Consider the following 57,671-nt stretch of genomic DNA (forward strand, 5'->3'; position numbering starts at 1 on the left):
AACTCTTTCAGCAGCACGGTATTGTTTTTGAACTGGCCGCCTTTCAGGGTTTCCTGATAGAACAGCTCTTTGCTGTCTTCGATGCCTTTCAGACGCTGATAGCGGGTTTCGGCGGCGTTCATGCCCACCGAGGCTTTGATGGTGTTGCCGCCAATGGTCGACATTTTCTCAACGATCAGCACTTTCGCGCCTTCGTCACACGCCTGGATCGCTGCGGCCAGACCGGCACCGCCGCTGCCGACTACCACGACATCATAAGTTTGCGGCCCCGACACATCGCCGCCCTCTTCCAGCAGCTGTGCTTTGCAGGATTTAGCGATCGCTTTGGAAACCGCTTTTTTCACCGCTTCGCTCTGCTCGGTCGCCCCCGTGACGGCATCCACATGCGGGCTGTTGGCATCGAGAATACGGGTACGGATGATTTCAAAGCTGGTGGTAAATTCCACATCCGGGTCGGTGCCTGCTTCCAGCAAGATATCAGCAATACGATCAGTTTCCAGACTGACACTGACCGCCAGTTCATGAGCCGGATCCTGTACCTTTTCACGGAACACACCGGCTTTGAATTTCTTAGAGGACATGCTCATGTCGCGGATCATCGCGTCTACCAGAGAGAAACGCCATAACGGTTCCGGAATGGTGAGTGCTTCGCGTTGTGTGCTGTCGATGAACAAGTCCATTTTCTGATCGGCGGTAATACGGTCGGTCCAGTCCGGATACGCAATGCACGCTTTACCGATAGCGATCATGTCATAGCCATGTGCCAGCGCCAGATCAGCGTCGGATTTGTTGACGATCCCGCCGACACCCATCACCGGAATTTGTGCAAGCCGGTCTGAGCGCATCGCGATATATTTGTCGATCAATGGCGTCGCATCAGTGGTATCCACAATAGAAGGACGTAGCGAGTAACCGAGTGAGAAATGCAGGTAATCCAGCCCACGCGCGGCCAGCTGTTCCAGCAGATACAGGGTATCAGCAAAACGGATCCCTGGTTCTTCCAGCTCTTCTGGTGAGAAACGGTAGCCGATGATAAATGAAGAACTGGCGTATTTCTTCGCCATCGCATGAGTGATATCCAGCACCGCCAGCGGGAAGCGGGCGCGGTTTTCGCGGCTGCCACCCCATTTGTCGTCACGCTGGTTGGAGTTCGGCGAGAAGAATTGCTGGATCAGGTAAGTGTTCGCCCCGTGAATTTCCACACCATCAAAACCGGCTTCTATCGCACGACGCACACCTTCACCGAATTTGGTGATCATGTCGTCTACTTCATCTGCCGTCAGTGCCACCGGCGTGGCAGCGCCGTCACGCGGTGCCGCCAGCGCACTTGGCGCGACCGGTTGCTGACCACCAATCAGTTTGGGCTCGCTCATGCGTCCACCATGATAGATCTGCAAAAGCGCTTTCGAGCCCTGAGATTTCACCGCTGCGGCAATTTTTGCCAGGCCGTCAATCTTGCTGTCATTGTCTATACCAATAGCACCGGGGAATGCCAGGCCCTTATCATCGATAAAACAGCATTCGACAATCACAGTGCCAATACTGCCGGCGCGGGCCCGGTAGTATTCAACCAGTTCGCTGGTAACGGTGCCGTCATAAAAACCTGTGCAGGTGGTCATGGGAGCCATCAGAATACGGTTTTTCAACTCAGTACCATTGGGCAGGGTGAACGGGCTCAATAACAGATCGTTGGTGCTCATAATAATTACTCCAAACTTTAAGGTTTTAAATTCTGAATGGGTTGTCGGCGCGCTATTTGGGTTAAGCACAATGAAGTATCGATTTATTATTGATTGTTTTTCTTCAATGCCGGAGTCATCGCTTTAATATAAGTTTATTTTTACTTTCAAAACTTATTACATTAGTTAATTAACTATTTATGCATTAAGTTAATACCCGTTATATTAAAAATATGTTAACTGCTAAATTAAATAATTACATTAATGCAAACTATGATCTTATTTGTATTTAACTGCAGGGATTAATATTACATCTGCCGGGCTTTTTCTCTGCCACAGTAAAGCATTCGCCCGCAGCCAGGCGGCTGATGGTCGCACATTGAGGAGTATCCCGCTGTGAATGACTCTCATTTTGCTCTACCCCTTTTTTGCTTATCGCCCCCGCAAAAGATACTCCCGTCACACATTGTCCTGTAATTCATCAGGCAACGTCTGCACATTTGTTTTATGTCATTTAAAAAAGAATTCAGCACCGTATTTTGTTGATCAAGATCAACAGTTAAAAATAGGGAAAACGCATTATATAAACACTCCCTCCCTCTTAGGGGGAATATGAAACACCCGACAACAATAACAATAACAGGGCAATTAACACGCCAACTTTTAATAACTAGAAAAAATATTAAGTAAGTAAAAAAACCAGACAGAATCTTACCTATGCATCATCACAATATTCCTAACTACCTAAGATAAATATTATGAGCGAAATATCAAAAACTGCGGTGAAAGAGCCAGCGAAAAAAGCCGGGTCAGGCAAAAAAAATCGCTGGATCTTCTTGGCACTTCCCGTGCTGGTGTCCGTGCTCTTGCTGCTGGTTCCGGTGCCTGCCGGGCTTGAACCGTATGCGTGGCATTTCTTCGCCATCTTCGTGGGTGTCATTGTTGGTCTGATTTTCGAGCCATTACCGGGCGCCGTCATCGGTCTGACCGGTGTGGTGGTCATTGCCCTCTTCAGCCAGTGGTTACTTTTCAGCCCGGCTGAGCTGGCGGATCCTAAATTCAAAACCGCAGCACAGTCCTTCAAATGGGCAGTCAGTGGTTTTGGTAACTCCACCGTATGGTTAATCTTTGGCGCGTTCATGTTTGCCGCCGGTTACGATAAGACCCAGTTCGGCCGCCGTCTGGCGCTGATTCTGGTAAAATATCTTGGCCGCCGGAGCCTGACGCTGGGTTATGCCATCACGTTTGCTGACCTGTTACTGGCACCGTTTACACCCTCCAATACCGCGCGCAGCGGCGGCACGATCTACCCGATCATTGCTAACCTGCCGCCGTTGTATGGCTCGAAACCGAATGACCCGAGTGCGCGAAAAATCGGTTCTTATCTGATGTGGGTGGCGATCACCGCCGCGTGTATCACCAGTTCGATGTTCCTCTCCGCACTGGCACCTAACTTGCTGGCGCTGGGTATTGTGAATAGCGTGACCGGTATCAACATTTCCTGGGGCACCTGGTTCATTGCTTTCCTGCCGGTCGGTTTGCTGCTGCTGCTGACCATGCCGCTGCTGGCATACTGGTTCTACCCACCGGAAGTGAAAATCAATGATGAAGTGCCGCGCTGGGCAACCGCTGAGCTGGCAAAACTGGGCAGAATGTCCCGCCATGAAATTCTGTTGCTGGTGTTCGTCTGCTGCGCGCTGGCGATGTGGATTTTCGCGGCGAGCTTTATCGAACCCGCCATGGCTGCGCTGCTGGTCGTGGTACTGATGCTGTGGACCGGCGTGCTGAACTGGAACGACATTACCAGCAACAAACCCGCCTGGAATACCTTCGCCTGGTTCGCCACGTTGGTTGCACTGGCTGACGGTTTATCCCGCACCGGTTTTATCGCCTGGCTGGGCAAAGAAGGCGCGGCGCTGATGGGGGGGATTTCCCCGGGCGCAGCAACCATCGCCTTGTTGCTGGCGTTCTATCTGCTGCATTACCTTTTCGCCAGCACCACCGCGCACACCACCGCACTGTTACCCGCCATGCTGACCATCGGCGCGGCAATCCCTGGCATTAACATGCAGGTGTTCTGTTTGCTGATGGTGACATCTTTGGGCGTTATGGGGATCATCACGCCATACGGTACGGGTCCAAGCCCTATTTATTACGGCAGCGGTTATCTGCCAACCAAAGATTACTGGCGCCTCGGGACTATCTTTGGTGCCATCTTCCTGATCGCTTTACTGGTAATCGGCTATCCGTGGATGGTGATGATGTTCTGATTGTGGCGATAAAATCACCCACAAAGCATTAACAGAGCATTTACTGAAAGAAAACATATAAACCTCGTTGCCAGCCTGTGTATTTGGCTGGCAACATACAGAACGAATATAAACGTCGCCCGGAACACCTCTGCTATACCGCGTCAACAGTCCCACCCCTGGCGGCAAAAACGGAAAAAGTGAGAAAACAATGTCGAACAAACCGTTCTATTATCAAAATCCCTTCCCCGTTTCCAAAGATGACACCGAATACTATCTGCTGACCAAAGACCATGTCTCTGTCAGCAACTTCGATGGTGAAGAAGTGCTTAAAGTCGAACCACAGGCGCTCACGCTGCTGGCTCAGCAGGCGTTCCATGACGCCTCATTTATGCTCAGACCTGCGCATCAGCAACAAGTGGCTTCCATTCTTCATGACCCGGAATCCAGCGAAAACGACAAATACGTGGCGCTGCAATTCCTGAGAAACTCTGAAATCGCTGCCAAAGGCATTTTGCCGACCTGCCAGGACACCGGCACGGCGATCATCATGGGTAAAAAGGGTCAGCGCGTCTGGACCGGCGGCGGTGATGAAGCCAGCCTGTCTCAGGGGGTGTATAACACTTTTATCGAAGATAACCTGCGCTATTCACAAAATGCGGCGCTGGATATGTACAAAGAAGTGAACACCGGTACTAACCTGCCCGCGCAAATCGACCTTTACAGTGTTGACGGTGACGAATACAAATTCCTCTGCATCGCCAAAGGCGGCGGTTCTGCGAATAAAACTTATCTGTACCAGGAAACCAAAGCGCTGATCACCCCGGCTAAGCTGAAAAATTATCTGGTGGATAAAATGCGCACCCTCGGTACCGCAGCCTGCCCGCCGTACCACATCGCGTTTGTCATTGGTGGTACTTCTGCAGAAGCGACGCTGAAAACCGTCAAGCTGGCCTCAACGCATTATTACGATGGTCTGCCGACGGAAGGTAATGAACACGGTCAGGCATTCCGCGACGTGAACCTCGAACAGGAACTGCTGGCCGAAGCCAACAACCTGGGCCTCGGAGCACAGTTCGGTGGCAAATACTTTGCCCACGACATCCGCGTTGTGCGTCTGCCACGTCATGGCGCATCCTGCCCGGTCGGAATGGGCGTGTCTTGTTCCGCAGACCGTAATATCAAAGCCAAAATCAACCGCGACGGTATCTGGATCGAAAAACTGGAAGACAATCCGGGTCAGTACATTCCTGAAGCATTGCGTGAGCAAGGCGAAGCCGGTGTGGTGAAAGTCGATCTGAATCGTCCGATGCCTGAAATCCTGGCGCAGCTTTCTGAATATCCGGTGTCTACCCGTTTGTCCCTGAGCGGTACGATTATCGTCGGTCGTGATATTGCACATGCCAAACTGAAAGAACGTCTGGATAATGGCGAAGGTTTGCCGCAATACATCAAAGATCATCCGATCTACTACGCCGGCCCGGCGAAAACCCCGGAAGGTTATGCCTCCGGTTCCCTCGGCCCGACCACCGCTGGCCGCATGGATTCTTACGTGGATCTTCTGCAATCCCATGGCGGCAGCATGATCATGCTGGCAAAAGGCAACCGCAGCCAGCAGGTGACCGATGCGTGCCATAAACATGGCGGCTTCTATCTGGGCAGCATCGGCGGCCCGGCAGCGGTTCTGGCGCAGCAAAGCATCAAAAGCCTGGAGTGCGTTGAATATCCTGAACTGGGTATGGAAGCTATCTGGAAAATCGAAGTCGAAAACTTCCCGGCGTTCATTCTGGTGGATGACAAAGGCAACGATTTCTTCCAGCAAATCCATGCAAGTACGTGTGCGAAATGTGTGAAGTAACTGCCTCCTGAAAGACACAAGGCCCGCCAGCAATGGCGGGCCTTTTTTATGGATAACGCTTCGGGCCATCAGCGTATTACGACATCATGTAAATTATTATCCCTTCCGTCACAATCCCCAGCGCGGTGCCGGCAAGTATTGAGGAGGACGCAGATTCCACATACGTATCGCTGCGCACAGCGAACATACCGGCGGCAATAGCAGACGGCGTTGCGCCGATGATCACCACCTGCTGCATCAGCGTATGGCTCAACCCAAATGCCAGGCCGGCAACCGCCATAATCGCCGGCTGGATCAGGTTTTTCAGGCCGACATTGGTGAACGTATGAATATTCAGCTTCGGACGCTCGCCGAAGAAGAGTAATCCCAGCGCAAACAGCGAAATTCCGCCAGCGGTTTTCCCCATCATTTCAACGGAGGAAGACAGTAACTCCGGGAGTTTAATGCCCGCCAGACTCATCACGACACCCAACACGGGGATCCAGACAATCGGATTGCGCAATGCCTTGAATAAATTATTGAGAATCATTTTGCCGAGGCTGCCCTGTTCGGCCAGATCACTGTTTTTGTCCCCCATGCGGATCAGCACAATCGTCAGCGGGATCATCAGTACGCTGGTGATCAGATTCCCGACCAGTACCCCCAGAAAACCTTCCGGCCCGATAAGTACAGCCAGCACAGGCGCGCCAAAGTAAGCCATATCCGGGAATGCGCATACCAGCGACTGAATGGCGCTGGTTTTGATGTCATGACGGAAAAACCAGTGCGAGATGCACAGCGTCAGAAGATAGGATCCCATCAGGCCGATGACTAATACTGCCATAAACGACAAATTCTGTATTTTGGCAGGATCCGTATGTAATGCACCGATAAAAAGATGTAATGGCAGTGCAAAACGGATCACGACCGTGGCTAATACTGTAGCATCGTCACGTTTCATATAACCCAGCTTGCCGCTGAGCCAGCCTAATACCATAACAAACACTAAAGGAAATAATGAGGATAAGAGTAACGTCGGCATAATATGACCTTTTTTCTTTATTATTGTTGATGTGATAACTTCATGATGAAAATAGCGCTTAGTTATATTATTTACAGCCAGTCACTATTGTGACCCGCATCACACCCGTCTCGCGATCGGCAATAACAATAATTAATTAACCATAAAAGCATTAAAATACAAATGGTTAACTAAAAATAAATAATTTAACTTAAATAATAAAAAGATATTCAGGCATTTAGAACCATCCGGAAATATTTAAAAACATTATGCAGGAATTAATAAATAAGAAAGTATTAAAACACTTTTGTAAATTAAGTAACCGGAATCAAAATCCTTGTCATGTTATAAAAAATAAAACAATAATTATTTATCCGCATCAGGCAGCTATGGCCATTACCTTTTTAATATTTATGCTGGTTTTGCTGGTTATAAGATTTTACTGTGAGGGGATCCGGCAACAGAAAATAACATGCCGGGAATTAACTGAGTTCAAATGTTCTAAGGCTTAAAAATGTTAAAAAAACGCCCGCTCTACACCCACTACACAGGTTCATTGTTACTCGAAAATCCGCTGCTCAACAAAGGTTCCGCCTTCAGCCGTGATGAACGTCTGGCACTTAATCTCAACGGGCTGTTGCCCAATCAGGTCGAAACCATCAGCGAACAGACCGACCGGGCATATTCCCAGTTTTGTGATTTTAAACGCGATATTTCCAGGCACGTTTATCTGCGTAATATCCAGGATACTAATGAAACATTGTTCTATAACCTGGTGAATTCACATCTGGAAGAAATGCTGCCGATTATCTACACCCCGACGGTCGGCGAAGCCTGTGAGCACTTTTCAGATATCTACCGCCGCGCGCGGGGTCTGTTCATCTCTTACCCTGACCGCGCTCATATCGACGAAATGCTGCAAAATTTCTCCAAAAACGACATCCGGGTGATCGTCGTCACTGACGGTGAGCGTATCCTTGGACTGGGCGATCAGGGGATTGGCGGTATGGGGATCCCTATCGGCAAGCTTTCGCTTTACACTTCCTGTGGGGGCATCAACCCGGCAAATACACTGCCAATCATGCTTGATGTCGGGACCAATAACGCCCGGCGACTCGATGACCCGCTGTACATGGGCTGGCGCCATCCGCGTATTACCGACGGCGAATATAATGAATTTATAGATATGTTCATTCAGGCGATAAAGACCCGTTGGCCGGATGTGCTCCTCCAGTTCGAAGACTTCGCACAGACCAATGCCATGCCACTTCTGGAGCGCTACCGTGAGGAGTTGTGCTGTTTCAATGATGATATTCAAGGCACCGCCGCGGTCACGCTGGGCTGTCTGATTGCTGCCAGTCATGCCGCAGGCACCCAACTGCGTGATCACCGTGTGACCTTCCTTGGCGCAGGCTCTGCCGGTTGCGGTATCGCTGAGAAAATCATCGCACAGATGGTGGCAGAGGGGGCGACAGAAGACGAAGCGCGTAGCCAGGTTTTCATGGTGGATCGCTTTGGCCTGCTGACAGATGACATGCCGAATTTGCTCGATTTTCAGCGCAAACTGGTGACAGATAAAGATAAAATCACTCACTGGAATGTGGATAGCCAGAATATCTCGTTGCAGGACGTGGTGCACCATTCCAAACCGACCATTCTGATTGGCGTGTCCGGGCAACCGGGATTATTTACCGAAGAGATTATCCGTGAGATGCACCACAACTGCCCTCACCCTATCATCATGCCGCTCTCGAACCCGACTTCCCGCGCAGAAGCACGGCCACAGGATGTCATCGCCTGGACTGAAGGTGCCGCGCTGATGGCGACAGGCAGTCCGTTCGCACCGGTACATTATCAGGATCACACTTACCCGATCCCGCAATGCAACAACGCTTACATTTTCCCGGGGCTGGGATTAGGCATTCTGGCTTGTGGAGCACGCCGTGTGACCGATGGCATGTTGCTGGCCGCCAGTCAGGCTCTGGCCAGCCTTTCTCCGCTGGCGACGACAGGCAAAGGCTCATTATTACCGGCTATTGCCGATATTCAGCATGTGTCTAAAGTCATTGCCGCAGAAGTTGCCCGCGTCGCACAACAGGAAGGCGTGGCGGCGAACGTTACAGAGGAGGAATTACAAAGCCGTCTTAATGCCGAGTTCTGGAAACCGGAATACCGGTCTTATAAGCATTCGTCATTCTGATGTATGTGTGGCCGGTATCTCCATGCCGGCCTGTTTCGTAATGACACCGTTAAAGTTCCGCTTTTCCCGGATTATCGAAACCTACACGCCCGACAAACGGCAAACGCAGTGCCGGATCCTTCACATCAATACCTAAATTCAATCCTAACACATTGATTTCAAGTCCCTCTTCCACACCGAGCGTCACGCCCAATACCCCCAGTAAAGAGACCTGCACGCCGCGCCCCGATGGCGGTAAACCGATCGGATTCGTGATCCCGCGGTAATCTTTGCCGATCGCATTGGAAGGAAGATCAAGCGCCAGCTCCGGCACTACGCGCCCGATGTGCGCCATAAAGGTATTGCTGTTTGGGCCCGGCCACGCATGATAGGTATGCGGATACGGATAGCTTTTGATTGCCGCTTCTATTTTTGGGATCATCATTTGCGCCTGCGCACCACGGTGATCAACCAGTATGCGTGGCTGCGAGCCAAACCAATATCCGTCTGCAATCGCGTAATTTCGGCGCACTACGTCAGTGCTGCCCCAGCTGATTACGTCATAGCGGGTAAATTCCGTCTCCCCTTCACGTTTATAAATTATCCACGGATGAACCGCCACCAGCCCGCGCCAGCCATAGGTCGGTGCGGCATAAACCTGGATAATGGCGATGTTTTTGAGTCTGGCGGGATCCGGTGCAATACCGGCCGAAGTGCGTCGTGCCGTTGACCAGCTCTGTCCGGCGGGTTCTGCCCGGGTTTGTGTCGCTTTGGCGTAGCTGTATCCGAAAGATAGCAATAAAACCAAGACAAACCCGAAACTTACCCATTTTATGGCGATCATACTTTTATTCACCTTTGACATGAGTTCGGAAGTTCACAACTACACAACTGATTTACAGGACAACTTATATGTCCGAAGACACGCCGTAGCTGAAAGAATTATTTGTACCTCATTAATTCCCCCCTGTCGTGCTGTCATTCGTTGTAAAGGCATCGGTTTAAGCCAGACTCCGGCAAGGCGTGACAAATTTATCCATTAAGCCACGTTATGTAATCCGGGCAAAATCAGACTCCAGCCCATTGTTGCACCCGTTATGCTGGCTCATACTGCCTGCAATACCGAAGAGATTTCGCGCATTAAATGGAAACAATAAATTCACATTAACGCATTGATTATTAAAGGATGAATATGACTGACTCTAAGAAGGCATTAATCATCGGCGCATCACGCGGTATCGGTCTGGGTGTGGTCGAGGTCCTCGCAAAACGCGGCTGGCAGGTGACCGCCACCACGCGTGATGCCGTTCCGGCCAAAACCCCGGCGTCTGTTGAATGGGTAAAACTGGATATTAATAAATCCGAAGCACGACAGGCGGTGAAAGACGCACTTTCAGACAGCCATTTTGATTTGATTTTTGTGAATGCAGGCATCTTTGGTCCGGATCATCAGCATATTCATCAGGCCAGCGATGAAGAAATTATTCAGCTGTTTTTGACTAATGCTATTTCCCCGGTCCGTTGCGCCGGTGAATTACTGCCTTTCCTGAACCACCGCACCGGTGTTCTGGCGCTGATGACCTCTGAACTGTCGAGCCTCAATGAAAATGAAGCGGCGACTTATCCGCTTTATTCCGCCAGTAAAGCCGCACTGAATATGCTGACCCGCGGGTTGTATCAACAGATCGAAAAACAAGAACTGACTCTGCTTTCCGTGCATCCGGGCTGGGTACAGACCGATATGGGCGGTGAAAATGCCACACTGACCATCACTGAAAGTGCCACCGGCATTGTCGATCAGTTCGAAGCCTGGCGCGGCAAAGGCGGCCATCATTTTGTTGAGTATTCAGGCCGTGAATTGCGCTGGTAAAAAGGGTTTGAGCTGACAAACGGCTTGATCGGTTTTTGTGTTAATGCCACCATTAGGAAATAAACGCTTCCTAATGGTGGTTTTTTTATGACATCTTCCTGCCCGAAGGATCGCGGTCGTCCACGTGAATTCGACACTGAACTTGCACTGGATAACGCCATGACGGTGTTTCGTGAAAAAGGCTTTCATGCGGCATCCATCAGTGATCTGAGTCAGGCCATGAATCTCACTGCAGGCAGCATTTACAAAGCCTTCAGCGATAAGCGCACCCTGTTTCTCACTGTATTTGAACGCTACACCTCGCTGCGCAATACACAGTTACGCCAGCAAATTGAGCGTGTCGCCACCGGCCGTGAATGCATTGCCGAGGTGCTGCGCTTTTACCTGCGTTCTTCCCATGAAATTGAAGGCCGTCGCGGATGTCTGGTTGTCGGCAGTACCGTCGGATTACTCACGCTGGATGAAGAACTCGCCACACTGGTGCGTCAGGCCATTATGCGCAACAAATTGTTCCTGGCCTCCCTCATTGAACGGGGCCAGCAGGACGGTTCTGTCCCGCCGGGCATTGATGCGCAGGCCGCCTCGTCCCTGATGTTATGGATCGTTTTAGGCATGCGTGTCGCCGGTAAAGTTGAAAACAATGAAGCCAGCGAAGCTACGCTGAAACTGGCACTAAAAATCCTCGATTAAAAATTTTTTCCCATTTAGGAATCAATCATTTCCTAATTATATTTTTAATCCACTGACGTTAAGGAAACTTATTATGACTGATATCGTCCCGTCCGCGGTGATAACTGCCGCGCCTTTTGCTGCCGCTGACCCTGCCCTTTCCGGTTTTACGCATCGTTACGCCACCGTCGACGGTGTACGGCTGCATTATGTCAGCGGCGGAAATCCGGAAGGCAAAGTATTGTTGCTCCTGGCGGGTTTTCCACAAACCTGGTACGCGTGGCGCAATGTGATGAAATCGCTCGCAAAAGATTACTGGCTGGTGGCACCGGACCTGCCCGGACAGGGCGATTCGGACCGGCCGCAGACCGGTTACGACACACGCAGCCTGGCGCAGAAAACCCACGGATTAATGCAGCTTCTCGGTCACAAGCATTATTCGCTGGCAGCACATGATGTCGGTGCGTGGGTGGCGTATCCCTATGCCGCGATGTATGGCGGGGAAGTACAGCGGCTTGCACTGCTGGACGCAGGGATCCCCGGGATCACGTTGCCGGACGCGCTGCCCGTCACACCTGAAAAATCGTGGAAAACCTGGCATTTTGCTTTCCACACATTGCCTGATCTGCCTGAAGCGCTGATCGCCGGTAATGAACGGGTGTATCTCGACTGGTTTTTACGCCGTAAAACTGCCGCGCCGGATGCTTTTACTGACGACGATATCAGCGAATATCTGCGCACGTTCCTGAAAAGTGGCGGCCTGCGTGCCGGACTGGCGTATTACCGGTCAGTCACAGAATCGGCTGAACAGAACCGCGAACTGAACCGTCACGGAAAATTAAAAATGCCGGTACTGACGGTCAGCGCCGACCAGGGGTCAATCCCGGACATGGCGATTCCCCTGCGCGCTTTCGCCGAAAATGTAACCGGCATCATCATCCCTCACAGCGGCCATTTCATTGCAGAAGAACAGCCGGGAGTTTTAGCGCGCGAATTGCATAGTTTCTTCACAATGTGAGATGAAGATTTGCTGAATTTTTTGTGATAAATATACAACTCAGATTGTTTGTTAATTATTTGTTCATAAAATAATTGCCGGGCTAACGAGTCGTTACCGACCGCAGACACGGCATCTTTCATATTCAGGGATTTGTCATGTCTGCTTCTTCCGTTAATTCGGATTCGCTGTTACAGCACCGTTCATTTGTGGCTTTCTGGATTGCCCGTGCCGCATCCAGCTTTGGTTTTCAGATGCTCTCCATTGTGGTGAGCTGGCAGATTTACTCGATCACCGGCCGCGCATTTGATCTCGGGCTGATCGGACTGGTGCAATTTTTACCCTCCGTTGCGCTGGCGCTGGTCGCCGGTCACGTGGCTGATCAGTTTGACCGCCGCCGCGTGGTGCTGCTCGGGCAAATCGCCGAATGGGTAGCGATTGGTGCACTGGCCTATCTGACACTGACGCATCATGTCAATGAAGTGATCGTGCTCAGCCTGATTTTTGTGATTTCCACCGCTAAAGCCATGGAAGCTCCGTCCTTGCAGTCGATGTTACCCGCACTGGTGCCACCGAATTTGCTGGCCCGCGCCATGGCCGCCACCAGCGTTTCCGGACAAGCTGCGTCGATGGTCGGCCCGGCACTCGGCGGCTTTTTGTATGTTGCGGGAGCGGGCGTGGCCTATAGCGTATGCGCCTGCCTGTACCTGTTATCTATCATGATGGTCAGCCGTTTACGCTATGAACAGGCTCCGCCGCGCCGTGTTCCGGCAACCTTCAAAACGTTGTTTGCGGGCATTGGCTTTATCCGCGCCCGACCGGATGTGCTGGGTGTGATTTCGCTCGATCTGTTCGCCGTTTTACTCGGTGGCGCAACAGCCCTGCTGCCAATTTTCGCTCACGACATTCTGCATACCGGTCCGTGGGGATTAGGCCTATTGCGCGGCGCACCGGCGGTCGGCGGTTTGATCGTCGGGTTCTGGCTAAGCCACCGCGCACTCAACCGTAATGTCGGGAAGATTATGTTCGCTGCGGTTGCAGGGTTTGGTGCCGCCACGCTGATCTTTGCGTTTTCCACCTCGCTCTGGTTATCAATGCTTGCACTGTTCGCTCTCGGCGGTTTCGACATGATCAGCATGGTGATCCGCGGCGCCCTGGTGCAGCTCGACACACCGGACGACATGCGCGGGCGCGTCAGTGCGGTGAATTCCATCTTCATCAATACCTCAAATCAACTCGGTGAATTTGAATCCGGTCTGCTGGCTGCCTGGGCAGGCGCGGTTCCCGCCGCAGCCATTGGCGGTATCGGCACGCTGATCGTGGTCGGATTGTGGATGACGTGGTTCCCGGGCCTGCGTCAACGGCAGAAACTGGAAAATGAGGTGCTCACACCGTAAACGCGGTGCGGGATTGTCAAAACTGGAATAATTCGATAATTCTCAATATAATCAGCTTATTCATTCATCAACGTTATATAAGGAGGATTGCCATGCTGACCCGTGAAGTTTTTTTAATTTCACTCGTTCTTAGCGATCGTCATTGCTCAGGCATTTCCGGCACCTTGCTGCGATAACCGGCTTGAGCGAAGCTAACTGACACCCTGAGTACTTCCCTCCGGCTTACCGGTTATCGTCCGCTTTTTTGACGATAGGCACTTTTGTGCCTGAAAACCTGAGTAAGCATCATGACAACTTTATTATCTGCACAATCTTTATCTTTTGATAATGCCTTTGGCCCGTTGCTGGCTGACATTTCCTTTGGCCTGAAAAAAGGCGACCGCATAGGTCTCATCGGCCATAACGGCTGCGGTAAAAGCACCCTACTGAAAATTCTCAGCGGCGAACTGGCGGCCTCCTCCGGCACTTCGACGCTGGCGAATCATTGCCTGATGGCGCGCGTCGAACAACAACTTCCTGCCGGACTCAATGACTGCACCCTGCTGGAATCGGTGCTTGATCATCTCCCCGGCGGCTTGCATCAGCCTGAAGTCTGGCAGGCGCAGGTGCTGCTTTCGAATCTTGGTTTTGACGAGAATGCCTGGGAACTGACGGCGGGCACGCTCAGCGGCGGCCAGCATACCCGACTGTTGCTGGCGAGGGCACTGATCCGCCAGCCAGATTTACTGCTGCTTGATGAACCGAGTAATCATCTGGATTTGCCGACATTACTGTGGCTGGAACAGTTTCTGAAAAACTGGACGGGCAGCTTCGTTCTGGTATCCCATGACCGCAGCCTGCTGGACAGCGTAACCAACGCCACCTGGATCCTGCGCGATAAAACGCTGCAATTTATCCGCCTGCCCTGTACTAAGGCACGACAGGCGCTGGAAGAAAAAGACATGGCAGACGCGCTGCGCCGCAAGGCCGAACAAAAGGAAATTGACCGTGTGACGCTCAGCGCCAAACGTCTGGCTATATGGGGCAGCGTTTACGACAACGAAGGGCTGGCGCGTAAAGCCAAGCAAATGGAAAAACATGTGGTGCGCATGAAGGAAGATCAGACCGATGTCACCGCAGGCAGTCAGTGGAAACTGCGACTGACCGGAGAGGTGCTGGCGGCGGATCGCGTGCTGGCACTTTCTGACTTGCTGGTGCGGCCGGCAGCTGATGCACCCGCGCTGTTTACTCTTGACGAAATGCGGGTAAAAAGTGGCGACCGCATCGCGCTGGTCGGGCGTAACGGCTGCGGTAAATCATCCCTTCTGCACAGCGTATGGCAGGCTTTTATTCACCCGGAAACCGCAGCCAGTGGTGTGGTTTTCCACCCGCGTGTACGGATAGGGTATTACGATCAAAACCAGCATCAGTTGCAGGATAACGATTCGCTTTCTGCTGCACTGGCACGTTTCGCGCCGCTGACCGAAGAACAGCGAAAAATGGCGCTGATCGGGGCGGGATTTCCGTATATCCGTCATCAGCAAAAAGTGAGCACACTTAGCGGTGGCGAACGGTCACGTCTGCTATTTATCGGCCTGACGCTGGCAAACTATTCCCTTTTGTTACTTGATGAGCCGACCAATCATCTCGATCTGGAAGGCAAAGAGGAACTGGCAGAAACGCTGAAAACCTTCAGCGGTGCAGTGCTGATGGTTTCCCATGACAGGACGTTGATCGAGCAAAGTTGTAACCGCTTCTGGCTGATAGATCAGCAGCGTCTGGAAGAATGGCATTCACCCGCACCGGTGTATGCCATCCTGGCGGGCAGCGCTCCGCCTGCCCACACGCCGGTGTCTGAGGTTATGCGGGCAGACGTGGCGATTCAGGATGCAGAAGAGGAACAACTGCTGACGCGACTGACGGATCTGGAAAATAAACTGGAAAATGACCTGGCGCGAAAGCCAAAGCACCAGAAACCGGAACTGCAACGCCAGTGGCAACAACAGATTGCTGAACTGAATGCGTTGCTGGATCTGCTTTAAAGACCTATGTTAAGCAACAGAATATTTATTTTTACTGACACAATGCATACCTGTTCCTGCCGGAGATATTATGTTTAACGTTTTACGTGCTGAACCTAAAACCACTTTCGAATACGGTCCGTTCCGCATCCGCCGTATGCGTCCCGGGAAAATAGTGCCAGAAAATAGCGATGAGGCGTTCGGGCCGCTAAGTGTTATCGATCATGCCAATCTGGAACTGGGTACGCTGGTGAAAATGCATGAGCATACCAACGATGAAATTTTCAGCTATATGTGGCGCGGGTCGATGGTACATGAAGATTCTGCCGGTCATCGTGTCTCGCTTTCGCCGAAAAAACTGATGATGATGAATGCCGGAGAAAGCTTCTGGCATGAGGAATCCACGCCGCTGGTACCGGCTGAAATGTTGCAGATTTTTATTCGTCCGCGCAAGGCAGACCTCGAAGGCCGCGTGCAGTTTATGGAGCGCCCGGACGGCGTTAAGCAAAACGAATGGACGCTGCTGGCCGCGCCGGAAGGGATTGAATCTCCGCTTGAAATCCGACAGGCGGTCTATATTTATGATATCCGTATGGATGAGAACAGTACCACGGAGATTCCGGCACATGCGGGATTTGCACAATGGTTGTATGTCATGGATGGCGAAATCAGCATTGCGGACGTCAGTCTGTCAAAAGGTGATGCGATCAGCGATGAGGAAAGTGCGTTGCCTGCCGCCTCGGCAAAACGAGAGACTACCCTGGTCTGTTTCCTCGTTTGTCTGGGTGCGGAAGCCATTCTGGAAGGGGCAATCAGCGGGAAGTAAAGAAATCTGATACTTAAAATGTAAAAGCCCCAGTCGTTAAACCGGGGCTTTTAAGGTACTACCAAATTAATATTTAACATTCATCAACTTAATTGCATATTACAACTTCTAAAGATGCACATATTTTCACAGGATATATTTTGAAGCCAGGTAACGCTATCCTCCTATAATTTTGTGGAATAACATCGATATCCTGTTCATTTCATCCATACCGGTTTTCAGTCGGGATAAATGAGTACATCACCCTCGCGATATATACTCTTTGATGCGTGACCTTACTTTCGTCGCGACATTCTCGATTTCAGACTTAATGTACCCAAATCGCGAACATTACTCTGACTAACAAGGCGTTACATCATCGCGTTTTCTTCCACATCATGCGATCGTACAGCTGTACTGCGTGGCCTTAAAGCATCATCTCACGGATTTTAATTAAATCCGGTATTGAATCACCCAAACTAAAATACTTCGTGGCCTTTATCGCATCTCGTTACTGGCAAGTTTATCAACTTGCTAAATGCACCGCGAAATAAAATTTTCATTCCATTTCTCTCTGGTGCTGAGTTCTAATTTACTCGCTAAAAATCGTCTGTCAACCCTGTATTTACGAACAGGTTTTTTAAGACGTGCCATATAAGAAAACATAATGCAATCTGTGACCTATACCAAAGATTTTGATGAGGCATGCAACCAAAAAGTCGAATTTAAATAATCTCGTGTAAACATCTACCGCCCTCCCCGGCATGCTGACCGCCATATCATCCACCTTGTATCAGTAAACTAGTTCAACAGTGTACTTCTCCCTGTAAATCCACTATATTGCTGCGCTCAGGGCCTTAATCGCAGCACAAATGCGCGATATTCGGTCACTTTTCATACCACATCTTTTACAGCAATTCATTTGACGAATCGTGATAAAAGCCACGCGAGGATACGCACTATGGCGACGCTTTCCGTGACCACCCCGCAACATTCTGTATGGGGCGGCGCAATGATTATCGGTGGAACTATCATCGGTGCAGGGATGTTTTCTTTGCCGGTGGTGATGTCCGGGGCCTGGTTTTTCTGGTCAGTGGCTGCACTGATTGTTACCTGGTTCTGTATGCTGCACTCCGGCCTGATGATCCTCGAAGCGAATCTTAACTATCCGACAGGTTCGAGTTTTCATACTGTCACCGGCGATTTGCTGGGGAAAAACTGGAACCGGCTGAATGGCATCACTATCGCTTTCGTGCTGTATATTCTGACTTACGCGTATATTTCTGCCAGCGGCTCAGTGATTCAGCATACGTTGCGGGAGATGTCAGTGAGCTTTTCGCCCCGTCTTGGCGGACTGCTGACCGCGCTGGCGGTTGCCTTCATTGTCTGGATCAGCACCCGTGCGGTGAGCCGCATGACCGCCATTGTGCTGGGCGCCAAAATCATTGCTTTCTTCCTGACATTTGGCAGCCTGCTGTGGCACATCAAACCGGTAAATTTGCTAAACAGCGTTGAGCTGAACCCAAGTTACGCGCCATATTTGCTGGCGACGCTGCCGTTTTGCCTGGCCTCGTTTGGCTATCACGGCAACGTACCGAGTCTGATGAAGTATTACGGTAAAAACCCGCATATCATCAAAAAATGCCTGTTGCTGGGCACGCTGATGGCGCTTGGGTTATATGTCATCTGGATGCTGGGCACGATGGGTAACATTCCGCGCCCGGCATTTACTGATATAACCGAACGTGGTGGCAATATTGATTTACTGGTGCAATCGCTGAGTCAGATCCTCAACAGCGCAGGGCTGGATTTGCTGCTGACGATTTTTTCCAACTTCGCCGTAGCCTGTTCATTCCTGGGCGTTACACTGGGATTATTTGACTATCTGGCTGACCTTTTCAAATTCGACGACAGCCGTACCGGCCGTTTTAAAACCGCGCTGGTCACCTTTGTGCCGCCGGTCATTGGCGGCGTGATCTACCCGGATGGTTTCATTTACGCGATTGGTTTTGCCGGTCTCGCCGCCACAGTCTGGGCAGTGATTGTTCCGGCCCTGATGGCGCGGGCATCACGGCAGCGTTTCGGCAGCCCGCTCTACCGCGTGTGGGGCGGCAATAAAATGATTGTGCTCGTGCTGCTGTTCGGCATGATAAATGCGGTGGTGCATATATTATCGAGTGTAAATATGCTGCCGGTGTATCGTTAAGGCGGTCTGAATTTGCGGACTTACCGGCCCCTGAACAGCACGCTAACCGCTAAAGTAATCAGGATTCCGCAGTGAAATGGTGGTGACAAATAACGTCTGTCAGGCTGAATACGGGTGTGCTGACGGCATTTTGACTGCGAATTGCAAATAAAAATGGCGCTCCCCGAAGGTGGCGCCATTCACTAAAGCAATCCTTCTGCTATTTCAGGTCAGGCCAGTAGTCTTTATTGGCTGCGATCAGATCATCGAGAATGGCTTTGGCTACGGACGCACTTGGCACGGTTTTCGACAGCGTGATCGCCTGCCACAGTTTCAGGTAGGATTTTTCAACCCACGCTTCAACCACCAGTTTTTCGACAGCCACCTGCTGGCTCATCAGACCCTGCTGGAACAACGGGATTTTACCGACCGTCAGCGGTTCCGGACCGTTGCTGCCGACCAGGCACGGAATTTCCACCATCGCTTCCGGGTCAATATTGTTGATAGCTCCCTGATTCGGCACAATCAGCAACATTCTTTCCTGCGTATTGAAGGCGATGGCCGTCGCCAGATCAACGATGTAAGAAGCATGTTCGTCAATTTCAAGTTCACCAGCGGAGGACTCACCCGCTTTGGTAATGGCGGCACAAGAGCTGAACACGTGTTTTTCACGATGCTCCATCACCTCATTAGCACGGGTGTGTTCAGGATTGGAATGTGCTACCACGTAATCAGGGAACAGGTAATATTTCAGGTACGTATTCGGGAAAGTGGAAGGATCCAGCGCCCAGACATCTTTGGCTTTGGCAAAAGTATCATTCCAGCTGGCTTCTACGCCCGGTTCATCGGCAGAGGGCACATAGCCGTATTTTGCCACATGTTCGCGGATTTTAGGCATCAGATCGTTGCCATGTGCGTCTTCAACCAATGTCCACCAGCCGAAGTGATTCAGACCGTAATAACGTACACGCATCTCTTTGCGGGATTTAAGCCCTGCAATCTGCGCCATGCGCCCTTCAATGCCGATTGGCATATCGCAAATGTTAAGGATCTTAGCGTGCGGACGTAATCTGCGCGTCGCTTCCGCCACGATGGCCGCCGGATTCGAATAATTGAGCATCCACGCGTCCGGCGAGTATTTCTCCATATAATCGACGATTTCCAGCACACCGCCGATAGAGCGCATACCATAGGCAATCCCGCCCGGCCCGCAGGTTTCCTGCCCCACAACACCATGGCGAAGGGGGATTTTTTCGTCCTTTTCACGCATCGGATATTTACCGACCCGGATATGTGCCATGACGAAATCCACATCGGTAAATGCCGTTTTCGGGTCAGTGGTATAGCTGAATTCTATCTCCGGAGCCTGCTCCCTGAGGATCACTTTGCACGCTTCGGCGATAGTCTCCTGACGTGCGCCGTCGTTGTCATAAAACTTGATGGCCCGCAGCGGGAAGCGTTCCTGATGCTGCAATAACATCAACACAATACCCGGCGTAAATGTGCTGCCACCGCCTGCCACAACCACTGAAAATTTCTTCATCATACTGCCTCCGTAATGGATGTTTCTGTCGGGGAACGCGCCCCGGATAAGGATGATTTTGCGAGAGCCTCCTGGCTCATCAGCGTTTCTATCTGGTCCCGCACCTGCGGAACGTGCAGACCCACGATGATCTGAATGGCGTTGCCGCGCCGCACTACACCGTGTGCACCGAGGGCTTTGAAGATGTCATCACTTTGCGTCAGCGCCATATCTTCGAGAGTGATACGCAACCGTGTCGCGCAATTGTTGAGGTCAAGAATGTTGCTGTTGCCGCCGAGGGCCTGCAGATAACCTGCAGCCTGGCCTTGTAGGGAAGACGGCACCGGCGGCTCGCCTGCCGGATTTTTCTTTGCCTGATAATCGGCTTTGCTGTAGAGCTTGATTTCGCTGTCTTCACGTCCCGGCGTTTTCAGGTTTAAACGCAGGATCAGCGTGCGGAACACCAGGAACCAGACACCGGTGAACACCAGACCGATACCGATCTGGGTGAACATCATCGAGGCATGATTGTGATACATCGGGATCCAGTTTTGCGGCAGGAACTGATCCAGCAGACCACCGCCCATATTGCCGACAACGCCCGCCATGAACATCAGCGTGGCAACGGTGGCGGCAAGGAGCGCGTGAACGGCAAACAGCAGCGGTGAGATAAACAGAAAGGTGAATTCCAGTGGCTCGGTAATACCGACCAGCACTGCGGTCAGCGCCGCCGGGATCAGCAGCCCCGCGACCTTGACGCGATTTTCCGGCGCGGCTGTGGCATAGATCGCCATCGCAATACCCACCGAGCCAAAAACTTTAGAGTTACCATGCAGCGCAAAACCGCCTTGCGGGAATAACGTTTTCAGCGGCTCAGTGCTCTGGCTGAATGCCTGCAGATGCTCTGCCCAGTAAACCTGGATCCCACCCTCGACCGCTGCCGGACCGAAAACAAACGGACCGTAGACGAAGTGATGCAAGCCGGTCGGGATCAGAATACGTTCAAGGAAGGTATAAACCCATACGCCGAGCGAACCGGACACCAGCATAAAATGTTGCATCGAGAGAATACCTGTCTGCACTTTTGGCCATACCAGCAGGGTCAGCCATGCGCAGGGTATCATTAGCAGAAAGCCGACAATGACCACGAATGAACTGCCCTGAAAAATACCGAGAAAGACAGGAAGTTGTTTATCAAAAAAATGATTGTGCAGCGAAGTGACAATCCCGGAAATAACTATCGCCCCAATAATACTGGTATCAAGGGTTTTAATTCCGGCAATCATCGCCAGACCACTTTGCCCCCCGGGCTCAAGATTAAAATTAACACCGAAATAATTTCCCCAGGTTAATCCCATAGCATTAATTAAATAATTCCAGGTCATAAAACTGACCAGTGCCGCCAGGCAGGCGCGGCCTTGTGCATGTTTCGCCAGCCCGATAGGCAGACCGGCTGCGAAGATCAGCGGCATGTTGCGGAATACTGTCCATCCTCCTTCTTCAATAATATGAATAATTTGTGCAAAGAGATTATCCGGTGCGGTGAGCGTTTCGCCGACGAACATCGGATTCTGAAGCATAATCGCGATACCCACGACCATTCCTGCGAATGGAAACAATAAGACAGGTGTAAACATCGCACCGCCAAAACGTTGAATTTGACTGAGCATATATATTCCTTATATTACTTCCGGATCAGAGTTTATTATTGGAACACTTTCAGACATGTTTTTATTTTCTGATCAGAGAGTAGGAATAATGAAAAATAACTTCGCAGAGTGATTAATCATTTCGTGATCGCATTCATGCTTTTTCTGCCGATCAAGTGGTCTACTTTTGAGGCAATTTCCAGACACGCCAAATGACGGGGCAAGGACAATCTGAGCCCGGGGCATAAGAAACCGAGAATTTACAGGGCAGTAACCGGTTTTACGGACGCAGTTATAAGGATTCACTCATCGATAAAGAGGTCTGCCAGTGATCTACAAAATGCTCGCTGAACGTCTGAGAATTCGCATCAATTCTGTCGATTTTAATATCGGCGACGCATTACCCAGTGAAAAAAAGCTGGCCGCCGAATTGGGTGTCTCGCGAATGACACTGCGAAAAGCGGTGGATTTGCTGATCGAATGGAAACTGGTACGTCGTTGTCATGGCAGCGGAACCTTCGTCGCACAGAAAGATGTCCAGCATGAAACCCGTGGGCTGATGGGTTTCTCAGAGCTGATGAAACAACTGGGTCGTCCGACGGTGAGTGAGGTATTGGAGTTTAAGATCATGGGCGCGCCACCGGCCATCGCCAGCCAGCTGCGGATGAAAACTGACGAACGTATTTATTATTCACGCCGCCTGCGCTCGGTCGGGGGAAAACCGCTGGTACTCGAAGACAGCTACATGCCAGGCCGGTTATTTAGCAATCTTTCAGTGGCACATCTGGAAGGCTCAAAATTTTCGTATATTGAAGATGAATGCCATATCTGTATCGCGGGGAATTACGAAAGCTTCAGCCCGGTTCTTGCGGACAGCACTGTCGCCACCTTATTACACGTCGCCGAAGGCACGCCGTTGCTGCGCCTGACATCGCTGTCCTACAGCGACACCGGTGATTACATCAACTACTCTGTGATGATCAGAAACGCCAACGAATACCATGTGGATTACCATTTGCAGCGTAATAAATAGCGCTCAGAACGGGCACGGCTGGCATAAAACATCGCCACATTTTTCGGCTCAGAACCAAAAATATCTGCCGGCCCGTTCAGTTCGAAATCTCCGGCTTCGCCGTGTCCATCCTTAAGTTTTTAACTTTTACTTCAAATCAGTCTTCGCGTTCAGCGGTTCACCGGTGGCGTAGAACTGACCACCGGCAATGTAATGCAGGCTGCGCAGGGAAGACCCGGCATCTTCGAAATGCCAGTGGCCGTCTTTGAAGACCCGGGTATCGGCCCATGCACCGACAATCTCGCCGATGAATAAATCATGTGCCTGCTGGTTGTGCGGTTCAGGGATTACCCGGCAGGCCAGCCACGCGGTGCACCCCGCGACAAACGGTAAATCGCCGTGATCTTCCATGCGGAATAACCGGGTACCGCAATGTTGCAGTTTATCCGGATCAGTTCTCAATGTGCGATTACCCAGATCGTAAGTCATCTGCAACTGCGCGACGGTCGGTACCTGAATCACAAAATAGCCGCTTTCTTCGATAAGCTCGCGTGTGCGCGCAATTTTGTCGATCACCACCATCAGTTTCGCCGGTTTGAAATCCAGCCCGCATACCCAGGAGGCAGACATGACGTTATCCACACCCTCATGATGGGCAGAAACCAGCGCGGTCGCGCCGTGGTTGATCAGGCGGTAAGCTTTTTCCAGTTCGACAGGGGCAAATTGAGGTGTCATCAGAATCTCTCAAAAAAGTAATGTGGCGTGCAGCATGGCAAACCTGCCGGAACGCGACTATGCATTCGGTGCGCCCTGATGCGGTTTTATCGATTTATGCAATAAATTCACCGACAGCGCCAGCAGAAAAATCATCGCCTGCGCCAGCACGATCGTCGGGCCGGTCGCTGCATCAATATAGAAACTGATAAAGGTGCCTGAGATCGCTGCCATAAGTGACGCTGTCACAGAAACCATCAGCATTTTTGATAACGTCTTACACAGCATAAACGCCGTAATACCTGGGGTGATCAGCATCGCCACCACCAGCACGACGCCGACGGCCTGCAACGCCGCAACGATGGTCAGTGCCAGCATACACAACAGCGCGTAATGATAAACACGCACCGGTAACCCGATGACTTTCGCCTGAACGGGATCAAAGCAAAACAGCATCAGATCTTTAAATTTGAGAATAATCGCCAGCGTGACGACAGCGGCGATGATCAGGGTTTGCAGCATTTCACTGTCGGTTACACCCAGCACATTGCCGAACAAAATATGGCTGAGATGCTGTTCAGTATTCACCCGTGAGAACAGCACCAGACCGGCAGCAAACATGCCGGAAAAGACAATCCCCATGACTGAATCTTCTTTTACCCGACAATGTTCTTTAATAAAACCCGTCGCTACGGCGCAAAACAGACCGGAACCGAATGCGCCGAACACCAGCGGAATTCCTGCAAGATACGCCAGCACCACACCGGGAAGCACTGCATGAGAAATGGCATCCCCCATCAGAGACCAACCTTTGAGCACCAGAAAACAGGAAAATATCGCGCAGACGATACTGGTGGCCGCAGCCGTCAGCAGCGCGCGTTGCACAAAATCAAAGCTCAGCGGTTCCATCAACACATCAAACCAGGACATCATGCGCGGCTCCGGTTTTTAATACGAAAATGGTTAATCAGCCAGCCGTGTTTCGGCGCAAACAAGAACGCCAGCAAAAAAACAGTCGTTTGCAGGCAGACAATTACCCCGCCGGTGGCACCATCGAGGAAATAACTCAGCCATGCCCCGGCGGCACTGGTCACCGCACCGATAAATACAGAAATAATCAGCAGATGTGAGAAACGATCCGACAGCAGATAGGCCGTTGCGCCTGGCGTGATCACCATGGCGATCACTAAAATCGCACCGACGGTTTGCAACGCTGCCACGCTGCACGCACTGAATAGGGTGAAGAAAATCACTTTCAGCCACAGCGGTGAAAGGCCGATAGAAACAGCATGCGCCTCATCGAAAAACACCGCCAGCAAGTCGCGCCAGATAACACACAGCACCAGCAGCGAAACGCCAACAATAATCTGTACCTGCAAAATATCGGTGTCATCAATCCCTAAGATATTGCCGAACAGAATCGACTGCACGTTGACGGCTGTCGGGTTAAGCGAGACCAGTAACAGGCCGAGGGCAAAAAACGTGGAGAACACGAAACCGATGATGGCGTCTTCCCGCAGTTTGGTGAAATGGCGCAGCAGAGTCATGGAAAGCGCGGCCAGAATGCCGGTGCCGAACGCGCCGATGGCATAGGGAAAGCCCAGCGCATAAGCACCCGCGACACCGGGTACCACCGAATGTGATAGTGCATCGCCCATCAGCGACCAACCTTTGAGCATCAGATATGCCGATAAAAATGCGCATACCGCGCCGACACCTGCACTCACCCAGATAGCTTTTACCATGTAGTTATACTGAAACGGCTCAAGCAGCAGTTCGGTCATACCACCCGCCTCACCGGTTCCTGCGGCACTAAATAGCCAATATTGCGCAATGCGCCGCCAAAGGTATTTTCGAGATTCTGATGAGTAAAGGTGGTTTCCAGAGGACCGGAAGCCATTACCGTGCGGTTAATGAGTACCACACGGTCGCAGAAATCCGGCACGCTGGCGATATTATGCGTCGACACCAGGATCAGATGCCCTTCCTCACGCAGTTGTCGCAGTAATTCGATGATGACGTTTTCAGTTTTGATATCCACGCCGGTAAACGGCTCATCAAGCAACATCACCCGCCCCTGTTGCGCCAGTGCACGCGCCAGAAAAACGCGTTTTTTCTGGCCGCCGGAAAGTTCGCCAATCTGGCGATGCGCAAGTTCCGTCAGCCCGACACGCGCCAGTGCGGAAGCGGCCTGTTTTTTATCTTCCTGTGAGGGAATACGCAAAAATGACATTTTGCCATAGCGTCCCATCATCACCACATCCCGCACCAGCACCGGAAAATTCCAGTCCACGTCTTCGGACTGCGGCACATACGCGATCAGGTTTTGTTTCAGCGCTGTAGCCACACTGAGACCATCAAGCGTTACCCGTCCGTGCGTGGGGCGGATAATCCCCATGATGGTTTTAAACAGCGTGGATTTACCGCTACCATTCACGCCCAGCAGCGCACAAACAGATCCGCCGCGCAGCGTGAACGAGGCATTTTCAATCGCGGTATGCCCGTTATTGTAGGTCACCGAAATATCATCAACATGGAGATGCAGCGCGTCGTCAGTCATTGTCCGAACCCTTTTGCGATGGTGCCTGCCGTGACTTTCAGCAAATCAATGTAGGTCGGCACCGGGCCCCCAGCGGCAGACAGGGAATCGACATACAACACACCGCCATATTTGGCTCCCGTTTCTTTGCTGACCTGCCGGGCCGGTTTGTCCGAGATGGTACTTTCACTGAAGACCACCGGAATATTTTGCTGACGCACCAGATCGATGATTTTTTTCACCTGCTGCGGCGTACCCTGCTCATCGGCGTTAATCGGCCACAGATAAGCCTCGTTCAATCCATAATCTTTTGCCAGATAACTGAACGCGCCTTCACTGGTCACCAGCCAGCGCTGACCGGCCGGGATTTTCGCCAGACGTTCGCGCAGCGGTGAATCGAGCAGGCTGATTTTTTCGGCGTAATTTTTGGCATTGCGGTTATAAACGGCGGCGTTATCCGGGTCATATTTCACCAGTGCTGCGCGGATATTTTCGATATAAATCAGTGCATTTTTCGCGGACATCCAGGCATGAGGGTTTGGATTTCCGACATACGGCCCTTCCTGAATAGGCAGCGGTGCGATACCGTCCGTGACAGTCACCGAAGGTACATTTTTGATATTCGCGAAGAAACGACCGAACCAGCGTTCGAGATTAAAGCCGTTCCACAGAATCAGATCCGCAGACTGTGTTTTCACAATGTCGCGTGGCGTTGGCTGATAGTCATGGATTTCCGCACCAGGTTTGGTGATTGATTCTACCGTGGCGGCATCACCGGCAACATTCTGTGCAATATCCTGAATCACCGTGAAGGTGGTAACGACGGTAAACTTCTTTTTATCTTTTCCGGCCGCCTGCACATTCCCGGTAATCAGCGCCACAATCATACCAACCAGCATGAGCCGCAAACGAAACGGTGAATAGCTGAATAATTTTAAGATGCGTCGTCCTTTTTCCATGAAATTTCCCCTGTCGCTCTGCGCATTAATCGCCGGTTTATTATTCAGGTATAGCACAGGCTATACTCCATAGCCAAGGCAAAGTTTTCAGAAATTGGTAGATGTGTGCACTTGGTTTACAATGCGGGAGTTGTCGTGATGTCCGCGGCGGCGGTAAAAACCGTTGAGCAAGAAAGAGGCAGGCGTAGTGAAAGAAAAAAAAATAAATCCATTACTGGATGTGGAAGAACACGCTCAGGGTTTTTTACAGGTGCGCGAGGCGCATCGCCGGGAATTAATGGACGATTACGTTGAGCTGATTTCAGACTTAATTCGTGAATTTGGCGAAGCACGTCAGGTCGATTTGGCCGCGCGTCTGGGGGTTTCACAGCCCACCGTTGCAAAAACGCTCAAACGACTGGCCAATGCCGGACTGGTCCATCAGTTGCCCTATCGCGGTACCTTCCTGACGCCTGAAGGTGAGCGGCTGGCAGCAGAAAACCGTGAGCGTCATAACGTCGTAGAGGCATTTTTTATCGCACTTGGAATCAGCCACGAAACCGCCCGCCTCGATGCAGAAGGCGTTGAGCATCACGTCAGCGATGAAACGCTTGAAGCGTTCAGACGTTTTACTGCCGGAAAAAAAATCTGATCTCACCGTACATCCTATCCGCCGCCAGGTTCGTTTTTTGACCGGATCTGGTGGTTTTCCCCCGTATTCCCGCGCCTCCTGGTTTAATCGTAAAGCAATCTTTCCATAGGAATTTTTTGTACACAATTGCTGGCGTTACCTTGTCAGAATCCCCCTGATCTCCCGCCAACCTTTTCCCTCAGCTCAGCGTACCTTTATCCTCAGGAGTGATGGCATTTATGCCCCTCCCTGCATCCGGTCATTGCGCTTCGAGGTTTTTATGAAAAGGCTCTTATTGCTGATGTTGACTGCCGGCACCCTGATGTCTGCCAGTTTCGCATCGTTTGCCTACGGCTACTACGGGCATGGGTATTATCACGGTGGGTATGGAGGCCCGCGTATTATTGTCGGTATCCCCTGGGGACCGCCCCCTCCGGTGTATTACGGGCCGCCGCCGGTGGTCTACGTCACGCCTGCACAACCGCAGACGTATGTTGAGAAAACCCCTGACTATGCCTATTACTGCCAGAATCCTGCGGGCTACTATCCGCACGTGCAGCGCTGCCCGCGCGGCTGGATGAAAGTCGTTGTAGGTGATTCCGCACCGCGTTAACAGGTGATAATTTCATGAACAGGTTCACTCCGCTGGCGGTTATTACCCTGGCTGCAGCGCTTTCAGGCTGCGTATCTTCTCCCACCCGGCCCGATGTGATGGTGTTACCCGGCACCGGCAAAGATTATCAACAGTTCCGTATGGATGAAATGGCTTGCCGGAGTGACGCCTACAGCAGTGTTAACGGCGGCGCGCAAACGGCTAATAATAACGCGGTCAATACGGCCGCAGCGGGCACCGTTGTGGGTGCGGCGGCAGGGGCTCTGTTAGGCGCAGCGTCTCATCAGGCCGGAGCGGGCGTGCTGGTTGGCGCAGGCAGCGGTTTACTGCTCGGCAGTGCCATGGGCAGTAACGGCGCAGGCGTCAGCAGTGGCAATTTGCAGGACCAGTACGATACGGTGTACACCCAATGTATGTACGCCAAAGGCAATAAAGTGCCGGTCGATGCCCGCTATGATTATGGTTTGCAATCTCACACGCAGCCAGAGGTGCCACCGGACTACTATCCGGCACAGACAGGCAGCAACGACGTTCCGCCGGATTATGTACCTTAAGTTTTTGCCTAATCAGAAAAGCTGCCCGCTGCATGGCAGCCTTTTATTCCCTTTCCAGCCGTTCAGGCAAACGGCGCACGGTCATTGAGTACATCATCGATAACTTTCAGCACACCTTCTTCGCTGTTTGATGGTGCCGTGTATTTTGCGGCCGCTTTGGCCGGTGCAGAGGCGTTTTCCATTGCAAAACCAAATCCGCAATAGCTGAGCATTTCGAGATCATTACCGCTGTCGCCGAAAGCCAGCACTTCCTCATCGCGGATGCCATAGATTCTCTGGATTTTTTGCAGGCCGCAGGCTTTGTGATTGCCGCTGATGATAAGATCCACCGAGCCATGTCCGCTGGTGACCGGTGCGACAATATTACCCAGATGGCGGGTAATTTCGCCCATCAGCGGATAAACGTCATCCTCCCTATAGCTCAGCGCGAATTTGAAAATTGTGTCGCTGATTTCGGCATAATCGCTCACATTGCTCAGACGGTGATAGTAACGACGCATCCGGCGGATAAAGGCTTCGTCGGTGCCGTTCAGCACATACGCGCCATTTCTGCCACAGACGATAGTGTTAATGCCGGGTGTCCGGCTGATCCAGTGTAAAACGTCAGCGACCTGTTCAGGTTCGAGTTTGCCGCAGTAAATTTCTTCTTTTTTGTCGACGACATACCCCCCGCCTTCCGCCACGTAGGCAATCTGTTCATCGATATCATCGAAGAAAGATTTCAGCTGGTAATACTGATTGCCGCTGGCTACCACAAACTTGATTTCGCGTGCCAGCAGTTGCTGATATTGCTCGCGAAAACGGGTTTTATTATATTCGTGTTGCGGGTTCAGAAAGGTGCCATCCATATCTACGGCAATAAGTTTTACGGGCATTGCAGTTCCTTACAAGGTCGGATGTTTATCAGTCAAAATAAAAGATGGCTGGCGGGGTTCAGACGCCAGCTGGCAAATTTGCCACTCAGTTCTAAATCTTCAGTCTTAAAAAATAATCAATATTTCAGTTTGTATGCGCCGAACGTAATGATAAGGAACGCAGCCGCCACGGCTGAAAATGCCACATACAGACTGGATAAATGCGCGATAAAACCAATCAGCGCCGGCCCGCCCAGCACGCCGAGATACCCGAGCGTCGCGACCATCGCCACAGACATATTTACCGGCATCACTTTCTCCTGACCGGCGAGCGTAATCAGCACCGGAACGATATTTGCCGCCCCGATACCGACCAGCGCAAAACCGCATAATGGCAGGATCCAGCCCGGTAACAGTACCACCATCAGGTAACCTGCGATCCCCAGAATACCGCCTGCCACCAGTATACGTTTACGCCCCAATGCGCTGACAATCACATCGCCGGTCAGGCGCATCAGCGACATCGCGACAGCAAACACCGCAAAACCCCAGCCCGCATGTTCCAGCGCCAGCCCGCGTTCACGGGTCAGAAACACGCCGCCCCAGTCGAGCACCGCGCCTTCGGCCATAAAGCAAATCATCGCCATCACGGCCATCAGCACGAGACGAAAATTCGGCCTCGCTTTGGGTTTGCCCTCAGCCCCTTCTTCCTCATGCGCGCCAAACGGTAACATGCCGCGAAAAGACCAGGCGGTCACGATGACAACCAGCGCCACGGCAAAAAACGTGCTGCCGAGCGGCGTGATGCCCGCACTGAGCAATAACGCGCCGCCACCGGCTCCGGCGATCCCGCCGACGCTCCACAGGCAGTGAAAGCCGGACATCAGCGGTTTATCCGCGGCCTGTTCGACCAGCGTTCCCTGCACATTGACCGCGACATCCGCCAGGCCAATACCCATACCGAAAATAAACAGGCTCAGCGCCAGCAGCCAGATATCACTAAAAACCGCCAGCACCGGTAACATCAGGCAATACAACACCACAGCGGCTACAATGACCGCACGGCAGCCGAACCGGCCAATAATCCGCCCGGAACCGAGCATCGACAACAGTGATCCGGCGCCCAGGCACAGCAGCAGTAAGCCGAGATCACCCGCTTCGGAATGCGTACGCAGTTGCGCATAAGGCACCAGCGCTGCCCACAACCCCATCGCCATACCGGTAACAAAAAAAATCGCCCGTGTAGCGATGCGTCGGGCAGGGCTTCCGGCATGCGAGTTCAGACTTTCTATTTCAGATGACAGTGACATCAGATTCTCCCGGCAAGAAATTAGTTATTAAAAGTCTTTTAATAACTACTCAGTATAGAGATGCCTGCAAAACAAAGTCAATGCGGATCACTCGCCGAAAGCGACGTGCAAATTATAATTATGCAAGGTCAGTTCAGTGATGCCTCGCAGATAATCCTGACGCATGGAAGGCCGGTAAATCAGCTCAGGCATATGTTGAACAGGAATATACTGCCGGCAAAGTTCAGCCAGCTGCGGCATCAGCGCGGCGCTGATTTTAGGGCCGGATAGCGCAATGGTAGCCGGGTTGATAATTGCCGTCAGTGACACAATCACTTTGGCCATTTCCTCCGCGACCGGCAGCGTGTTCATGTGTTCAAACGGCAGATTGGAGACCTCACCGGCAAACTGGCTCGCGCCCTGCAACACCTGGCCATTAATCACCATTCCACATCCGAGACACGGGACATCCGGTTTAAAAACGTAGGCCACCGGCGCGGTAACGCCCGCACAACTGCTGCGGTAAAATCCCCAGGCGGTGTAGTTCATGTCATTATCGACCTGCACGTACAGACCAAGCCGCTCACGCAACTGTTGCTCAATGGCAACGCCAGCAAACGCAGTGATATCACAGGTTGCAACGGTGCCTTTCACCACTACACCCGGCAATCCTACGCCCAACGCTTTGATATTCGGGTAATCTGCCAGCAGGGATTCGATCTGCTGATAAAACCTTGCCAGCGTCAGCGGCAAAAAGCGTACCTCGCCCTGAGCCAGGCTTTCACCTGTGGCTGAATTTACCGACCAGATAATCTGCGCCGCCGCATCACTGCCCTGCGCGTACAGGCTCAGTACGGAAAAGAAATCCGGGTTATATGCATAGCGCTGCGCCGGACGCCCGCCACGTGAAACCTCCATTTCCAGCGCCATGACTTCATGACGCAGACTCAGTTCATTAAGCACCGCGCCACATGTCGCAATACTCAGTCCGGTGGCAACCGCCAAATCCGCTTTTGTCGCCGAGCCCAGTGATTTCAATGCATTAGTGACCATCACCACATTATTGATCTTCATTTCACGGGTAGTACGGTTGAGCGGAGTAAACATATTGCCTCGGGGATACGGGTAAGAATGAAGGGTAATTTAGCACAAAGTGGAGGCGGCCTTACTGGCAACGTCACGTCAGGCTGTAGACCGGATCTATGCATACGCGATTGCCCATGGCGCAACGGACGAAGGGGCACCGGGTTTACGCCCGCATTACCATGCGGATTATTATGGCGCGTATTTCCGCGATGCCGACGGCAATAAACTGTGTATTTACAGTCATGAACCCCTGGTCTGAATACCCTCCCCACTTTATCTGACGTTTTGCACAAGTCTGACGAGTTCTGTCTCGGCTTCCCCTTCGTCATGTCCGTCAGTAAAGCAGGCGCCGCTCACCGGTTCGCTGAGATCGGGGAAATGATAGACCGCGTTAACACACGACGGGCCGCCGCCGGAGTGACCGGCTGAGCGCCCGGCCTTTCCCATAGCGCCCTTCATCAATCCGAGCGCGTAGCCGCATGCCGTCCACGGCCGGCCCTCAAGAGCGCCCCCGAGCGGATATGTCACCCGCATTTCGGCAAGCCATGCGGCGCTAAGGAGTTTTCCGGTGAATAAGCCGTGCAATAGTCGGGCGGCGTCCCGCACATTCCCTGCCAGACAGCCATGATACACCCAGCCCGGATGGTACTTTCCGGCAGCCTCACAGTGTAGTTGGGCAAATTGTTCGCGTGTGGTGACAAGAGAAATGCTGTTAAGCCCGAGTGGTGTTGAGATAATCTCTGCGACAAGTTGCGCAAGATCCAGGCCAGACGCGGCTTCAATCTGCTCACGTACCAGCATGTAACCTACATTGGAATAGGACCAGCCTTCGCCGGGTGCAAACAGCATACCCTGAGCCAGGGCGGCACTGAGCAATGTTTGACGATCCCAGGGTTGCTCACCGGCGGCGACGGCGTCGTGATAGGCTTTCAGCGTGCCGTAATCCGGCAATCCGGCTGTGTGGTTAAGCAGTTGCCGCAGCGTATACGCTGCACCGTCGACAGGGCTGTCAGGTTGCAAGATACCGCGTTCACAAAGCTTCAGTGCGCAAATCGCTATCGCGGTTTTGGTGAAACTCCAGTAAGGGAAGCGGGCGTCAAAATTTCCTTCCCCCCTTTCTTCCCCCGAGGCTGAAATACAATAAGAATGGAATTTATGCATGACTAACCTCATCACAAGAAAGAAAGCAGGCAGGCACCCGGTGAAAATTAATGCCTTCGGCGTAACTGTTATTTTATGCTCTTGATTTACATGAAAATACCCAATTCAACGAAGCGCTTCAACCGAAAGTTCTCCTTCAGGTGACCTCTGTAAGGTCTTTTCCAATGGCTTTTACTGTCTGGCGGGGCAAAATTCAGCATACCGGTTATGATGAGGGCGGGCGAAGTTAACCGCGTTGGGCGGAGATGATCAGTGATTTCGTCAGTAAAACGGATAACGGACTCCTCTGAGTTCCCGGCATGCACATTCATCTCTGACCGCAGATCGGGTATATTGATACGCAGATCACAAAAATCCCTTAAAGGAAGACGTCGCATTATGAGTTATCGTTTCACCCTGGTTGCCGTGGCAGCTGTTTTAACCCTGACAGGATGTGCAAAATCGAAAACCGCCGATCAGGCACCGGCTTTCGATTTTGGCTCCACACGGGTGACCGTAACGCACATCCCGACGAAAACCGATGATGGTACCAAACTGTATGTGACCATTGATGGTAAAGATGCCGGTGCTCTTGGAATTGGTGAGAGCATGGAAGTACAACTTCCTGAGGGTAAACATAAAGTTGGCGGTTATGCGCGTTCACTGATTGGCCGCGTGACCATTTCACCTGTCGACGTTGCAACATCCCGGGATGCGATAAGCCACGTGACCTATTCTGTTGCAAACCTTAAACCCACCTTCCTCGTCCGTGCCTCAACACCGGTTCCTAAGCCTAAATCAGAATCGATTCCGGCAGAACCCGTTCCGAGCATGCCGAAACAAATTGAAGATCCTGTCACAGCAGAACAGACGCAAGCCGCAACGCCTGCTGCGCCGGTAACCCCTCAGCAAACGCAAGCCGCAACACCTGCTGCACCGGTAACAACTCAGCAAACGCAAGCGGCAACGCCTGCCGCGCCGGTGACAACTCAGCAAACGCAAGCCGCAACGCCTGCCGCGCCGGTGACAACTCAGCAAACGCAAGCCGCAACGCCTGCTGCGCCGGTGACAACTCAGCAAACCCAAACGCCGCAAGTTACCGAACTGACACCGACCACTCAGTCGCAGACATCACAAGCGACGCAGGGTTCTGCAACGCCTGTCATCACTGATCTTACTTCTACTCCTCAAGCTTAACCCGGTTTCTGCTGCCGGTGCCTGATGCACCGGTGGTGACTTTCCTCAGAATTTCACTACCGCACCCAGTTCAATCACCCGGTTTGGCGGAATATGATAATGTTCCGGCGCGCGTAGTGAGTTTCGCTGCAATACCTGGAACAGTTTTCCGCGCGCCTTCAGGTACCACGGACGCGGTTCACCAAGAATAAACGTGTCACGCGACATGAAAAATGAGGTTTCATTCATGTTGCTTTTAAGCCCTTCCAGTCCGCAGCGATAAAGGATATCTGTCACATTCGGCTTCTCCCTCCAGCCATAACGGGCAATAACCCGCCAGAATGCCGGTGAAAGTTGCTCGATAATGACCCGCTGGACGTTATGCACATAGGGTACATCTTCCGTTACGATGGTCAGCAGCACCACGCGCTCATGCAGAATCTTGTTGTGTTTGAGGTTGTGCAGCAACACCAGCGGCACTTCATATTGCCCGCGCGACATGACTACAGCCGTTCCCGGCACCCGTTGTGGCGGCGATTTTTCAAGTGAGGTAATCAGCGCCTCCAGCGCTTCCGGATCCTGGCGCAGGCGGCGCAACAACCGCGAACGTTCCGTTTTCCAGGTCAGCATAATCACCAGAATAGCCACACCAATTGTTACCGGCAGCCAGCCCCCCGAGAAAAGTTTGCTCAGGTTGGCAGCAAACAACGGCACATCAATCAGCAGCATCGCCATAATCACCAGGCCACCTGCCCAACGTTTCCATCCCCAATTTTTGATCATCACAATGCCGATCAACACAGACGTGATCACCATCGTACCGGTGACTACAATGCCATACGCCGAGGCGAGGTTGCTGGAATGCCGGAAGCTGACGATCGCAATCAGTACGGCGAAATACAGCAGCCAGTTGACAACCGGAATGTAGATCTGACCGGACTCCACATCCGAGGTGTAAATAATGCGCATAGGAGGCAAATAGCCCATGCGCACAGCCTGACGCGTCAGGGAGAACACCCCCGAAATCACCGCCTGTGAGGCAATAACGGTCGCCAGCGTGGCCAGCACTAACAGCGGAACGAGCGCCCAGTCAGGTGCCAGCAGGAAAAACGGATTCTTAATGGTCTCAGGTTCGCTGAGTAATAACGCACCCTGCCCGAAATAATTCATCACCAGCGAGGGCCCGACCAGTATAAACCAGGCGATGCGGATGGGTTTCTTACCAAAATGCCCCATATCTGCATAAAGCGCTTCGCCGCCGGTAACTGAAAGCACCACCATACCGAGCGCGAAAAAAGAGACTGTTTTAAATTCCACAAAGAAATGCATCGCCCAGTAAGGATTGAGCGCCTGCAATACTTGCGGATTATGCACGATCCCGCTGATACCCAGCGCCCCGAGGGTGAGAAACCATATAACCATCACCGGAGCGAAAATTTTCCCTACGCTGCCGGTACCATTTTTCTGAATAAAAAACAGCAGCGTCAGGACGGCAATGGAAAATGGAATGATAAAGCGGTCTAATGACGGCTCAATAATTTCCAGCCCTTCAATAGCCGAAAGCACCGAGATGGCGGGCGTGATAACACCATCACCATAGAAAAAGCTGCCGCCAACCAGCCCGATAAACATAATGAAGGGGATCCAACGCGGATTGAGATTGCGGATCGCCAGTGCCATCAGGGTCAGGATCCCGCCCTCACCGCCATTGTCGGCGCGCATCACAAAACTGATGTATTTGACGGAAACCACCAGCATCAGCAGCCAGAAAATTAAGGACAAAAAACCGAAGAGAGAGCTTTGTGTCATGGTAATGCCCGCCTGTCCGGTCAGGCATTCACGTAGGGTATACAACGGGCTGGTACCAATATCGCCATACACGACACCGATACAAGCCACTGTTACAGTCAGCAGCGATGATTTATTTTTTGTTTGCTTCATGAGTGGCTTCACAATTTCCGGGGACGACGTTGGTCGTCCCACCAAAAGAGTATAGCTGCTTCGCGGGAGGATCTCAGGCCCAATATGAAACGGTTACATTCATTATTGTCTTATATATCAGGTATTCACTTACAAACATGGCCTACATGTCTACAGACTACCAGGACTCTATCTGCGTGCGGGGTTTTGGATAATATCTCGGTATAAACCTTTCACAGGTTCAGTTAATAACTTATTGATTGATGAGGTCCCCAGAGCGGCTTCTTTTTTCATAAGGGATGCATAAGCGCGCAGATCAGCGTTCGAAGCAAGATCCCGTCTCATACATTTGAGAATAATGGTGTTGGATTGCCGGGTCATTTCATAGCTGAAACTGAGCAACCCTAATATTTCTCTGGCTGTTACGATATGGTAAGCGCATTCATAATTCCACAAATTCCCGGGCGATAGATAAGACATAAGATGAAAATCAGCATATCTGTGTATTCCCCCCAACACCCAGGCATCATTAACAGTGGCGGCCCACTTATCCATGACCAAAACATTTCCCCGGGTATGTTTAGCCCATAAAGTATCACCTTTAGCTATACAATACTTTGCCAAAATCTCAGGTTTCCATAAATCACTGGCTCTGCCAATACGTATTGGACCGTAGATGAATTTTGATTTTTTATATACCTGCCAGCAGCACCCGGCTAATTTATTAAAGTTGTTATCCTTACCCATCCCATAAGGATAACATGCTTTCAGATGCGGATGCACTTCAGCATTTTCCTCCCATGAAAACATATTCTCCTTGGTTTTAAGACCAGGACTTTCAAGGTCCCGCATAATCGTTACCTGATTAAATATTTTCAATAAACTTAACCTTATCTCATTAATAATATTCGTAACGTAGATGATATAATCATTCCCTAACAGATAAGCAGCATTCAGCAAATCTATCGTCCGGGGTATTAATACCCCGTCCAGATCAGCAGGGAAAACATCAGAAATATTCCAACTTTTTATTTTTAACCAAACTACAGATCAAATCACTATATGCCCACCAATAATACGTAAAGCATGAGATTTTCCTGGGGGTTCAGGGCTGTAGCTTTAACGTACCCGATCGTATCTTCTCCGGACTCATACAACTCTTCTGCAAGATCAAAGTGTTCTGGTGATAAATTCGCCATCTTTCTTTTAATCTTATCCACCGAACGGATCAGTTTTTTCACTGTGGCAGAACTATCTTCATTCAATAATTCTTTTAAGATTTTTTTGGTGTCATCTGATAATTTACTTCTTCCCAGTGCCTTGAGAGCAATATAAATCTGCTGTTTAGCATTGTTAATAATAAAGGGTAAAAGTGTTTTCAATCTTTCTTCAGCTGGATGCATCATCATATCCTTATTGATAGCATTGTAAGACAAACTTCTGGTTTAACTGGCGTAGTGGCATGGCATTGCTTATAAAGTTACCCTTGGAAAAAATAACCTGTTACCTGTTTTCCGTGAAAAATAATGCGCAGGGAAGTAAATAAAAAAATGTCAATACTCAGGCCATTATTTAACTCCGAAACGGTACGCATTCAATGCATCAACTCTTTGTGTAAATTGTTTTAACAAGGCCGGATTCACTTCCCGATGATTTTCCTTATCCTGCCCGATCGTCCACAATAGTGTTTCCGCGCTGGTACCATTGCGTTGCAAATCCTGACGAATTTGATATACCGCCGTTTTCAACTCCGACACAGTCATATATTGACTGTGCTTCTTTTCAGCATTCAGCAGCCGGGCTTCAAGTTCATCAAGATGTTTGTTAGCCAGCACATAACCATCGAGCGCCGGAATATCACCTGCTTTTTCCTGTAAAGTACGACGCCATTGCGCGCTGTATTCATTATCCGGATACACCTTTTCCAGATGGTCGGATAATATCTCGCCCTGACGCAGCAGCATATCTGCGGGTTGCTCACTGATCCACGACAGAACCGGTGCGGCATGGGCTAACACCGCCTCTTTTTGTGCATTCAGGTCAGATGCAGGAGCATTCTCCCAGGCATCATTCAACTGACGTTCACTATGTTGTAACGCCATTAAGGGCAAACTCAGCTTTTCACTCAAGCTTAGTGTTTGTGATGAAGACCAGAGCGCTACTGCCACGACACAAACCGCTATACCCGCCGCCATTCCCCCCGATGCCCACAATAACGGACGCGGACGCGGTTCAGGAGCCAGTTGTATTTCTGGTGGTTCGGCAGCGGATATCATGTCGGCCACCGCCTGCGTTGCTTTCTTCTCATTGACGGGTTGCGGTGTATTTTCCTCCGCAACCGGCAAGATTTTCGCCACTTTGGGTGGAACAGGATACGGCACGGAACGGCAGCGGACTTGCAGGAAATAATGCAGATTATTGAGTGAATCATGGCTGCGTGACTGCAGGTTTTTTGACTGACTGCACAAAACACCAATGCTTCTCTCTACCTGACGCATCTCACCACTGTTTTCCGGCCCGTACTCCAGCGTATAGATATGTGTCGCCACATTGGCATTGAACCAGTCGATCAGTTGCTGACGCTGTTGAACGGCAGTCACCGGCGGCCAGCAACGCTGGCTGTTGTGAGTAAACGCCGTTGACAGCAGTTCGAGCGCCAGCGCCAGTCCTTTCCAGCTTTTAAGCCGCAGACTGATGAGACAAAACCACATGCCGCTTTGCAGATCATAACCATATTCATGAAAAAGCTGAAAACAACGCTCTTCCAGCAGATGCCAGTCCAGTTTTGCCGGCAGATTTCCGCTCAGATGGCTCAGCTCACTGCTCAGCAACAGAAACGATTTGCTGAGGCGCGGATCATGGCCGTTAATTTTTAACGCGCGTAAATTCACCCTGTTTTTCATGATTATCCTCTTCCTGCCGTTCAGACAGGTTGTTTAGCCACTGAATTTTTCGCGGCAGGCTGTCTGGACAATGTGAGCTGACCTTTACTGACGCCGAGTTGCAGGCGGATATCGGCTTTACTCTCAACCGCCAGTAAACGGTCGGTGAGGAGTGGCAGCAACTCCCGGTTCAGCACGGCATCAATTTCGCGGGCCCCGCTTTGCTCGACCTGGCAACGGCTGGCGATGAAATCCACCACTTTTTCGCTGTAGCTCAGGGAGGAGTTACCTTCACCCGCACGGCTGAAACGTTTACACACTTTATCGATTTTGAGACGGATGATTTTTGCCAGTGTTTCACCCACGACAGGCAGATAAGGGATCAGTTGCAGGCGTCCCATCAGTGCAGGACGGAAATATTGATCGAATTCAGGCCGCAGGAGTGCCGTCAGTGCTTTCTGATCGTTGTTTCCGGCAGCGCAGGCAGCCATCACCCGATCGCTTGCCAGGTTACTGGTCAGAATAATCAAGGTATTACGGAAATTGATCAGTTGGCCTTCGGCGTCTTCCATCACACCTTTATCAAATACCTGATAGAAAATTTCCATCACATCCGGATGGGCTTTCTCCACCTCATCGAGCAGGACTACACTGTACGGCCGACGACGTACCGCCTCGGTCAGCACTCCGCCCTGTCCATAACCCACATACCCGGGCGGGGAACCTTTCAGGCCAGACACTGAATGAGCTTCCTGATATTCAGACATATTGATGGTAATTAAACTTTGTTCACCGCCGAAAAGCAGTTCCGACAAGGCCAGCGCCGTTTCTGTTTTGCCGACGCCGGAAGGCCCGGCCAGCATAAAGACGCCGGTGGGCTTAACCGGATCCGCAAGATTGGCGCGACCGATGCGGATTTGCTGCGCAATGTCCGCTAATGCATGGGATTGCCCGATCACCCGGCTCTCCAGACGTGCGACCAGATCGCCGAGTTGTTGCTGTTCTTTTTCCATCATCCGGCCCAGCGGGATGCCGGTCCATCCGGCAATCACATCTGCGACACAGGTCGCATCCACACAGTCATACACCAGCGCCTGATCTTTATGCATCTCAGCGAGTTGTGCGCGCAATGCGGCAATCTGCGTCACATCCTCAATACGATTAATCTGCGCCACGATGTGTTGTTGCTGATGCCAGACCGGCAGCAATGCCTCCAGATTTTGCGTCAGTTCGCTTTCCCGCTGATCCAGCCATTTTATCCGCGGGTGGTTATCGCCCTCTTTCAGCAGACTTTCCCGTTCAGTGTGAATGTTGCTGATCATCGCATTGAGATCTTCGATCTCTTTGGGCTCATGGCACTGAGAAATCGCCACACGGGCGCAGGCAGTATCCAGCAGGCTTATGGATTTGTCCGGCAACTGGCGGCCAGAAATATAACGGCTGGAGAGACGAACAGCAGCCACCAGCGCGCTTTCGAGGATCTGTACGCCATGATGTTTGCTGAGTGCCGGTTTCAGCGACCGCAGCATAGCGGTGGCGGTCTCTTCATCAGGTTCCGCCACTTTGATCACCTGAAAACGACGCGCCAGCGCGGCATCCTTCTCAAAGTATTTTTTGTATTCAGCCCAGGTGGTAGCTGCCACCACGCGCATTTCCCCGCGCGCCAGCGCCGGTTTAAGCAGGTTTGCGGCATCATTTTGCCCTGCCTGACCGCCAGCGCCAATCAGCGTATGCGCCTCATCAATAAACAGAATAACCGCAGACGGGTACTCTTTTACTTCACGCAGCAAGGTTTGCAGACGGTTTTCAAATTCGCCTTTTACGCTGGCACCGGCCTGCAGCAATCCCATATCCAGCGACAAAATTTCCATTTCCCTCAACGCTTGCGGTACGGTGCCGTCCACAATCCGTTGCGCCAGTCCTTCAACCAGAGCTGTTTTTCCCACGCCCGGTTCACCCGTCAGCACAGGATTGTTCTGACGGCGGCGTAACAGCACGTCGATCAATTGACGAATTTCCTGCTCTCGCCCCAGCGCAGGGTCCAGCGCCGAATGACGCGCCTCTTCAGTCAGGTTTCGGGTGAATTTCATCACCGCTGAATCAGCGGTGTGACGGGGTGCAGCAGGATGATTCGTGGCCTGTTCCGGTCTGCAGGCATCATGCAACAACCGGTCAGCACGTTCAGCCTGACACAGTAGTGCCTGTTGTAAGGCGGGTGACAGGGGGTTCTGATTGTCTTTTTCACTGGTAATCAGGCTACCCAGTAAGGCCTGTACCGGCAGTTCTGTTTGCTGCCAACAGGCACTGGCATGCAGCCAGGACTTCTCCAGATGTTCGACCAGCAATTCTGACAATACCGGGCTACGGGTATTGCCGCTACGCAGATGATTGAGGCTGATTTTCAGCGCATCAATCAGCGTATCGCCACGCAAGCCCGCATCCAGGCAGAGTTGCTCAATCAGCGCAGGATTACGGGTCACCAGTGCAAGCAGTAAATGCTCAATGTCTACCTCGTGATGCGTACGGCTGACGGCAAGGCTGATCGCAGCGTCAAGGCACTCACGGGCTTCGACATTCATTTTCTCAACAATCTTCTTCAGGTAATTACCCATAAATAATCCCGTTTATTTTTTACAATCGTGCCCTGAATCAGGCATTCAGTGACATTCGGTGATACGGACAGGCAGTTGTGAGAACGCGCTCTTCAATGCCGTTGGTCGTTTTTTTTCCGCTTTTCTGCTGCTGGCCTCCTGCTGAGCCTGGGCATTAACATTCAGCGCCTGACTGAGTGCCTGCCACTGTTGCCAGCGTTCCTGGAGGGCGTTCTGTGGACCGGACTGATAACGCACCATGACTTCCCTGATGCCCAGAACTGCCAGTTGCGCGGATTCATCAGGAAAATCCTCTGCTTTAAAGCGGCGTTGCCCGTCTGAAATATCGTGCAGAAAATCCGGCCAGGCGGCGTCTCCGAAATATTCATAAGTCAGGTCAAAACCGGGGAAATTGATCATCAGTGTGGCGCGGCTACAGTGACCAGGACGCCAGCGGAATGTCGCCTGCTCGCTGAAGTTCATGCTGTTTAGCTTCCACTGCTGCTCATCACAAAACAGCGTCAGGCGGGTGCCCACCGGCATCAGTCGTGCTCCGCCCGGAATGGTGGCTGGCAGGCTTTTGAGGGTCAGTTCCAGCGGTTTAGCTTCCAGTTCCGCCATTTGTGACTCCAGATCGGTTTGTTCATCTTTCAGCGAGGCCAGTGCATCGTCATTGCGGGTATTTTCACGTTCAGGCATCGCCAGCACATCATCCGGACGCAGAACATGATTGACCATTCGCAGAAATTCCGGCGTCAGTCCCGGCGTCTGTCCGTTGAACTCGCCTGCTTTTGGCCCGTTGTCTTCAACCACCAGCACACTTTTTGCCGGCCCGCGAATAAAATCAGACAGGTATTGCCATGCCAAATCCTGTTGCTCCTCATATTCCAGACGGCTGGCGTTATTTTCCATCGGCCATAGCACCCGGCTTTTCCACTGTTGCTCAAGCCAGCAGGCAGAACGCTGCATAGCATGTGCAACCAGCCAGTGTGCATCGTTCTGATAGAGCGTCCAGACCGCGTTGGTGGCAAAATCGTCCCGTTCCGCAGATAAGCTTTTACGCAGCACGTTGAAACGGCTGTCCAGCAGTTGTAAAGGATTGCTGTCTCCCGCCGCACCGGTCTGGAACAACCCGCGGGTCAGGCGATCGCTGCTTTTCGGAGTGGCAAATACATCCGAAACCGCCGCATTCAGGCTGGTTTTCCAGGCACTCCAGTTTTTCACATTGAGATCGGAAAGCACCGGTGTCAGCGTTTTGCTGTCGGTTTTCAGCAACACTGAAATTTTCTTCTGAATGAATTGCTGGATTTTGCTGATATGTGGAACCCGCGCGCCCTGTGCCGACATGGTTTGTAACTGATTCAACCGGCGTAGCTCGCGCAACCACTGCGCGGCATCCTGAGTGCTGATATCCCCGAGTTGTTCATTCACATAACGGGCAAATTTCATCGACGGGCTGTTACCCTGGTCGATTGCAATCAACGCGGTTTGCCACTGTTCACTGGTCAGCACAGGGGCGGCTTGCCGGTTCATCGCCAGCATCAACGTCATCCATTGCGTCTGACGCAGGTCAGGCCAGCGCTGTTCAAAGGCTGCCAGTTCAGGCATCGGAACCTGCTCACCCCCTGCACGGCGGATATCCTCCAGCCAGCCCTGAATTTGCGCAGTGCCCTGCAGGGTCCACAGACCGCTGACCTGCGTTATGTCCTCAGAGGAGGGCAGGAAATCCGTCACACTCACCGGCATCAGATCGTCTGAAGGGGCTATCAGCCATGCCATCTGTGGATCACTGTTGACCAGACGGCCCAGCAATTCACGCAATACCGTCAGTTGCTGGCCCCCTTCCGGCAGCTGTAGCAGCGCCCGTTGCAGCACCACGTCCTGCTGATGTGATAAAGGCACCGTCGCCCCCGTCATGCTGAGCGCCGCCGGAACCGGTGCCTGTTTCATCAGCTCACTGACGGGCTGTTTTTCCCACATGGCCTGTTTGGTGATAAGCGTCCTTGCCAGGTCCAGAATCATTACGCGTTTTTGCTGTGGAACGGCATCTGTAAACTGCCGCTGGTAATTATCGGCTATCTCATTCAGATTCACTTTATCGCGTACAGATGCAGCAAGAATGCTGGCCTCAAGCTGCTCATGACGATGGTTGAGAACGGGGACAAAAGGAAAATATTTCAGCGGATGCGTATGCCAGTTTTCGATGTTCTCAAGCTGCTGAACCTGCGCCGCGACATCCATTTGTGCCGGCGTACCCTCAGTAAGGCAACGGGTGAAATAACCACCAATCAGCAGATAAGTGATCGCCAGCGCACTGAATGTCATCGCGCCCCATTTGTGCAGATAACGACGGCCAAAACCGACAGGTTCAATTTCACGCTGACGGCTGAGTGCTGGCAATAACCGCGTCATCAGGTCATGGATAAAGAAAGCCTGACGTGAAGCACTGTTTTTGCTGACGGGTTCGGTGGCAGTAAACCAGATGCCACCCAGCGCCGCGGGTTGAAAATAAACGTCCGGCTCACACAAGGCGGCCAGGTAACGTTGCAGTGCGGGTTGCAATTGGGGCAGTTGCTCCGGAAAGTCCATCAGCGCCAACGTGTCGCCATCCGGTTCACCGCCGGAAAGCATGCTGACACGGACTTTATCCAGTCCGTCTTTCACACAGGTAAACAGCGGGTCCAGCAAGGCCGGATCTTTCCCATCGACGATAGGGGAATAGCGCCAGTAGTAACCGAGCGGTTGCTCCCGCTGTGCGGCGGAAAGTTTATGGGCCCAGTTGCTGAAACCCGGTACCCGATCACAGCAGGTGATAAACAGGTATACCGGCAGGCGGCGTCTGACTTTACTGACCAGAGGTTCAATCTGCGTACGGATATGCCGCGCATGCAGATGCAGTTCGGCGTCATCTTTTTCGAGCAACTCACTGACCGACACACACACCACGATGCCAGCTGGCGCCGGCAGGCGGGCACACCAGTTCACCAGACGTAACCAGCCTCGCTCGAAGGCTGGCGTTTTACTCAGAAAATGGCTGGAGAGATCGAGAAAACCCACAGAGCGAAAAAACCACCAGCGTAAGGTCCGTGTCGGTACCACCAGGGAGCTTTCAGGCTCATTGGAAAACAGCGGCAATCCTGCACCGGCCATCAGCGTCGTTTTACCGCTTCGTCCACCAGTCAGTACAAACCAGGGGAGCGGTTGTTTGCGTCTTCTGATGCGCTTAATGACTGCGGCACCGGTTTTCCAGTGTTCGAATAAAACATATTCCAGCCGGGTGAGTTTAAATTTTGACTTCAGGGAGGAGATATATTTTACCTGGGCAATACCGGAAACCGAACCCCAGATAAACCGGGAAAATAAAACGACGAGAATCAATATCAGCCAGAGTAGTAATGCATGCAAAAGAGTCTGTCCCAAAGCAACAGACATTACGACGCAAACAATAAATAACAGGCACAGAAATAGTGTCCATGCGACAAAGGAAAGTAATTTTTTAAACATAGTGGTTTACCTGGAAAATATTCCTAAGCCGGTGGACAAAATCACTAAATAGGTGATCACAGGCAGTGTGAGCAACAATCCTTTACGCTGGCGGAGCTTTTTCACTATCGTTTTATTTTTATCATCGCCGCCAGCCTCCTGTTCAACCAGCAAGGCATCGTTCGGCCACTGTCGCCAGGCTTGCGGCAAGCACTGCCGCTCATCTTCGATGCGTTGCTGCAAAAGCTGTGCATCCTGCGCGGTATATTTTCCGTGGAAGCCCATCAGCAGACAAAACAGATACACCATTCTCAGTGGAATATTGTTTTTATCCGTTCCATCCAGCCTTTCGAAAAATGCTTCGCCCCCCACAGAAATATCAAAATAATATTTCTGCAGCAGATTACTTCGCCATTCTTTCACCCAGTCCGCGCGGGATCTTAGTACCCGCTCATCCACCCAAAGCACCACCGCGAAATAAGCATCCTGACATTCTCCGGATTCATGATGACGTTCTGACTCAAGCAGCGCCTGTTGTAATAAGGAAATGCTTTTTTCGCGAAATGCACTGTAATCCGGATATTCCTGCGGATGAATAAAAAATGCCGTCACATAACGAAACAACGGTAAATAACAATTCAGCAAACTCATCATGAGGGCACCACAAATATAATCTGTACCTGAAGATCTTCCGGCATATCAGGCCAGTAGAAGGAAATTTTGCTGTGCTGGCGGGCTTTATTCCACAATTCACTGTCCTGCTCGACCAGGAAATAATGTGAATCGCTGCGGTTTGGCACACCACGCGGAGGCTGTGGACAATGTATTACCGGAATGCCCGGAAGAGCATGCTGGATCAGCAGTTCAATCATTTTTGGCGAGGCCAGTTTGATACCGCCCGGATTTTTGATCTGACGATTTTCCATCGGCATATTGGCAGAACGTAACAGCAGCAGTACTGATTCGGCATTTTTACTCTGCGCACTGTCAAAGCTGCCGGTGAACACGCCCTGAAGATCGTTTTCCAGCGTGATGTACGTGTTATCTTCAAGTACCAGACTGTTCAGCAGGGTGATCAGCGTCTTACGGGCACTCTCGAAACAATCCAGCAATTGATGATGATTGTAGGTTTGCAGCGAATTTTCGCCGTCATGCCACTCTCCCAGAAAGGAGCAGCTGTCATTGAATGAGGAAAGTTCGCCGACAAGCTGGCATAACATATTGTAGATATGCCACGGATGAACCTGGCGCGCCTGACAGAAATTTTTCAGTTGCGGTAGCACCCGGTTAAGGGAGCGCATAGCTAACAATTGTGTTACCTGATCGCCACGGTCGGCATCGCTGACCAGCCGCTCTGAGCGTTTGTATTCTTCAAGCTTTCTGGCCCGCGCACTCAGTTCAAAATAAATAGTGTCTATCAGCTTGCCGAGGCTGAATGATCCAAAAAGCGTCACGGAGGGTGGCGAGAATGTCGGATCGAGGGACACCTTTTCGTTTTCATAACGCAGCCGGGTGAGAGGAATGCATTCGCAATCAACAGCATCATCTTTTTCAACGTCCGTCAGCAATCTGACGTTGTAGCACAGGCGGGCCACTGCAGCGTCCGGCGCATGATCATAGACGTCTTTCATCACCCGCTCTTCGCTGGTATTGATCCAACGCGTGACAGCACGATCATGCTCTCTTTCCAATGTGGTGACATTGCTGTGCAGCGGATCGAAACGGCGCAAAGCCAGCCATAGGGTCAGAGGCTGATCGCGCTGTTTCCAGAAATCACGGAAGTTACGTTGTTCAACGCGGCTATTACCGGGCTGTGACAGCAAGGTACCACCGGGCAAAATACAACGGAACTGCTCGACACTGATGACATAATCGCTCAGTGCTGCTTCATTGATGCTGACCTCAATCAGCCCGTAATTATAAGGCTGCGCCAGACGCAAATGCTCCGCGAGGTTCCATTCATAATGCAGGTCAATTGACTGAAAATGCTGCGGTTGCAGATAAAGCCCGGAATGCCAGTAGATCTGCTGTTGTTCTGGATACATTATTTTTTCTCTCCGGCAACGGGGATATCTGAACTGACAATGCTTTCACTGCCTAAGGTGACGGAGAGCGTGACCGGCGCTAAATGCGCATGCCAGACGGGTTCCCACCAGCCTGTGCTTTCCACATCCACCGGCACCTCTGTGCTGACCATGTGTTTCTTCACCGGAAACGGATAATAGCCCGCAACCAGCGCCACATTGCGGGTATCCCGGGCGCGATCGATATGCAACGTGTTGGTTTGTCCCGGCATCATGACGTAACGATCCACCTGCAAAACATCGCCTTCACTGCCTGCACCGGCAAACAAACTTTTCAGTATTGCAGGGTTATCCAGCATCTTATCCAGCGTCGGTTTATCCTTAGCTTGTAGCAGTAATACCGTACAGCTGTTGGCCATATCATTCAGGCTGTTCAGCCCGGGTTCAGCCCGCAGTTGCAGGGTAATAGCGCCGCTGGCGAAAGGCGCAGCCACTTCGCTGATCGCCTTCTGTTGGCTTTGCCCATCATCTGATGTACAACCTGCCAGCAGCATGACGCCGAGCACCAGCCCGGTCAGTCTCATTTTCCCCCTCATTCTCTGCCGTGCCCTTTCAGTACGTTGTTGATATCACGCATGCTGCTGTCATCCTGCAACATCTCTTCCAGCCATTCGGTCAACGTCATGGCAGCCCAACGCGCCGCTCGCTCCATCAGGAAAGGGACGGGGCTTGACGGTTCGGTCTGACGAAAAAAATGGGCAATGGTCAGCATCTGACTGATGGCCAGATCCCGTGACATCGTTTGTTTCTGAGTGTTATTCATGAGTGAACTGACGCCAGTATTCTGTTCATCTTCTTCCGGCGTTAATACGTTAAGAGTCATCACATCGTCATAAGCCGGTGCTGCACGGTCAAACAGACGTTTCAGATACTCCTGAATTTCAGCGGTTGCGCTGCGCAACTGCCCCATCGCCAGAGAATCTGCCTGCGGATTCAGCTGACCATAGAGGACCTCAAACGTATCCAGCGTGGTCACCAGTCGGGCTAATACCTCGTTTTGCGCGGCGACTTTCTGCGGATCCAGTGTCGCGGCCCAGCGGTTGAAGGTATCCATAGAGAAATCATCGTCACCGCCCCGTTCGGCAGCGCTGTCTGGTTTCATCGTCACCCGGTGTTCATAGGCGAGCACCTTACGCCAGTGATCGAGCGTGCTTTCCGGCTGCCCAAACAGAGGATGACAATGCAGCATCTGCGCCAGCTGACGGTCCACACGATTGAGCATGCCATGACGGATCATCACGCCGTCTTCATCCAGCTCCGGCCAGCCCTTTTGCCAGTAAGTTTGCATAAACGCTATCAGGAAACCGATACCGTCCAGCAAGCCGCTGATCCCATGTTGCTGTCCAAGACCTTCGGTCAGCCAGCAGGCGACCTGCAAATCCTTGCTTTCTTTCTGTAACACTTGCGAGCTTAAGCGGATGACTTTGCTCCAGTCGGCTTTACGCAATTGAGTAGCCCATTCTCCCTGCGGCAAATAATCAGGATCGCTTTCCCGCGCCTCACGGATTTCGTTATAGATCGGCTCATATTCCATATTGCGGCCAACGGGCTGTTCGTCACTGACCGGGGCGAGCAATGGCTCAAAATTCATTATCATGTCAATACGCTCTAAGAAATCAGGACGGTCGGACAACCCGCAGTAATGGTTCCGCCATGCGCGGTACTGTCACCCATACGCGCTGCAGGTTTATTGCCAATCAGCACTTTCGTGCTGCCCATCACTACCGAATCCGGTGGACCGACGCAGACCGCCATCGATCCCAGGATCGCGGCGGGCATGCCTCCGATAAACACCGTTGGCGTACCGGGTGTGGACACCGGCCCGCCAACGTGTTGGATCGGGGGGAGGCCGGGGGTCACCATCGGGCAAAAATGCATATCACCAACGCGGGCAGCGGGCTTTCCCATCAGTCACCTCCCCGGGTAGCGTGCCACTCAGAAAGTAGATTCTGAGCGCCCTTCAGGGGGGCGTCTTCTCCCGCTATCCCCACACTGAGCAATTTCAGCGCACAATGGAGCATCAGGTGAGATAAATGAGATTCGGGGTACACCGCCTCGAACTCTGCCGGGGTCATGCTGCCTTGCATCCAGAACACGGATAAGCCGAGCGCACCAACCGGGGTATCAAAACCGAGCAGCTCTGCCTGCTGGAAAATACGGAAACGCCGGTCATCCTCAGGCTCTGCCAGCCACTGATGGATTTCACTGGCGCATTGCCGCACCGCAGGTTCCTGAGATTCAGGGCGACTCAGCGCTTGTTGCAGCGTCCACGCCAGCAGTTTCTTCTGTGCAACATCAGCAACCACGCTTGCCAGCGCATCTTCCCAACGGCCTGCCATCATCAGCTGCGCGGCATTTTCTGCGCCGTTTTGCAGCGGGTTGTAAGCAGCAAGCGCTTCCGGCGTGAGCAATTTTTCTTTCATGTTATTCATTTCCTCAGCCAATCTTCGTCACGCCGCCCTTGATCTGGGTCATACCACTCCCCTGAACAGTGACCATGGCGCCTTTAAGTTCTGCCGTCCCCTTCCCTTCAATGTTGATCGTGGTGCCGCTCAGCGTAATGCCGGAAGGAGAAAGGGTGATTTTGCTGCTACCGACTTTTAATTCGATAGACTGGGTGGATTCAATGACGCAAGCCTTGTCCGCTTTGACCGTACTGCCACCGCCACTGATTTTTAGCTGATGGTTACCACTGGTCAGGCTTTCCTGCAGATTGCCTTTAATGTCCAGGGCATAATCACCCTGTTTAAGCGTCAGGCTTTCATTACCTTTGGTTAACTCGGTCGTACGGTTCTCACCAATGGTTTTGGTGACGTTTTTGGTAATACGCGTGGTGACGTCGTTTTTCACCGTCAGCAGCAAATCTTTTTGTGAGGTCATGATCAGACGCTCTTCGCCTTTTTTATCGTCGAAACGCAATTGATGCCCTTCTTCAACATTACCGTTGAGGGAACTGCGTGAAACGAATCCGGCATGATTTTTCTCCTCAGGCAGGCTCAGCGGGGGTTTATTCTGTCCGTTGTATACTGAGCCGGTCACCAGGGGATAATCAGGGTTGCCATGCACAAAGCTGACGGTAACCTCACTGTTGACGCGAGGCAGGAACATGGCACCAAATCGCCCGCCTGCCCACGGCTGTGAAACCCGCACCCAGCAGGAACTGCCATCGTCATGTTTGTTTTCACGATCCCACGGGAACTGAATTTTAATGCGGCCATATTCATCCGTGTGAACCTCTTCTGATTCAGGCCCGACCACGATGGCAGTCAGAATGCCGGCGATTTCAGGTTTTCTGGTGAGGCACGGCGGACGCCAGGAAAGGTTGTCCTTCAGTACCGTGAGCGTGTAGCCAAAATCAGGTTGCCCGTCATCAATGTTGCTCGATGCATGCATATGAACCGATTTGATAAGGTAGTGTCCCTGACAAGAAGGATGTCCGCTCAGAAGGAATTTATCGCCGCAACTTAACCACCACACGCTGGCCTCGGCGTGGAATTGTTGGTTATCTGCCTCGAGTTGCTCCATCTTCAGCCGGGCTTCTGATTGCAGTAATTCGCGTTTTTCATGACCATGTGCATCAACATAGCTGACACCCGGCACGGAATATTCCGCCGCCGTGGCTTTCGATTCACCTTCAACACGGGTCGCCTGCACCATGTTAAAACCATTGAGCATCACGGAAGAGGCCGCCAGTGAAGAACATGCCACCCAGTTCAGGATACCCACGCCATTGCCTCGCCCTTGCAGTGGCATAAAGGGCAATTCTGCCGTTTTGCCCGACTGATGGCTGGACGGATGATCCGCCAGTACCAGGGTGTGCTGCCCTGCATCATGCTGGAAGAAGTAATAGATGCCTTCCTGTTCGAGAAGACGGCTGATGAAGTCGAAATCGGATTCTCGATATTGGATGCAGTATTCGCGCGGCTGGTAAGTCTCCCGCAGGCGTAAATCAATGTGGCTGATGTTGTGCTGGCGCAGCAGTTTGCAGACTAAATCCGGTACGGTAATATTCTGGAAAACTGCCAGATTACGCCCGAGACGCAGTAACGCCATACGCGGTTCCAGCGTACCGATGAAGGTGCTGATGCCATCAACATTATTGTCTTCTTTAATCTGTGTCAGCACACCGTGCACGTAGCGCTTTTGGTTACCACGGCCAATCTCACAGGCCATTTCATGCCCCAAAAAACGTCCCATCTGCGGGGTGATTAACGACGTGCGAAACTGAATCTGATAACTGAAGGTCTCGGAGAACTGTTCATCACCTTCGATATGCATCAGAGCCAGTGAACTGGCGGTATCGCCAATGAAACGGATAAACCGGTTGTCTTGCCCTAGTGTTTTCGACATTTTTATTTTCCTTCCCGGAAGACGGGTAAACGAATTTTATGCTGGTCTGTGTCCCCGGAAGGCCCGAGACAAATATCCAGCCCGAGTTGCCCGTTTCCCAGCAGGGTAGCGACGTTCGTTGTATTTTCGATCAGCAGCTCAATATCAAAATCCAGACCTTGGCCCACGTATTCACGCAAATGTGACCACAGATTTTGATAGTGCTTTCCCTTAGGCAAAAAAAGGCCGGCGTTCTTCATCGGCACCGGTCCGAGCGTCACCGTAAAATGTGATTGCCGGTCCCAATACACGCTGCCGATCATAGGGGCAACGGCCAGCGTTTGTGACGGTTCTCCCAGCCGGCAACACAGGCTGGGATCCATAACCTGCCATCCGCCGGTGAAAGGCGTGACTTTCGCCGCCACGGAAAAACGGTGTTTTAACCAGGTTTCAACGTTGAGCATTGAGCGCACTGAATGTGCAAATAAATCAGCAAACTGCTCCTGTTGCAGGGAAGGTGTGCTGTTTGCCACGCCCGATAATGCACGGATGGCCTGACTCAGTGGCCGTGTTGCACTGAATTCCGCCATGGCGTAATAATGATATTTCTGCCAGGCGAGGTAGCGCAGGCTGTGCAGCCGGTGGTTAAAAATGTCCAGAAAAGCTTTGGCCGTTTTGTCCCCATGGCGGTAATAGCGGTCAATCATCCACTCGGTGTAAACCGTCGGTAACGCGCCCAGTGCCCCCGTCAGCCCGTGAGCCGCCACTTCCACTTGCCAGCGCTGCTGCTCAAGCGGGGTGACTGACGTAATATCGCCTTTCGGCGCATCCAGCGAGAGCGGGGAAATGAAATAAATCTGCTCTTCCAGAACCCGTTTGCTGTCTTCTCCCTGTGCTCTGGTCAGCTTGCGTAACAACAGACGCACCTGTTGGAAAAAGTTATGTGGACTGAGGATATTGCTTAGATCCATGACAGCCTTCCTGCACGCACAGGCCATGTCCGTGCAATGTCCCCCGGTGAGTCAATGCAGGTGACTACCCGGGTGAAACTGTTGACCGGTGCATACAACGCCAGAAAACAATCGATAAAGCGACACAGGAGAAAATACTCAACTTCTTCGGCCGCTTCGCTGGCAAAGGTAATACGGATCTCTATTCCCCGTGCCATGGAACGGGGATCCGAAGGCGCCAGCCGGGTAATGACCGGGGTAGTCTCAACATGCAGGATCAGGTTGATCAGGCGGGTAATGCCCGGATTATCGACAAAGTTGTACAGCGCCAGTGATTCCCTGAGTACACGGGCACCTTCGGGTCCACTGATCAGCATATGGTTGAGTGAAAGCTGAGAAATCAAACGCCAGCGCGTAGCTTGTTTCGCCGGCGGCCTGACCGGCAGCGTCGGGCGTGTCAGCGCAATAATTTTCATGCCTGCAATCGGCAGTTCTGATTCGAAATCCCCCTCAGGATCGCCGTTGCGCATGGCACCGGGAATATCGCGATTGGTGCAGGTCAGGTTCATGCTGACAATGTCGCAGCCGGGCGCTAACGGACGTTCTCCCCGGTCAGAAAAAGCGATAAATAGCGAGGTCGTGACGCCATCATTGTGCATGGTTTCACGTCGCATACATTGCCAGAACAAGCCGGTTTCACCGTCACTGGCTGAATGGTCTAAACCAAACAATGGATAGATGGGCCGGGACTGTGTTTCATTACCCTGCTTGCGCATTGCCGACACGCTGTCTACAGACCAGACTTCCATCGCATCCTGATGACGAATATCAGGGATAACCGGATATTCTGCCGTTTCGTGATCGGGCGAAATCGGCTCGGCCCGGTGAGCGAAAAGATTGACAACAGGCGTACAGTTGAGCAGAAACAGGCTTTCATTCACCGCACCGGCTATTTTTTCCAGCTGGCGCGCTATCATGCAGCGGTTAAATTTCACCACCAGTGAAAGCTCGCTCTGACTGCCCGCCACCATGCCAGCGGGCAACGGCATATCAATAAAATGAAATTTTTGCGGGAAGAAAAAATAGTCCTGTAACAGGCTGTGAGTGGGTGAAACCCGTGAATCGCCTGCAAGCAGACCTTCATTTTCACCGAAACCCACGGCACGAATAGCGTGCGGTGACAGCGTATAACTCTCCCCCTGCTGGAAAAGTGTCAGTGACTCAACTTCACTGCACAACAAGGTATAAAGGATATTTACGATTCGGCTGGCACCACTGAGATGTAACCTCAGAGAATCTGCCGACACTGTGGCACCCGGCCAGACTGACAACTGAATTTTCAGACCCCAGCTCATGTCATCGGCATCCAGATGCAGACTGACTTTATGCAGGCTGACAGGCTGAAGGGTAACCGGATACGTGGTGCGGAAATGGCAAACTTGCCCGTTCACCGGACGGGAATATAATGTCGTTCCGGCATCGATGCGGTTACTGGCTGTCAGCGCGCTGATTTTACTGTCCGGCTGCATCTGTACAACGCAAACCGAGGGAAAAGGACGCAGAAATTGCGGAGCCAATACCGTCAGTAACGCATCAGTTACTTCCGGCATATCCTCATCGAGACGTTGCTGAATCTGTGCGGTGACCAGCGCAAAGGACTCAATAATTCGTTCAATATGCGGATCTTCTGATGTGCCTTCTGACATTCCTAAGCGCCTGGCGACTTTTGGAAAATGACGGGCGAACGCCTTTCCCTGCGTTTTGAGGTAAGCGAGTTCATTCTGATAATAAGAAATTAATTTTTTCGCCAACATTATGAATACTCGTTAATCACGCAGAGAGAATTGACTGATGACATCGTCCCACACCAGACGATAGCGAACCTCACCATTGAATGTTTCAGCATCAATAATGAATGAACAAAGACTTCCCTTTTCTTCCCCGGGTGTCACGCAGACATTTTTCAATCTTGGTTCAAAGCGCCGTAATGCCATTTCGATACGTGATTGCATAATGGCATTACGCTCAAGACGGGGCGTATCACTGGAAAAAGCGTCATTGACTCCATAATTAAGGATCGATTCATTAATCAGTGGAGTATTATCAATGTGATAACATCGGGGGCGCGAAGATAAAAGCAACAATATCTCATCAATGAGTACGCTGTTTTTGTCTTCTACCTCAGTCAGGTCATTATGATCTTTTGGGTTATTGTCAGATAATAGCTGTAATAAGCTTTTCATCAATAAGCCTTAATCCAGTGCACGCCTGCGGTGTGCACTGTTGTTTTAAAAATTACAGTTTGGTATTTTCAATCACGCTCCAACCCATAGGACCTTGTTTGCTGGTTTTGCCATCTGGCTCAACCATATTGGTTTCAAATGACATCGCACCATACACAAAGCTCAGATTTTCACACGGTATATCCCCGGCTGAATAAGCATTGAAATTGTAGCTACTCAGTACACAGTTTTTATAGATCAGTTTGGCAGCTTCAACCGGCTTAGAACCCTGCATGGATACCTTAACCAGGGTAATTTCACTAATATTGCTGCCTTCCGCCACCATAACGGTTAACTGAGTAGACGTCGAATCCATTACTTTTGAAAATAAGATTGAATCAAAACGCGCACCAGCGCCGTTTACCTGCTCGCTGGCATTATCAATGTTAGGCGTGCTGGAAACACCGAAAGTCATATTTTCAATGGAGATCCAACCTTCATAACCTTTATTACTTACTGTGCCTTTGATACCTTCAATTTTCATAAAAAGCGATTCAGTAGCCATTATATATCCTTATTTTTACGATTAAGTATTTATGCACCCGTTGATGCAGGAAGTTCCGCTACCAGACGCAGCGACATGCTGAGCCCTTCAAGCTGGAAATGCGGTTTTAAATACGCCACGGCGCGATAACTGCCCGGAGAACCTGGTACATCAACAACTTCGACCACAGCCTCACGTAACGGATGGCTTGCTTTAATCGTTGGTCCCACATTATCTGAACCCACAACATATTGGTTGATCCAGTTTTGCAGGAAATTCTGGCATTCAGATTTGGACATAAAGCTGCCCACTTTATCGCGCACGATGGATTTTAAATAATGAGCAAAGCGCGACGTTGTCATAATATATTGCAACTGACTTGACAATTTGGCGTTGGCATTCGCCAGTTCAGAATCATATTTACGCGGTTTATTAGCGGATTGCACAGCGAAGAACGCCGCATAATCTGTACCTTTGCAATAAATGAGGGGAATAAAACCCAGCTCAGCTAATTCTTTTTCGCGGCGGTCAGAAATCGCCACTTCTGTCGGGCATTGCATGATTTTTTCGCCGGTCTGCGAAATATAGTTATAAGCTGGCAGTGATTTCACCAAACCGCCGCCTTCAACACCGCGGATTGCAGCACACCAGCCGTATTCTTCAAATGCCTCGACCATACGGCCGGCCAAATCATAAGCCGCGTTTACCCACAAATAGCTGGCGCCATCATTATTTTCGTCAATTTTTTCTTCAAAATTAAACGCATCTATGGATACAGTTTTTGCCCCATAAGGCAGACGACCAATGACGCGTGGCAGCGTTAAGCCAACATAACGTGAATCGTCACTCTGGCGGAAGGATTTCCAGCGGGCATAGTCAGAGGTTTCGAACAATTTACTCAGGTCACGCGGACGCGGCATTTCCGAGAAGGAACCCATAGCAAACATGCCAGGATTCGCGGCACTGAGGAATGGTGCGTGAGCAGCAGCAGCCACATGCGAAATCTGCTCCAACAGCTGGACATCTTCCGGCATGCAGTCGAATTCAAAATCGCCCACAAACGCTGAATAAGGATCACCGCCAAAGGTACCGTATTCGCTTTCATAAATACTTTTGAATAATGAGGACTGATCGAAGTCGGAAGCAGATTTAAAATCACGCAGTAACTCTTTCTTCGTGCAGTTAAAGAACCGCACTTTGGTATTTTCCGTGACACTGCTTTGCACAAGTTTATGCAGCCCACGCCAGGAAGATTCCATACGTTGGAATTCAGGAGCCTGAATAATTTTACTGACCTGGGAAGACAGCAATTCATCGATGGCGGCAATACGGGCTTCGATGCTACCGACCAAATCATTGGAAACAATGACCGCCCCTGATGCCACCTCTGTAAGAAGATTATCCAGCTGACTTTTTACTTTATTCCGATCGGATTCCCGGCGGATAGCCTGAGTATTATCGATAATCTGATCAAGATAATCACCGGACTGCTCAGCCTGAGCTGTGGCATTCATGACCTGGATATCACTCATTCTGCATCTCCTTTAACAGGTTCTGCGTCTTTCGCCATCCCCTCTAATAACTCCACCAACTGTTCTTTCAGGCGATCATTGCTGGCAGTTCTGTTGCGCAAATCACTCAGTTGCTCACGCAATTCAAGAAGTTTGCGCAACGGTTCAACCTGCATCACCACGTTTTCAGGAGAGAAGTCATCCATAGAGTTGAATTCCAGCGCAATAGCCATCTGGCCTTCTTTTTCGGGTAAAGTACTTTCAACCAGCATTTCCACCGCCGGTTTCATTCCTTCCATAACATTATTAAAGTTGTCTTTATCAATGTGCGTGAAACGGCGGTCGCGCAGAGGCATGTCATCATTAGCAAAATTCCCGATAACCCCCATGACCAGAGGTAATTCTTTTTTCGCTTCAGCACCGCCAACTTCCACGTCGTACGTAATTTGAACGCGAGGGGGACGCGCCTTGCTCAGTTTATATTGTGTATTGCTCACGGATAAATCACCATAATGTTGAAAGAGAGAGTTAATATGGGCGTGATAATAAA

Annotated in this window: 49 protein-coding genes (1 of these 49 cut by a window edge); 16 read left to right on the forward strand and 33 right to left on the reverse strand. The window is 51.5% G+C overall.

Annotated elements, in window-relative coordinates; translation table 11 throughout:
• Window positions 1-1,700, reverse strand: partial view of a flavocytochrome c gene (locus ACOZIO_RS13335; protein WP_421595379.1) — the 5' portion only. 1,078 nt of this gene lie to the left of the window's left edge; 1,700 of the gene's 2,778 nt are visible here — the first part of the coding sequence; its start codon is at window positions 1,698-1,700; its stop codon lies beyond the left edge, outside the window.
• A 737-nt stretch (window positions 1,701-2,437) separates the two neighbouring features.
• Between ACOZIO_RS13335 and ACOZIO_RS13340 the strand changes: the two genes are divergently transcribed.
• Together ACOZIO_RS13340 and fumA are read left to right on the forward strand one after the other, a co-directional pair.
• Complete coding sequence (locus ACOZIO_RS13340; RefSeq protein WP_129953602.1) at window positions 2,438-3,949, forward strand: anion permease; 1,512 nt, start codon at window positions 2,438-2,440, stop codon at window positions 3,947-3,949.
• A 190-nt stretch (window positions 3,950-4,139) separates the two neighbouring features.
• Window positions 4,140-5,786, forward strand: coding sequence for a class I fumarate hydratase FumA (gene fumA, locus ACOZIO_RS13345; protein WP_129953603.1), 1,647 nt, complete (start codon window positions 4,140-4,142; stop codon window positions 5,784-5,786).
• 76 nt (window positions 5,787-5,862) lie between these two features.
• On the opposite strand, the gene ACOZIO_RS13350 is transcribed toward fumA, so the two are convergent.
• Window positions 5,863-6,807 carry an AEC family transporter gene (locus ACOZIO_RS13350; protein ID WP_129953604.1) on the reverse strand — a complete coding sequence of 315 codons (945 nt, stop codon included), beginning with the start codon at window positions 6,805-6,807 and terminating at the stop codon, window positions 5,863-5,865.
• 493 nt (window positions 6,808-7,300) lie between these two features.
• Here ACOZIO_RS13350 and ACOZIO_RS13355 point away from each other — a divergent pair, with 493 nt between their 5' ends.
• On the forward strand, window positions 7,301-8,986 hold the full coding sequence (locus tag ACOZIO_RS13355) for an NAD-dependent malic enzyme (protein WP_129953605.1): 1,686 nt from the start codon (window positions 7,301-7,303) through the stop codon (window positions 8,984-8,986).
• Between the two features lie 49 nt (window positions 8,987-9,035).
• On the opposite strand, the gene ACOZIO_RS13360 is transcribed toward ACOZIO_RS13355, so the two are convergent.
• A complete protein-coding gene (locus tag ACOZIO_RS13360) occupies window positions 9,036-9,809 on the reverse strand; it encodes a DUF3750 domain-containing protein (RefSeq protein ID WP_129953606.1) in 774 nt (257 codons plus the stop codon).
• Window positions 9,810-10,157: 348 nt separating this feature from the next.
• On the opposite strand from ACOZIO_RS13360, the gene ACOZIO_RS13365 reads away from it, so the two are divergent.
• From ACOZIO_RS13365 to mtr, 7 genes are all read left to right on the forward strand, one after another.
• Complete coding sequence (locus ACOZIO_RS13365; protein ID WP_129953607.1) at window positions 10,158-10,835, forward strand: SDR family oxidoreductase; 678 nt, start codon at window positions 10,158-10,160, stop codon at window positions 10,833-10,835.
• 87 nt (window positions 10,836-10,922) lie between these two features.
• Window positions 10,923-11,525 (forward strand): TetR/AcrR family transcriptional regulator, encoded by a 603-nt coding sequence (locus tag ACOZIO_RS13370; RefSeq protein ID WP_129953608.1) that lies wholly within the window; start codon window positions 10,923-10,925, stop codon window positions 11,523-11,525.
• 73 nt (window positions 11,526-11,598) lie between these two features.
• Window positions 11,599-12,522 (forward strand): alpha/beta fold hydrolase, encoded by a 924-nt coding sequence (locus ACOZIO_RS13375; protein WP_421595380.1) that lies wholly within the window; start codon window positions 11,599-11,601, stop codon window positions 12,520-12,522.
• 137 nt (window positions 12,523-12,659) lie between these two features.
• The gene (locus ACOZIO_RS13380) at window positions 12,660-13,898 is read left to right on the forward strand and encodes an MFS transporter (RefSeq protein ID WP_421595381.1); all 1,239 of its coding nucleotides are present in this window, start codon (window positions 12,660-12,662) and stop codon (window positions 13,896-13,898) included.
• Between the two features lie 287 nt (window positions 13,899-14,185).
• Window positions 14,186-15,919, forward strand: coding sequence for an ABC-F family ATP-binding cassette domain-containing protein (locus ACOZIO_RS13385; RefSeq protein ID WP_421595382.1), 1,734 nt, complete (start codon window positions 14,186-14,188; stop codon window positions 15,917-15,919).
• A 70-nt stretch (window positions 15,920-15,989) separates the two neighbouring features.
• Complete coding sequence (locus tag ACOZIO_RS13390) at window positions 15,990-16,724, forward strand: pirin family protein (protein WP_129953612.1); 735 nt, start codon at window positions 15,990-15,992, stop codon at window positions 16,722-16,724.
• A gap of 940 nt (window positions 16,725-17,664) precedes the next feature.
• Window positions 17,665-18,909 carry a tryptophan permease gene (mtr, locus tag ACOZIO_RS13395; protein ID WP_421595383.1) on the forward strand — a complete coding sequence of 415 codons (1,245 nt, stop codon included), beginning with the start codon at window positions 17,665-17,667 and terminating at the stop codon, window positions 18,907-18,909.
• A 199-nt stretch (window positions 18,910-19,108) separates the two neighbouring features.
• Here mtr and ACOZIO_RS13400 read toward each other — a convergent pair whose 3' ends face one another.
• Window positions 19,109-20,431: a 6-phospho-alpha-glucosidase gene (locus ACOZIO_RS13400; protein ID WP_129953749.1), complete on the reverse strand. Its 1,323-nt coding sequence runs from the start codon at window positions 20,429-20,431 to the stop codon at window positions 19,109-19,111.
• The gene (locus ACOZIO_RS13405; protein ID WP_129953614.1) at window positions 20,431-22,080 is read right to left on the reverse strand and encodes an alpha-glucoside-specific PTS transporter subunit IIBC; all 1,650 of its coding nucleotides are present in this window, start codon (window positions 22,078-22,080) and stop codon (window positions 20,431-20,433) included. The genes ACOZIO_RS13400 and ACOZIO_RS13405 overlap by 1 nt, the downstream gene beginning before the upstream one ends.
• A 307-nt stretch (window positions 22,081-22,387) precedes the next feature.
• Here ACOZIO_RS13405 and ACOZIO_RS13410 point away from each other — a divergent pair, with 307 nt between their 5' ends.
• Window positions 22,388-23,092 (forward strand): GntR family transcriptional regulator, encoded by a 705-nt coding sequence (locus ACOZIO_RS13410; RefSeq protein WP_129953615.1) that lies wholly within the window; start codon window positions 22,388-22,390, stop codon window positions 23,090-23,092.
• Window positions 23,093-23,218: 126 nt separating this feature from the next.
• On the opposite strand, the gene ACOZIO_RS13415 is transcribed toward ACOZIO_RS13410, so the two are convergent.
• Genes ACOZIO_RS13415 through ACOZIO_RS13435 form a run of 5 tightly spaced genes read right to left on the reverse strand, consistent with a single transcriptional unit; the run spans window position 23,219 to window position 27,283 of the window.
• Entirely contained in the window at window positions 23,219-23,806 is a 588-nt protein-coding gene (locus tag ACOZIO_RS13415; RefSeq protein ID WP_129953616.1) for a flavin reductase family protein, read from the reverse strand.
• Window positions 23,807-23,863: 57 nt separating this feature from the next.
• Complete coding sequence (locus ACOZIO_RS13420) at window positions 23,864-24,718, reverse strand: metal ABC transporter permease (RefSeq protein ID WP_421595384.1); 855 nt, start codon at window positions 24,716-24,718, stop codon at window positions 23,864-23,866.
• Window positions 24,715-25,569, reverse strand: a complete 855-nt coding sequence (locus ACOZIO_RS13425) for a metal ABC transporter permease (RefSeq protein WP_129953618.1) — start codon at window positions 25,567-25,569, stop codon at window positions 24,715-24,717. The genes ACOZIO_RS13420 and ACOZIO_RS13425 overlap by 4 nt, the downstream gene beginning before the upstream one ends.
• The gene (locus tag ACOZIO_RS13430; RefSeq protein WP_421595385.1) at window positions 25,566-26,345 is read right to left on the reverse strand and encodes an ATP-binding cassette domain-containing protein; all 780 of its coding nucleotides are present in this window, start codon (window positions 26,343-26,345) and stop codon (window positions 25,566-25,568) included. The genes ACOZIO_RS13425 and ACOZIO_RS13430 overlap by 4 nt, the downstream gene beginning before the upstream one ends.
• Complete coding sequence (locus tag ACOZIO_RS13435; protein ID WP_421595386.1) at window positions 26,342-27,283, reverse strand: metal ABC transporter substrate-binding protein; 942 nt, start codon at window positions 27,281-27,283, stop codon at window positions 26,342-26,344. Before ACOZIO_RS13435 ends, ACOZIO_RS13430 begins: the two co-directional genes overlap by 4 nt.
• A gap of 187 nt (window positions 27,284-27,470) precedes the next feature.
• Here ACOZIO_RS13435 and mntR point away from each other — a divergent pair, with 187 nt between their 5' ends.
• From mntR to ACOZIO_RS13450, 3 genes are all read left to right on the forward strand, one after another.
• On the forward strand, window positions 27,471-27,914 hold the full coding sequence (mntR, locus tag ACOZIO_RS13440; protein WP_129953751.1) for a manganese-binding transcriptional regulator MntR: 444 nt from the start codon (window positions 27,471-27,473) through the stop codon (window positions 27,912-27,914).
• Between the two features lie 259 nt (window positions 27,915-28,173).
• Window positions 28,174-28,506 (forward strand): hypothetical protein, encoded by a 333-nt coding sequence (locus tag ACOZIO_RS13445; RefSeq protein WP_129953620.1) that lies wholly within the window; start codon window positions 28,174-28,176, stop codon window positions 28,504-28,506.
• A gap of 14 nt (window positions 28,507-28,520) precedes the next feature.
• Window positions 28,521-29,060: a glycine zipper family protein gene (locus ACOZIO_RS13450; protein ID WP_421595387.1), complete on the forward strand. Its 540-nt coding sequence runs from the start codon at window positions 28,521-28,523 to the stop codon at window positions 29,058-29,060.
• 62 nt (window positions 29,061-29,122) lie between these two features.
• On the opposite strand, the gene ACOZIO_RS13455 is transcribed toward ACOZIO_RS13450, so the two are convergent.
• The 3 genes from ACOZIO_RS13455 to ACOZIO_RS13465 all read right to left on the reverse strand — a co-directional run bounded on the left by ACOZIO_RS13455 (window position 29,123) and on the right by ACOZIO_RS13465 (window position 32,310).
• Window positions 29,123-29,935: a Cof-type HAD-IIB family hydrolase gene (locus tag ACOZIO_RS13455; protein WP_217157117.1), complete on the reverse strand. Its 813-nt coding sequence runs from the start codon at window positions 29,933-29,935 to the stop codon at window positions 29,123-29,125.
• 116 nt (window positions 29,936-30,051) lie between these two features.
• On the reverse strand, window positions 30,052-31,224 hold the full coding sequence (locus ACOZIO_RS13460; RefSeq protein WP_129953623.1) for an MFS transporter: 1,173 nt from the start codon (window positions 31,222-31,224) through the stop codon (window positions 30,052-30,054).
• Between the two features lie 87 nt (window positions 31,225-31,311).
• Window positions 31,312-32,310 carry an ROK family protein gene (locus tag ACOZIO_RS13465; RefSeq protein ID WP_217157113.1) on the reverse strand — a complete coding sequence of 333 codons (999 nt, stop codon included), beginning with the start codon at window positions 32,308-32,310 and terminating at the stop codon, window positions 31,312-31,314.
• Window positions 32,311-32,356: 46 nt separating this feature from the next.
• On the opposite strand from ACOZIO_RS13465, the gene ACOZIO_RS13470 reads away from it, so the two are divergent.
• Window positions 32,357-32,548, forward strand: a complete 192-nt coding sequence (locus ACOZIO_RS13470; protein ID WP_421595388.1) for a hypothetical protein — start codon at window positions 32,357-32,359, stop codon at window positions 32,546-32,548.
• Between the two features lie 14 nt (window positions 32,549-32,562).
• Here the strand turns inward: ACOZIO_RS13470 and ACOZIO_RS13475 are convergent, their stop codons facing one another.
• Window positions 32,563-33,450, reverse strand: coding sequence for a serine hydrolase domain-containing protein (locus tag ACOZIO_RS13475; protein ID WP_129990980.1), 888 nt, complete (start codon window positions 33,448-33,450; stop codon window positions 32,563-32,565).
• Window positions 33,451-33,828: 378 nt separating this feature from the next.
• Here ACOZIO_RS13475 and ACOZIO_RS13480 point away from each other — a divergent pair, with 378 nt between their 5' ends.
• Window positions 33,829-34,626, forward strand: coding sequence for a hypothetical protein (locus ACOZIO_RS13480; RefSeq protein WP_336369460.1), 798 nt, complete (start codon window positions 33,829-33,831; stop codon window positions 34,624-34,626).
• 45 nt (window positions 34,627-34,671) lie between these two features.
• Here the strand turns inward: ACOZIO_RS13480 and kup are convergent, their stop codons facing one another.
• The 19 genes from kup to tssB all read right to left on the reverse strand — a co-directional run bounded on the left by kup (window position 34,672) and on the right by tssB (window position 57,618).
• Window positions 34,672-36,546 carry a low affinity potassium transporter Kup gene (gene kup, locus ACOZIO_RS13485; RefSeq protein ID WP_129953628.1) on the reverse strand — a complete coding sequence of 625 codons (1,875 nt, stop codon included), beginning with the start codon at window positions 36,544-36,546 and terminating at the stop codon, window positions 34,672-34,674.
• 168 nt (window positions 36,547-36,714) lie between these two features.
• Window positions 36,715-37,485, reverse strand: coding sequence for a hypothetical protein (locus ACOZIO_RS13490; protein ID WP_129990978.1), 771 nt, complete (start codon window positions 37,483-37,485; stop codon window positions 36,715-36,717).
• A 98-nt stretch (window positions 37,486-37,583) separates the two neighbouring features.
• Entirely contained in the window at window positions 37,584-37,934 is a 351-nt protein-coding gene (locus tag ACOZIO_RS13495) for a hypothetical protein (protein ID WP_205952644.1), read from the reverse strand.
• A 159-nt stretch (window positions 37,935-38,093) separates the two neighbouring features.
• On the reverse strand, window positions 38,094-39,428 hold the full coding sequence (locus ACOZIO_RS13500) for a VasL domain-containing protein (RefSeq protein WP_129953630.1): 1,335 nt from the start codon (window positions 39,426-39,428) through the stop codon (window positions 38,094-38,096).
• Between the two features lie 20 nt (window positions 39,429-39,448).
• Entirely contained in the window at window positions 39,449-42,019 is a 2,571-nt protein-coding gene (gene tssH, locus ACOZIO_RS13505; RefSeq protein WP_129953631.1) for a type VI secretion system ATPase TssH, read from the reverse strand.
• A 45-nt stretch (window positions 42,020-42,064) separates the two neighbouring features.
• On the reverse strand, window positions 42,065-45,502 hold the full coding sequence (locus ACOZIO_RS13510; protein WP_421595389.1) for a type VI secretion system protein: 3,438 nt from the start codon (window positions 45,500-45,502) through the stop codon (window positions 42,065-42,067).
• Window positions 45,503-45,508: 6 nt separating this feature from the next.
• Window positions 45,509-46,135, reverse strand: a complete 627-nt coding sequence (locus tag ACOZIO_RS13515) for a DotU family type IV/VI secretion system protein (protein ID WP_129953633.1) — start codon at window positions 46,133-46,135, stop codon at window positions 45,509-45,511.
• Window positions 46,132-47,526 carry a type VI secretion system baseplate subunit TssK gene (gene tssK / locus ACOZIO_RS13520; protein WP_129953634.1) on the reverse strand — a complete coding sequence of 465 codons (1,395 nt, stop codon included), beginning with the start codon at window positions 47,524-47,526 and terminating at the stop codon, window positions 46,132-46,134. Before tssK ends, ACOZIO_RS13515 begins: the two co-directional genes overlap by 4 nt.
• Complete coding sequence (locus tag ACOZIO_RS13525; protein ID WP_240782851.1) at window positions 47,526-48,089, reverse strand: type VI secretion lipoprotein TssJ; 564 nt, start codon at window positions 48,087-48,089, stop codon at window positions 47,526-47,528. The genes tssK and ACOZIO_RS13525 overlap by 1 nt, the downstream gene beginning before the upstream one ends.
• An 8-nt stretch (window positions 48,090-48,097) precedes the next feature.
• Window positions 48,098-49,162 (reverse strand): type VI secretion system protein TssA, encoded by a 1,065-nt coding sequence (tssA, locus tag ACOZIO_RS13530; protein ID WP_129953636.1) that lies wholly within the window; start codon window positions 49,160-49,162, stop codon window positions 48,098-48,100.
• A gap of 11 nt (window positions 49,163-49,173) precedes the next feature.
• Window positions 49,174-49,473, reverse strand: a complete 300-nt coding sequence (locus ACOZIO_RS13535) for a PAAR domain-containing protein (protein ID WP_129953637.1) — start codon at window positions 49,471-49,473, stop codon at window positions 49,174-49,176.
• Window positions 49,473-49,988 carry a DUF6931 family protein gene (locus tag ACOZIO_RS13540; RefSeq protein ID WP_129953638.1) on the reverse strand — a complete coding sequence of 172 codons (516 nt, stop codon included), beginning with the start codon at window positions 49,986-49,988 and terminating at the stop codon, window positions 49,473-49,475. Before ACOZIO_RS13540 ends, ACOZIO_RS13535 begins: the two co-directional genes overlap by 1 nt.
• A gap of 13 nt (window positions 49,989-50,001) precedes the next feature.
• The gene (locus tag ACOZIO_RS13545; protein ID WP_129990976.1) at window positions 50,002-51,915 is read right to left on the reverse strand and encodes a type VI secretion system Vgr family protein; all 1,914 of its coding nucleotides are present in this window, start codon (window positions 51,913-51,915) and stop codon (window positions 50,002-50,004) included.
• Between the two features lie 2 nt (window positions 51,916-51,917).
• Window positions 51,918-52,865, reverse strand: coding sequence for a type VI secretion system baseplate subunit TssG (gene tssG, locus ACOZIO_RS13550; RefSeq protein WP_129953640.1), 948 nt, complete (start codon window positions 52,863-52,865; stop codon window positions 51,918-51,920).
• Window positions 52,856-54,658 carry a type VI secretion system baseplate subunit TssF gene (gene tssF / locus ACOZIO_RS13555; RefSeq protein WP_129990975.1) on the reverse strand — a complete coding sequence of 601 codons (1,803 nt, stop codon included), beginning with the start codon at window positions 54,656-54,658 and terminating at the stop codon, window positions 52,856-52,858. The genes tssG and tssF overlap by 10 nt, the downstream gene beginning before the upstream one ends.
• Before the next feature lie 12 nt (window positions 54,659-54,670).
• Window positions 54,671-55,087 (reverse strand): GPW/gp25 family protein, encoded by a 417-nt coding sequence (locus ACOZIO_RS13560; protein ID WP_129990974.1) that lies wholly within the window; start codon window positions 55,085-55,087, stop codon window positions 54,671-54,673.
• Window positions 55,088-55,139: 52 nt separating this feature from the next.
• On the reverse strand, window positions 55,140-55,631 hold the full coding sequence (locus ACOZIO_RS13565) for an Hcp family type VI secretion system effector (protein WP_129990973.1): 492 nt from the start codon (window positions 55,629-55,631) through the stop codon (window positions 55,140-55,142).
• Between the two features lie 29 nt (window positions 55,632-55,660).
• Entirely contained in the window at window positions 55,661-57,142 is a 1,482-nt protein-coding gene (gene tssC / locus ACOZIO_RS13570; RefSeq protein WP_421595390.1) for a type VI secretion system contractile sheath large subunit, read from the reverse strand.
• On the reverse strand, window positions 57,139-57,618 hold the full coding sequence (gene tssB, locus ACOZIO_RS13575) for a type VI secretion system contractile sheath small subunit (protein WP_129953645.1): 480 nt from the start codon (window positions 57,616-57,618) through the stop codon (window positions 57,139-57,141). The genes tssC and tssB overlap by 4 nt, the downstream gene beginning before the upstream one ends.
• Window positions 57,619-57,671: the final 53 nt, after the last annotated feature.

Source organism: Rahnella sp. PD4 (genome assembly GCF_049199325.1).
GTDB lineage: Bacteria > Pseudomonadota > Gammaproteobacteria > Enterobacterales > Enterobacteriaceae > Rahnella > Rahnella perminowiae.

Coding starts and splice junctions, on each gene's coding strand:
- ACOZIO_RS13340 (WP_129953602.1), top strand. CDS start 2,438: ATGAGCGAAATATCAAAAACTGCGGTGAAAGAGCCAGCGAAAAAAGCC.
- fumA (WP_129953603.1), top strand. CDS start 4,140: ATGTCGAACAAACCGTTCTATTATCAAAATCCCTTCCCCGTTTCCAAA.
- ACOZIO_RS13350 (WP_129953604.1), bottom strand. CDS start 6,807: ATGCCGACGTTACTCTTATCCTCATTATTTCCTTTAGTGTTTGTTATG.
- ACOZIO_RS13355 (WP_129953605.1), top strand. CDS start 7,301: ATGTTAAAAAAACGCCCGCTCTACACCCACTACACAGGTTCATTGTTA.
- ACOZIO_RS13360 (WP_129953606.1), bottom strand. CDS start 9,809: ATGATCGCCATAAAATGGGTAAGTTTCGGGTTTGTCTTGGTTTTATTG.
- ACOZIO_RS13365 (WP_129953607.1), top strand. CDS start 10,158: ATGACTGACTCTAAGAAGGCATTAATCATCGGCGCATCACGCGGTATC.
- ACOZIO_RS13370 (WP_129953608.1), top strand. CDS start 10,923: ATGACATCTTCCTGCCCGAAGGATCGCGGTCGTCCACGTGAATTCGAC.
- ACOZIO_RS13375 (WP_421595380.1), top strand. CDS start 11,599: ATGACTGATATCGTCCCGTCCGCGGTGATAACTGCCGCGCCTTTTGCT.
- ACOZIO_RS13380 (WP_421595381.1), top strand. CDS start 12,660: ATGTCTGCTTCTTCCGTTAATTCGGATTCGCTGTTACAGCACCGTTCA.
- ACOZIO_RS13385 (WP_421595382.1), top strand. CDS start 14,186: ATGACAACTTTATTATCTGCACAATCTTTATCTTTTGATAATGCCTTT.
- ACOZIO_RS13390 (WP_129953612.1), top strand. CDS start 15,990: ATGTTTAACGTTTTACGTGCTGAACCTAAAACCACTTTCGAATACGGT.
- mtr (WP_421595383.1), top strand. CDS start 17,665: ATGGCGACGCTTTCCGTGACCACCCCGCAACATTCTGTATGGGGCGGC.
- ACOZIO_RS13400 (WP_129953749.1), bottom strand. CDS start 20,431: ATGAAGAAATTTTCAGTGGTTGTGGCAGGCGGTGGCAGCACATTTACG.
- ACOZIO_RS13405 (WP_129953614.1), bottom strand. CDS start 22,080: ATGCTCAGTCAAATTCAACGTTTTGGCGGTGCGATGTTTACACCTGTC.
- ACOZIO_RS13415 (WP_129953616.1), bottom strand. CDS start 23,806: ATGACACCTCAATTTGCCCCTGTCGAACTGGAAAAAGCTTACCGCCTG.
- ACOZIO_RS13420 (WP_421595384.1), bottom strand. CDS start 24,718: ATGATGTCCTGGTTTGATGTGTTGATGGAACCGCTGAGCTTTGATTTT.
- ACOZIO_RS13425 (WP_129953618.1), bottom strand. CDS start 25,569: ATGACCGAACTGCTGCTTGAGCCGTTTCAGTATAACTACATGGTAAAA.
- ACOZIO_RS13430 (WP_421595385.1), bottom strand. CDS start 26,345: ATGACTGACGACGCGCTGCATCTCCATGTTGATGATATTTCGGTGACC.
- ACOZIO_RS13435 (WP_421595386.1), bottom strand. CDS start 27,283: ATGGAAAAAGGACGACGCATCTTAAAATTATTCAGCTATTCACCGTTT.
- ACOZIO_RS13445 (WP_129953620.1), top strand. CDS start 28,174: ATGAAAAGGCTCTTATTGCTGATGTTGACTGCCGGCACCCTGATGTCT.
- ACOZIO_RS13450 (WP_421595387.1), top strand. CDS start 28,521: ATGAACAGGTTCACTCCGCTGGCGGTTATTACCCTGGCTGCAGCGCTT.
- ACOZIO_RS13455 (WP_217157117.1), bottom strand. CDS start 29,935: ATGCCCGTAAAACTTATTGCCGTAGATATGGATGGCACCTTTCTGAAC.
- ACOZIO_RS13460 (WP_129953623.1), bottom strand. CDS start 31,224: ATGTCACTGTCATCTGAAATAGAAAGTCTGAACTCGCATGCCGGAAGC.
- ACOZIO_RS13465 (WP_217157113.1), bottom strand. CDS start 32,310: ATGTTTACTCCGCTCAACCGTACTACCCGTGAAATGAAGATCAATAAT.
- ACOZIO_RS13475 (WP_129990980.1), bottom strand. CDS start 33,450: ATGCATAAATTCCATTCTTATTGTATTTCAGCCTCGGGGGAAGAAAGG.
- ACOZIO_RS13480 (WP_336369460.1), top strand. CDS start 33,829: ATGAGTTATCGTTTCACCCTGGTTGCCGTGGCAGCTGTTTTAACCCTG.
- kup (WP_129953628.1), bottom strand. CDS start 36,546: ATGAAGCAAACAAAAAATAAATCATCGCTGCTGACTGTAACAGTGGCT.
- ACOZIO_RS13495 (WP_205952644.1), bottom strand. CDS start 37,934: ATGATGATGCATCCAGCTGAAGAAAGATTGAAAACACTTTTACCCTTT.
- ACOZIO_RS13500 (WP_129953630.1), bottom strand. CDS start 39,428: ATGAAAAACAGGGTGAATTTACGCGCGTTAAAAATTAACGGCCATGAT.
- tssH (WP_129953631.1), bottom strand. CDS start 42,019: ATGGGTAATTACCTGAAGAAGATTGTTGAGAAAATGAATGTCGAAGCC.
- ACOZIO_RS13510 (WP_421595389.1), bottom strand. CDS start 45,502: ATGTTTAAAAAATTACTTTCCTTTGTCGCATGGACACTATTTCTGTGC.
- ACOZIO_RS13515 (WP_129953633.1), bottom strand. CDS start 46,135: ATGATGAGTTTGCTGAATTGTTATTTACCGTTGTTTCGTTATGTGACG.
- tssK (WP_129953634.1), bottom strand. CDS start 47,526: ATGTATCCAGAACAACAGCAGATCTACTGGCATTCCGGGCTTTATCTG.
- ACOZIO_RS13525 (WP_240782851.1), bottom strand. CDS start 48,089: ATGAGACTGACCGGGCTGGTGCTCGGCGTCATGCTGCTGGCAGGTTGT.
- tssA (WP_129953636.1), bottom strand. CDS start 49,162: ATGATAATGAATTTTGAGCCATTGCTCGCCCCGGTCAGTGACGAACAG.
- ACOZIO_RS13535 (WP_129953637.1), bottom strand. CDS start 49,473: ATGGGAAAGCCCGCTGCCCGCGTTGGTGATATGCATTTTTGCCCGATG.
- ACOZIO_RS13540 (WP_129953638.1), bottom strand. CDS start 49,988: ATGAAAGAAAAATTGCTCACGCCGGAAGCGCTTGCTGCTTACAACCCG.
- ACOZIO_RS13545 (WP_129990976.1), bottom strand. CDS start 51,915: ATGTCGAAAACACTAGGGCAAGACAACCGGTTTATCCGTTTCATTGGC.
- tssG (WP_129953640.1), bottom strand. CDS start 52,865: ATGGATCTAAGCAATATCCTCAGTCCACATAACTTTTTCCAACAGGTG.
- tssF (WP_129990975.1), bottom strand. CDS start 54,658: ATGTTGGCGAAAAAATTAATTTCTTATTATCAGAATGAACTCGCTTAC.
- ACOZIO_RS13560 (WP_129990974.1), bottom strand. CDS start 55,087: ATGAAAAGCTTATTACAGCTATTATCTGACAATAACCCAAAAGATCAT.
- ACOZIO_RS13565 (WP_129990973.1), bottom strand. CDS start 55,631: ATGGCTACTGAATCGCTTTTTATGAAAATTGAAGGTATCAAAGGCACA.
- tssC (WP_421595390.1), bottom strand. CDS start 57,142: ATGAGTGATATCCAGGTCATGAATGCCACAGCTCAGGCTGAGCAGTCC.